Here is a 46,904-nt window from a genome sequence, read left to right on the forward strand (position 1 = left end):
CTGGTGAGCCCGATGCAGGGCACGATCGTCAAGGTCGTCGCCGCCGACGGCGACACCGTCGAGCCCGGCGACACGATCGTCGTCCTGGAAGCGATGAAGATGGAGCAACCGCTCACCGCCCACAAGGCGGGAACCGTGGTCGGCATGTCCGCGGACGTCGGCGCCACCGTGGCCGCGGGCGCGGTCATCTGCGAGATCAAGGACCAGGCATGAGCGAGCGAAGCGAGCGAATACGTAGGCACAGTGCGATTCGGCTGGGTCATCTGCGCGACTCCGGCACGACGCGACCCGAGCCGTCAGGCGAGGAGGAGGCGTGAGCGCCGGTTTCCCTTCCGCCACCCGGGAGCAGTGGCGCGAGCTGGCGCGGGAGGTCCTGCGCCGGTCGGGCCGGGAGACGGACTCGCCCGAACAGGCGCTGGCGAGCACGACCTACGATGGCATCACCGTCGCCCCGCTGCACGACGTATCCGACCTGCCCGAGAGGCCGGGGCTGCCCGGGCTCGCGCCGTACGCACCCGGGGGTCGCGGTCTCGGCGGCCCATGGGAGGTGCGGCAGCGGCACGAGGTCGCCGATCCGGAGGCCGTGCTGACCGATCTGGAGAACGGCGTCGACTCGCTCTGGCTGGCCGTCGCCCCGGAGGAGCTGCCCCGCGTCCTCGACGGCGTACGCACGGACTGGATTTCGATCACGCTGGACGCGGGCGACCGGACCCGGGAGGCGGCGGACGCGCTGCTGTCGCTGGCCGCACGGCACGGCGTCCCCGCCTCGTCGCTGAGGGGCTGCCTCGGGGCCGATCCCCTGAGCCGCCGGGCGCCTGTCGAATCCGGTCTCGCCGGGATGGCCGAGCTCGCGCGGCGCTGTGCCCGCGACCTGCCCGGGATGCGCGCGGTCGTCGCCGACGCGACGGCCTACCACGAGGCCGGCGGCGGCGACGCCGAAGAGCTCGGCTGCTCGATCGCGACGGGCCTGGCCTACCTGCGGGCGCTCACCGGCCACGGGCTCGGTGTGCGTGAGGCCTTCGGCCAGGTGGAGTTCCGGTACGCCGCGACCGCCGACCAGTTCGCGACGATCGCGAAGCTGCGGGCGGCCCGGGTGCTGTGGGCGCGGGTCGCGGAGGTCTGCGGTGGACCACCCGGTCAGTTCCAGCACGCGGTGACCTCGGCGGCGGTGATGACCCGGCGGGACCCGTGGACGAACATGCTGCGTACGACGCTGGCGTGTTTCGCGGCGGGCGTGGGCGGGGCCGACGCGGTGACCGTGCGGCCGTTCGACGACGCGCTCGGCCTGCCGGACGGCTTCTCCCGCCGCATCGCCCGCAACACCTCCACCTTGCTGGTGGAGGAGGGCCAGGTGGCCAGGGTGACCGACCCGGCGGCCGGGTCCTGGTACGTGGAACGGCTCACCGCCGACCTCGCGGAGAAGGCCTGGGAGTGGTTCCAGGAGATCGAGGAGGCGGGCGGGATGGCCGCGGCGCTCGCCTCGGGACTCGTGCGGGCGAGGATCGCGCGTACCGGGGAGAGCAGGGCACGCGACATCGCGCGCCGGAAGGCGCCGATCGTCGGTGTCAGCCAGTTCCCCGACCTGTCCGAGAAGACGCCCACGCTCGCCCACGCACCACGGCCACCCGCGGGAGCACTGCCGAGTGTCCGCCACGCCCAGGAGTTCGAGGACCTGCGCGACCGGGCCGAGGCCCTGCCCGTCCGGCCGAAGGTGTTCCTGGCCGCCGTCGGCCCGGTGGGCGAGCACGCGGCCCGGGTGTCGTTCGCGGCGGGGCTGTTCCAGGCCGGTGGCGTCGAGACGGTCACGTCGAGCCCGGCCACCGACCCGGCCGTGATCGTGAAAGAGTTCGCCGCGAGCGGCGCGGCCGTGGCCTGCGTGTGCTCCAGTGACCCGCTGTACGCCGAGCACGCGTCCGCCGTCGCGCACGCGTTGCGGAAGGCGGGCGCGGTCAGGGTCTGGCTGGCCGGCAAGGGCCGGTACGACGGCGTGGACGGAAACCTGTACGCGGGGTGCGACGTGATCGAGGTGCTGCGCACGACCCTCGCGGATCTGGAGGCAGACGAATGATCCCGGATTTCCGAGGTGTGGCCCTGACCGGATCCGGGCGACCGGACACGCCGTCCGAGCTCGGCGGGACCGCGTGGGACAGCCCGGAGGGCATCCCGATCGCGCCGTTCTACACGCCCGTGGATCTGGAGGCGTCGGCCGCGGCGGGGGAGTACGACCCGTGCACCTATCCCGGCATCGCGCCGTACGTGCGCGGGCCGTACCCGACGATGTACGTGACCCGGCCGTGGACGATCCGGCAGTACGCCGGGTTCTCGACGGCGGAGGAGTCCAACGCGTTCTACCGGCGGAACCTGGCGGCCGGGCAGAAGGGCCTGTCGGTGGCCTTCGACCTCGCCACGCACCGGGGGTACGACTCCGACCACCCGCGCGTCGCCGGTGATGTGGGCATGGCGGGGGTGGCGATCGACTCGATCCTCGATATGCGGATCCTGTTCGACGGCATCCCGCTGGACCGCATGAGCGTGTCGATGACGATGAACGGCGCGGTCCTGCCGATCCTGGCGCTGTACATCGTGGCCGCCGAGGAGCAGGGGGTGAAGCCGGAGCGGCTGAATGGGACCATCCAGAACGACATCCTCAAGGAGTTCATGGTCCGCAACACCTACATCTACCCGCCGGGCCCGTCGATGCGGATCATCTCCGACATCTTCGCCTACACCTCGGCGCACATGCCGCGCTTCAACTCCATCTCCATCTCCGGCTACCACCTGCAGGAGGCCGGGGCCACCTGCGACCTGGAGCTGGCCTACACCCTGGCCGACGGGGTGGAGTATCTGCGCGCCGGGACCGCCGCCGGCCTCGACATCGACGCCTTCGCGCCGCGGCTGTCGTTCTTCTGGTGCATCGGCATGAACTTCTTCATGGAGGTCGCCAAGCTCCGCGCCGCCCGGCTGCTGTGGTCGGACCTGGTGAAGGACTTCGGCGCGAAGGACCCGAAGTCGCTGGCCCTGCGCACCCACTCCCAGACCTCCGGCTGGTCGCTGACCGCGCAGGACGTCTACAACAACGTGGTGCGCACCTGTCTGGAGGCCATGGCGGCCACCCAGGGGCACACCCAGTCGCTGCACACCAACGCCCTGGACGAGGCGCTCGCCCTGCCGACCGACTTCTCCGCGCGGATCGCCCGCAACACCCAGCTCGTGCTGCAGCACGAGTCGGGCACCACCCGGGTGATCGACCCCTGGGGCGGCTCCTACTACGTCGAAACCCTCACCCGGCAGCTCGCGGCCAAGGCGCGGCAGCATATCGCCGAGGTGGAACAGGCCGGCGGCATGGCGCGGGCCATCGACCAGGGGCTGCCGAAGCTCCGCATCGAGGAGGCCGCCGCCCGCACGCAGGCCCGCATCGACTCCGGCGTCCAGCCCGTCGTCGGCGTCAACAAGTACCGCACCGACGCCGAGCCGGAGGTGGAGGTGCTCAAGGTCGACAACACCGCCGTACGCGCCCGGCAGATCGAGCGGCTGCGCAGGCTGCGGGCCGAACGCGACGGCGAGGCCGTACGCGTCGCGCTGGAGGCGCTCACCCGCGGGGCGGCCACCGGCGGCAACCTGCTCGCCCTGGCGGTGGACGCGGCCCGGGCGCACGCCACGGTGGGCGAGATCTCCGAGGCGCTGGAGAAGGTGTTCGGCCGGCACCAGGCCAACGTGCAGACCATCTCCGGGGTGTATCGGCAGGAGATCGGCGCCGGAGCCGACGCCGTCCGCGAGGCCGGCGACCGCTTCGCCGAGGCCGAGGGACGGCGCCCGCGGATCCTGGTGGCCAAGATGGGCCAGGACGGCCACGACCGGGGGCAGAAGGTGATCGCCTCCGCGTTCGCCGACCTGGGCTTCGACGTGGACGTCGGCCCGCTGTTCCAGACCCCGGCCGAGGTCGCCCGCCAGGCCGTCGAGGCCGACGTGCACATCGTCGGAGTCTCGTCGCAGGCCGCCGGGCACCTCACGCTGGTGCCCGCGCTGCGCGAGGAACTGGCCGCGGCCGACGGCGACGACATCATGATCGTGGTGGGCGGCGTCATCCCGCCCGGCGACGTCCCCGCGCTGCTGGACGCCGGGGTCGCCGCCGTCTTCCTGCCCGGCACCGTCATCACCGACGCCGCCCTCGGCCTCGTACGGGAACTGGCGGCCCGGCTGGGCCACGACCTGGGGTGATCGGCGTGGCTGCCGGTGCCGCGGCAGGAGGCGAGCGCCGCCCTCGGACAGCAGGACGATCTGGGCTCTCCGCGTGACTGTGGCGGGCTCGGCTGCGCACCGAGCCCGCCACGCCGGTTCCGCCCGGCCCTGATCGCGTGCCGTGTCGGCGCTCACCGCCTTCGGTGTGCGCCGTCGACGCGATCGGGCCGGACCTGAATCACGCCGTCAGCGCTGCAGCGTCAGCACGCCCGGCCGGTAGGGCAGGAGGCCGTAGTCGCCGCCGGAGCTGGGGCTGCGACCCTGGTAGAGCAGCTGCAGGTTGCAGGGGTCGACGGTCTTGGTCTGGTCGGGGTTGTTGCGGACCAGGTCGCCGTGACTGATGTCGTTGGTCCAGGTGGCGCCGCTGTTGGCCTTGCCGGCGAACGGGTTGCTCTCGCTCGTGGCCTGCGGGGTCCACGTCCCGTCCAGGCTGGTGGCCGTGTAGGAGCGGAAGTAGCGGCCCTGCGAGCCGATCGACTCGACGAGCATGAGGTACTTGTTCTGGCCCTGGAGCTTGTAGACCTCGACGCCTTCGAACAGGTTGTTCGTCGTGTCGCTCATGATCGTCGTGTAGTTGGAGCCGAAGCTGCCCGGGAAGTTCCCGATGGGCATGCTGGACCGGTAGATCTTGCCGTTGTCCCCGGCGAAGAACAGGTACATGTTCTGGCCGTCACCGATGAGCGTCTGGTCGATGGGGCCGGTGCCGGAGCCGGTGATGCTCGCGGTGGACAGGGTCTGCTGCGCCGACCAGCCGTTGGGGTTGGTGGGGTCGCTGGAGGTCCGGTAGGAGAAGGCGGTCCCGCCCCACTGGTAGGCCAGCACCCAGATGTTCTTGGGGGCGAAGTAGAACAGCGTGGGCGCGACAGTGGAGAAGTTCATCTTGGTCTGGGTGGCCGAGGCCATGTCGGACCAGTTCGTGAAGGGGCTGAAGGCCATCGACCCCCAGCTCGACCCGGTGTCGTGCGTCGTCGCGTAGACGAGGTGCTTGCCGTTGTAGACGACGTTGGTGAAGTCCTTGAGCGAGACCCAGCCCGACTTCGGAGTCGCCAGCGCGCCCGTCGAGGTCCAGCGGTACGACGACGGCAGGTTGCACGTGCCGGTCGGCGTCACCGACGGGGACGGAGACGGGGACGGAGAGGCCGACGGCGACTGCGACGGTGACTGCGACGGTGACTGCGACGGTGACTGCGTCGGGGAGGGGCTGGGCGAGCCCGGGCTGCCGGTGCAGGCCACACCGTTCAGGGAGAACGAGGTGGGCACCGTGCTGGAGCCGTTCGAGGAACCGTTGAATCCGAAGGTCGTGTTGCCGCCGCTCGGAATGCTCCCGTTGTAGGAGACGTTGGTGGCGGTCACCGACGAGCCGGACTGGGTGTGGGTGGCGTTCCAGATCTGGGTGATCTGCTCGCCGGAGCCGAAGGACCAGGTCAGCCGCCAGCCGTTGACCGCGTCACCGAGGTTGTTGATGGTGACGTTGGCGTTGAAGCCGCCCGGCCAGCTCGAACTGATGGTGTAGTCGACCCGGCAGGCGACGGCGGCCTGGGCGGGCTGTGTGGTCATCAGGGCGCCGGCTCCGGCCAGCAGGACCGGAATGGAGCCGATCGCGAGGCCGCGGCGCGAGGCCCGCCGGGGCGGTGTCGCGGTGGCGGCGGCGGAGGGGCGCGGTGACCGCGCTCGCCAGGGCAGACGCATTCGAAATCTCCTCATCATCATGTCCGGCCGCCATCGGGGCTGGTGCGGGCAGCGGTCAGGTGTCGCGATGCCGTTCGCGGTGAACCCGGATGCTGCGGAGCCAGCCGGCGACGACGGAGCCGTTGTATGAAAAGCGGACACGCGAGGGTCACCTCGCGCGATCGACGCCGCGTCCCGTGATCAGGGAACGCACACCACCAGGGCGTCGCGAACGGCGGTCCTCACCGCACACCACCACAGGGCAGGAGGAAGCCGCCTTGAGGACACAGTCTGGAAATCATGCCGAAATGTGTCAAGTCCCCTGCGAAAGTTTCAGAGTGACGCTCGCGCCGTCACCCACGGCGTCCCCTGAAACGCCTGATGGAACGTACGCCCGTCCGTCGCCCCGCTGCGGGCGGAAGGTTGCGCCCTTGACGTCGCCTCTTCGTCTCGTATTGGATCCGACCTGCTGCGACCAGCCGGCGGAGAACGACGACAGGGGGGAATGTTAACGCTAACAAAAGGCCGGGGGCCACCACCCGGCGGCCATGGTGCGGGGCGGTCCGGCGGACAGACACCACGTCCCTGGTGCCGCCACCTCGGAGAGTCACCAGTGAGGAGGTTCACGGCGGCGAAGACGAATCCCGGACGGCCGCTTCGTCGTGTCACCCGAAACGGTCACAGGGCGGATGCCAGCTGCACCTCCATGGCGGCCGGCTCGGCATCCGCGTGACTCTGTCGCCTGTCCGTCGAGGACTCGGCCGGGAGCAGGCGCTTGGCGGCGAACTTCAGGCGGTCCTCGACGTATTCCGGCGTCATGTGGCCGTTGAGCCAGCTGATGACGCTGCTGCTCCACAGGGATTCGAGCATGTGCAGCGCGCGGTACTCGGCGGCCGTGGTGCGGTGCGCCGGCCCCCAGGCGGCGAGGGCCATGAGGTCCGGCAGTGTGGTGGCGTCCTCGGTTCTGATCAGCGGCGTGTCGTCCGGCTGCTCGTCCGGCGCTTTGGGGATGTGGTAGGCGCTGAGCGCGGCGTGCGCCCAGCCGCGGTTGTACTGCATGGCCCGGAAGGCGCGGTGGAGGACTTCGGCGGCGCGTCCCTCGGGCGTGCGCCGGCGCGGTGACGCTGGCCGACACCACGTTGGCGCCGGAGGACATGATGCGCGAGGCGATTCAAGCGAGGACGTGGTGCCGACCGTCTTGCCCGGCAGCACCTTGATGTGCTGAACATCCACGGGTTCTTGTCCCCCAGAGTGACGACCTTGCCGTTGATGCCGCGCACCGTCTCGCCGGTGAGCTCCGGCAGGTCGCCGAGGATCTTGGTGATCTCCTCCCCGGCCTGCCGGGGCGAGTCGTGGCTCGCCCCGCGTACGGGGGTCAGTGGACGACGGCGGACATGCCGAGGTAGGCGGCGGCGACGCGCTGCTCGTGGACGTCCGACCGGTCGCTCATCCAGCGGAGGTGACCGGTCTGCAGGGCGCCGACCTGATCGGCGACGATGAGGACGTCCCGCGCCTTCTCCTCGACGAGCACCACGGTCGTGCCCTCCCGCCGGAGGCGCCGGAACGCCTCCATGATCTCCACGGTCACGATCTGGGCGAGCCCGAGCGACGGCTCGTCGCTGATGAGCAGCCGTGCGCCGGCGGACGAGGAGGCGAACGCCCAGAACCTCAACGGGACCACCGAGGACACCCGCGAGGCGATCCGGGCCTTCCTCGAGAAACGGGACCCGTCTTCCGCAACCGCTGACCGGTCGGTGGCCGGGACCGACCGGGACTCCAGGTGGCCGGACGGCTAGGGTGGCGAATCGTCCTCGACGGAAGGAGCACGGTGGCGACGCCCATCACGGGTGCCAGATCCGGTGTCGTCACCGGTGCGCTGGCGTTCAGCGGCATGATCGTCTCGATGATGTTCACCCTGGTGGTACCCGTCATCCCCGACCTGCCCCGCCTGCTGTCGGCCCCGGCGGAGGACGCCTCCTGGGTCGTCACCGTCACGCTGCTGTCCTCGGCCGTGTTCACGCCCGTGAGCGGGCGGCTCGGCGACATGTACGGAAAGCGCCGCATGGTGGTGATCAGCCTCACGCTGATGGTCGCGGGCTCGCTCGTCTGCGTGGTCGGCGACTCGCTGCTCGTGGTGGTGATCGGGCGGGCGCTGCAGGGCTGCGCCGTCGGCGTCATCCCGCTGGGCATCAGCATCATGCGCGACCTGCTGCCGCCCGAGCGGCTCGGCTCGGCCATGGCGCTGATGAGCGCCACCCTGGGCGCCGGCGGCGCGCTCGGACTGCCGCTCGGCGCCCTCGTCGTGCAGCTCGTCGACTGGCACATGCTCTTCCTGGCGGCGGCCCTCATGGGAGCGGTGGGCCTCGTCCTCACCCTCGCGCTGGTGCCCGCCTCCCCGTTGCGGACGGGCGGACGGTTCGACTTCCTCGGCGCCGCGGGGCTGTCGGCGGGCCTGGTGTGCCTGCTGCTGCCGGTGAGCAAGGGCGGCGGCTGGGGCTGGGACAGCCCTCTCACTCTGGGGCTGTTCGCCGCGTCGGCGGTGATCCTCCTCGTGTGGGGGTTCGTGGAGCTGCGGATGGCCGATCCGCTGGTCGACCTGCGGGCGACCGCCCGGCGTGAGGTGCTGATCACGAACGTCGCGTCGATCGCGTTCGGATTCGCCATGTTCGGGCCCAGCCTGGTGTTCCCGCAGGTGCTCCAGGCCCCGGGCGTCACCGGTTACGGCCTGGAACTGTCCCTGTTCGAGGCCGGGCTGTGCATGGCCGTCGGCGGCGCGATGATGATGGTGCTCTCGCCGGTCTCGGCCCGTCTCACCGGCACGTACGGGCCCCGGGTGACGCTCATGATCGGCGCCCTGTGCACGGTCGCCGGCTACGCCGTCGCGCTGTTCCTGATGGACGAGGTCTGGCACATCGTGCTCGCCGCGACCATCGCGTCCTCCGGGGCCGGCCTCGGCTACTCCGCGATGCCCGCCTCGATCATGGGCGCGGTGCCCGCCTCCGAGACCGCCGCCGCCAACGGCTTCAACTCGCTCATGCGCTCCATCGGCACGGCCTCGGCCAGCGCGGTGATCAGCGCCGTCCTGGCGGCCCACATCGTGCCGGCCGGGGCCTTATCGCTGCCGTCCCGAGAGGGGCTGCGGCTCGCGCTGATCACGGCGACCGTCGCGGCGGTCGCCGCGTTGGTCATCGCCGCGCTCTTGCCGAGGGGACGCGGGCGCGCCGGCCCGTCGGCGAGCGGGCGCCCGGAGAGGCGCCGTCGGACATCAAGGCACGCACAACCCGAGGACTCCCCCCGGGCCGGCCCGGTCACAGCATCAAGCAGGCGGAGTGGCCGGGCACCCGGCGTTCCCCCGGGCTAGATGTACTGGCCAGCAGGCTGATGACGGCCAGGAGCACAGCTTCCGCGGAGATCCCAGCCGCGCCCCGCGGCTGGCCGGGGGTGACCGCTTTTCTACACGTCGGGTGGAAACTCCCGGTCCAGCTCATCGGCCGCGTCTATTGCCAGGGAGAGGTTGGTCCGGTGGCGTTCTGTCGCTTCGAGCGCCGAGCGAAGGGGTTTCAGCGCGTGCTCCGCATCCTCGTAACCACGCTGGATGAGCCAGTCTATTCGCTTGGGCGAAAAATCGAGCATGCCGTTCGCCCAGCCGACAGGCCCCGCATCCGCGAGGGGACGGGTCGGACGGATTTCGACTATCTGTAGCCCCGGATAATCACGCGCATTCCACAACGACCCCTGGTGAAGATGCACGACGACAACGAAGTGACAGTCGGGGTCGGCCGCGATAGGTCCAACCGGAAGGTTGTCGAACAGGCCCCCGTCCCAGTAGCGGATGCCGGCGACCTCCCGGGGTGGCAAAACTGGCGGCAGGGACGCACTGGCCAGAATCGCATGGTGAACTTGCGAGGCCGCCAGCTGGGTGATGCAGAGCCATCGTCCCTTAGTGGTGAAGGGCGCCCGGATCACGTCGAGCAGCCAGCCCCAGCTGGGCACGACCATACCGAGGCCGGCGGGATAGGCCGACACATAGAAGCGCGGTCCGGCATGGAGTTTGTCGATGTCGACGTGTCGGACGATGAGATCTTCGATGAAGCCCTGTCGTAGGACCGGGTTAGCTAGATGCGAGATCATGTTGTTCAGTTGTCCCAGCGCTCGCGCACCCGGCGGGTCCCAGGCGTCGGAATACGGTGGACCGGGCGGCCCGCCAGGCGGAAGCGGAGGAAGCGCTTCGGCTCGTCCCGCTGCGGCGCCTACCTCGCGCCATACCCTCAGGAGCCGGTCCGCGCCATCCTTGAGAGACTTATCGCAGGCCAGGATCGCGCCGTTCAGCGCTCCAATGCTGGCTCCGCAGATTATTCGGAGTTTCAGCCCGTGCCGGGCGAGACATGCCGCGACCCCTGCCTGATATGCGCCTTTGGCGCCGCCCCCACTAAGCACCAGTCCAACTCGGCCTTGCGGTTCCGGCGCTGCGGAAAAGGAAAGCCGACCGTGTGTTTCCATCGCATCATCCGTCATCGTCGTTCTTCAAATCCGCACGGAGAACGTGGGCCGCGTCGGCTTGCTCGTTGACGATGCGCCGAACGAAACCAATCGGCTCCGCGCTACCGTCAAGCCATCCGTGCCGCAGCCGGACCAACTCCAAAGCGATCTTCCCCGGATGCTCCGGCCTGCCATCGGGGATCGCTGCGAGTTCGAGTGCCGTCATCAACGCCGCGCACAGCGGCAACGTCGGCGTTGCCAATCGTCCGGTCAGCCCGCTTCCGAGGAGTTCCGCGATCAGCAGTTGCCGCTCGGCCGTGTGAAGCCGGATGGCGGTCTCGTCGAGCAGCCCACTTACAGTGAACGGTGCGGGGATCGCCCTGCGGGTCCAGTCGTGGCCGAGAATGCTGTTGATCAGCTTGTCGCGGTATCCACGATCACCGGTGAGGTACTCGACCTGGCCTGCGGGGCCGGTGGCTACCTCCCAGGCAAGTAAAGCAATCTGGCATAGCCAGGGCAGATCGCCGTACGTCTGGCCGCTCGCCCATGCTCCAACCGATAGCTCGAAGCTTTCCTGGGCCTTGAACCTGAGCTCCAGGATGTCCTGCCGGCGTTCGATCCAGTCCAAACGGCGCTCCAGCTCGGCGAGCCGGTTGTCCACTTGGCTGAGTGCTTCGCCGAGGAGCTCGGCCAGCAGGCGCATGCTTTCGGTGTTCCGCTGGCCTACGGCGTCGACCTGCGCGAGTTGACGGCGGGTGTCGACGACGTGCCGTGTCACTCGGGCCAGAGTGAGGTTGGTCACCGCGCTGCTCTCGGTCACCTCGGTGACCCACTCCATCAGCGCACGCTGACCGCCGGCAAGCGCGCCAAGAGCGACTCGATCGGCCTGTGCGCTCTTTCCCGTGATCCCGTCGATCATTCGACCGAAGACTGACCTCCGGCGCTTACTCAGATCCTCGGTGACTCGGATGCCGTTGGCCAGTTCGAGGAGCATCCGATCCGGAACCAGGGGAACTCCACTCGCCGTCTGTTCCAAAGAACTCATATCGGCTGTCTTTCAGTGATCTTCAGGCTCAGAGCGAGGTTCGTGGCCAGCCGAGCGAACTGAGAATCGGCGGCGGATGTTGGCGTGAGGGCGGCTAGAAGGCGCTGCGCAGTGGCTCGTCCCAGCAGACGTCCCCCATCCCGGTGCAGCGTGGTGAGAATCGCCTGGCGTGCCTGCAGGATGCCGGAGCGAGCGAGCAGGCGCGACGCGATTTCCCGTCCGCGAGCGGCGTCGAGCTCTGTCAGACGCTCCTCCCAATCTCCTGGGTAGTAGACGGAGAGCAAGGCCCGCATTCGATCATTTCGGCCCGCGCACTCCTCCTCCGGGCAATCTGCGGAACAAGGTCCTGCCAGATAAGTCAGCGCAACCTGGGCCTGGTGCGCGGCCGTCTCCAAGATGTGCTCGTCCGTCACCCCTAACTCTCTGCGCACCAGCCGGCGCACGCCCGCTTCATCGCGGTCTCCCGGCCGTCGCTGGTCGACCCGATTGATCACAGCCCAGACGCCCTGGTCACCAACTTTCTCGATGAACGCGCTCAGGAGTTCGCGAGTTGCCTGATCTGCCTCGCTGGACAGCCGGGTGAAGTCGAGCACGATAATCACCGCGTGCGCCTTGTCTAGTTGCGCCTGAATGAGTGACCGTAGCTCCCCGGACAAGCCCCCCTCGTCCAATCCAGGGGTATCGACAAGTTGGATCCGGCTTCCCCTGGGCCCGCGGTCGCCGCCGCCGTACGGCACGAGCACATTTATGGGCTCACGCAGGCTGGAAGGCAGGGGTGCGCCCGGGGTCAGGAGCAAGCCCAGCCGGACGAGGTCGTTTATTTCGGTCAACGTCTCCCGAACGCGATCGGCACCGATGTGTTCGTCCCCCATCTGGAAGCCGCTCGATCGTAGCCGCCGGACCATCTGCGCGAGATGTAGGTGGCGCTCAACTTTGAGGCGCGCGGACTCGGGAGGATCGACCACGGAGCGAATCCGGTTGGCGAGCACGTGCAGTCCGCGGAGGAAATCGCTGTCCAGGTGCAGCGTGGGAGCCGGGCACTCGTCGGGACTGTGGAGCGACAGACAGGTTGGAAGGCAAGTCATCGCGGCGTGCCGCGTCGGCAGTACTTCGGCACCCAGGAGCGCGTTTATCAGGGTGGACTTTCCGGCGCTCATGGGCGCGATGACCACGACTCGCACGTTGGCGGGGCCGTTGACCAGACGCGTGAGTTCGGTCGCGGTGTCTGCCAAGATCCCAGGGTGTTCTGCGGCTACGGCCAGTGGCCAGCGAAGGATCGGAGGAACCTCGCCGTCCACGCCGATAGCGATTTCCTCGGCAGTTCGTCGGAGTTCGGCGAATTCCGACGCGAGGTCGTGCAGGGTTCGCTGTTGCATCAGTACAGCGGCGAGTTCATGCCCGTTCGAGCGCCTCGTGGCGACGAAGATGTCCTTGCAGCGGGACACGTAGGTGTCGCGTGCCGTGAGATGGGCACCGAACGGCCCTCGCCACAAATTCTTCAGGTAGGTGTTGATCTCGGCATGAAGCGCCTCAATCACCTGGTTGCATGCCGTGGCCAGCGAGGCGTGAATGGCATCGCAAGTCACCATGTAGCCGCGGTGGCCGAAGAACCTGAGGTCACGCGGATAGGAGTGAGCCAGGATGACCCGACGCACCAGGGACGTCTCGGGAGTTGTGGGTTGGGCGGCGTTGTAGACCGCCGCCCGGAGCGCCTCCGCTACGGGCTCCATCCGGGGAGCCGCCGGCCGGGCTGATGTGTCCGGCGGTCCGGCGCCCACGAGTTCCGCGATCCCACCGACGGTGCTCCCGCCGATGTCGATGGCTACTGCCGATAGCAGGGTGCGTAGCGCATCACCTGCCGCTGCAGCTTCGGCATGGTACCGGCCCACGGCCCTGTCGATCTCCAGTAGACAGGTCTGGACGGCGAAATCGATGGATCTCAGTATCGGCAGGCAGTGGCATTCCAGAAATTCGTGTGCGTGGTCGCCTGAGGCGAAGACCCTTGCATGTGCCCGGCCCAGCCGAGCAGTCGCCCCGGGGAGTGGCGTGTTACGCAGTGATTGGAGCGCGGCGGCCGAACTACGGACGGCGACAGCGACGGCATCGTGCGTGGCAGACGTGATCTGATCACGGATCTGTGCCGCCGACGGGAGCTTGGCAGCAGCCTCCGTAAGCCGCCGCTCCCCGGCGAGCAGTCGGTCGAGAGAGTGCAGGTAGGCTTCGGCACGGGTAGAGAGGCGTGCGTCCATCGCTTTCGCACCAGCGTTGACCGCAGCCTGCAGGAGCACCGTCAGATCTCGTACCACGCTCACGTCGCCCACGGCGCCCACGGGCGCACCGGTCAAGGCTGCTCTCACCTCACAAGCGATGAGATCGGTGAAGCGGCTCAGATCCGGCACCTCGCCCCGGCCATTCGCCGCGGTATCTCCAAACAAAGCGGCTAGCCCGTTCAGGCAGGCGACGAGCCTGGCTCGCAATCGCGACGCCGCCGGTTCTCCGTGACGTGAGGACGTGTTTGCGCCCAGTGCGGCAGATCACTTCCCAGCCTTGAGCTGGCGCTGGAAGCTCGCGATCGCGGTGAGATGTTCCTCGGCGGCGGCGATGATGGCCGTGAGCCTGGCGTGCATCTCCTGCTGCTGCGCGCCGCTCTTACCGATGTCCTCCAGTGCCTGCATCAGGCTGGCGTAATAGCGTGCGAGAAATGCGTCCAGGCCGTCGTAATAGGTCTTGAGCTGCGCCGACAACTCTCCGACGACGTACTCGCCGAGCTCTTGCGCGATTTGGTCGATCTGACTGGAGAAACTCGTGCTGAGCTCTTGCTGCACTATTTTCTGGCTGACAAGGAAGACTGATTCCTCGACGTCATAATCCTCAGAGACGATCCTCTTCCGAGGTATTACCTTAAGCCAGTACTTCCATTCTCGGACCTTTTTTTCAACGCTCCGAGTCTTCTTGACCGTGTGCCTCCGCTCCTGCGGGCTGGCCACAGAGACCTCGAGATCCTGATAAGCAATGTCGAGTTCGGGCACGGTGAGCGTGACCTCGAACGCGGTCGAGAGGCGGTGACTGGCCCGCTCTATGATGGGGCGCGCTTTTCTGTCCTCGGCTGCTACGACCTTCGTCGCGATCTCGGAGACCGCATCGGCGATCTCATCGCGGCCCTGCTCCAAGGCGCTCCGCAGCGGCTCCATCAGAGCCGCTGTCAGAAGGGTGATGTGACGGTCCGCCTCTTCCCTTGTAGCGAACTCCAGCACCCCGGGGGATCGGTGCTTCTTCCCGGTGATGGCGTTTCCCACGGTCTCCCTTGCGTGCTGGATGCGGCGGCCAAGCCTGTCGAAGACGCCCGTGTCCAATGGAGTGGAGTGGGTATCGCCGACGTCGAGCGCCGACAGCACACGGTCACCGGCCTCGCGCAATTCGGCGATGTGGACGTTCAACCGGCCCTGAATCTCATGGCTGAGCTGCTTCGGCTTCGGCATGTCCGACCGTAGCCTCTCCAGCAGCTTCGTCTCCTTCTGCAGCGCCCGCAGCTCATCCTGGATCCGCTTCGAGTTGGCGGCGGCTCCTTGCATGCGTAACTGAGCCACTTCGATGAGGGATTTGAGTAGTGCAACGAGCCGGTTCAGAGCCGAGCCGATCAGAATCGGCATGGCCTCCGCGCGCAGCCGGCTTATCACGTGCTGGAGGAGTTGCGGAACTCCCGACTCATCCCATTTACGGGCCGCACGCTTCCGCAGCTGCTCGTGACTCCAGGTACGCAGTGCATCGTCGCGATCCTCGTCGTCCTCGTACTGCTCCCAGATGAACTGACGGGCCGCCGGGTCATCGGCGATGACCAACTGCTCGCCCTTCCGATCGAGGGCCGCGAGCGTCTTGGCCGCGACAAGTCCTAGACGGCCTTTCGTCTCGAATATCCGCCGGTCCTCAGAGTCCTCGACAAGACCGAGGTCTATGCGGACGAAACGCTGGACGCCCTCATTGTCGCGGTCACCCGGTCTCCGCTGGTCCACCTTGTTGACGACCGCGTACAGTTTCCCCCGGCCGATCTGCTCGACTACCGGGTCGGTGAGATTCTTGATCTTCTCATCCGCCTCACGGCCCATTGCGGTGTAATCCAGCAGAATCAGAACAACATGGCAGTTCTCCAATTGGGTCCGGACCGCGCCAGTGAGCCGGACCGCGACCCCCGTCTCGTCGGGCCCGGGGGTGTCGACGAGTGAAAGCCGGCCCGTCGTCTGGGCCATGTCCAGTTCAGGTCGCCGCCAGTAAGGAGTGCGCAGCGTGGGGGCGTCGGAGAGTTGACCGATGAGATCCGCCTCCGGGAGCAGCATGCCGCTGAGTCGCACCAGATCGTTCAGCAGGATCAGCACCTTGAGCACGCGCGTATGCCCCCGGTAACTCTCCTCTATTGGACCGAGACGCCTTGCGCGCAGGTCTTCGAGCAGCTCTTCCAAGTGGGAGAGCTTATCGGCGAGCGCGGCGAAGTGCTTTTCGACCGGGTCGGCCAGGTCCTCGATGAGCGAGGAGAAAAGCAGAGCGTCCTTCCTGGGGATGTTCAGCTCCGGTTCGCTCAGGTCGTCCGCCAGCTCGATCCGGGTTGGCAGGGTGGTCATCGCCTCACTGCGTGCTGGCAGCAGGTCGTACCCGACGATCGCATTGATGATCGTCGATTTTCCGGCCTTCATCGGCGCCACGATCGGCATGCGCAACTCGAGGTCGACCACCGACTTGAGCTGACCACGGAGGTGCCGCAAGGACGCCTCTGAGTCACCCTCATCGGGTGACCAATGAAGCGCAGTGGCGGTGGCCTCTTCCAGTAGTTCGATCACGGTGGAGAAACGCGTGACCACATCCTTGTGTAACTGCAGCCAGTAGTCCGGCTCCACAATATTCCTTTCAGCATGGAAGATACCGGCTCGACTCATCCGAAGAGTAACGCCACGCTGCCCAGTTGTCAGTCATTCACCTCGATCCGAAAAAATTGACAGCAACTCCGTGAATTATTTGAGGTCCCTCGTTAATGCGACTTTCGGCCGACACCGTCCGCACGCCTCGGGTAATTGCTGAGAAAATCGGACCTACCAGCGGTCAGCCAGCGCTAGACCGATGTTCGCCGGGATGCGACGGGTGCCTCTCGACAGTGGCAGACGCAGGTCATCGGCATTAGTGAAAGCCTGCAGCACGGCTTGCAGCGCCTGGCGGATGATGTCGTCGGCGTCGGAGGCACTCCAGCGACTCGAGCAGAGCAGGCTCGTCCAGAGGCATCGTGTGGTGTGTCCTCCGCGAGTACCTTTGGTGGGGAACTCGCTGATCGTCACACGATGGCTCGCCGCATGTCCGGGGCTTACACCCGCCTGGAGTTACATCACGCGAGGGGGCGCGGCAGGCGCAGAGGTCTGGTGTCTGTTCAGACGGCGCGGCCCAGATCGGCCTCCACGGCGCTCGCGACACGGGAAAGAATGTCGACCAGTGACGGCAGCCGACGCTTGTCGTAGCGTCCGCTCGGCATCGACACCGACAGACCGGCGAGGGCGGTTCCGTCCGGGTCCCTGACCGGCACGCCGAGTGCCACCACGCCGCGCTCCGAGCGGCCCTGGTTGAGCGCGAAGCCCTTACGCCGCACCTGGGCCAGCTCGGCACGCAGCCGGTCCAGGTCGGGCCGCGTGGTGAGCCGGTCGGTGGGCCGGTCGGCGTGCCGCTCGGCCGGGTAGACCGCCTCGAGTTCCTCGTCGGTCAGCTCCGCCAGCAGCAGCAGCCCCGTCGTGGTGTGGTGGGCCGGGAACACCATGCCCTCGCGGGAGCCCACCCGCAGGCTCTGGAAGCACTCGACGCTGGCGATGAACCGGACCGTGTCCCCGGTGCGGACCGCCAGGTTGGCGGACTCGTCGAGCATGCCGACCAGCCGGTGCAGGTGTGGCAGGGCCGCCGCCCGCAGGCGGGAGGCGGCCGAGGGCGAGTGGGCCGCGAGCTCCAGGACCGGACCGGCCCGGTAGAGGCGCCGCTCGTCCTGGACCGCGAAGTCCCGGTAGACCATCATCGCGAGCAGCCGGTGCGCTGTGGAGCGGGCCACGCCCAGCCGATCGGCGACCTCCGAGACGGTCAGCTCGCCCTCCAGCTGAAGCATCGCGGCGATCCGCAGGGCGTGGTCCACACTATTGATCAGGTAGGTCGGCGGATTCTTCAGCGGCTTGCTCACGGGACCCTCGATTCTGCAAAGCAGAATTCGGCGTTCTTCATCGCGTTACAGCAGCAACATTAGCCGTATGAGCACTGCTGCGACCACGCCAGAGTCCCCGGTGCGGCTCCGTGCGATCGACGCGCCGGACCAGCCCGACGTCACCCCCGCGCTCGAAGACCTCTACCGCGGTTTCGAGCAGGAGCTGCTCGTGCCGCTGTGGACCGAGATCGGCGACCTGATGCCGGCGCGTCCCCGATCGCGCGCGGTGCCGCACCTGTGGCGGTGGGAGAACCTGCGGCGGCTCGCCGCGCAGGCCGGCGACCTGGTCCCGGTCGGCCGCGGGGGAGAGCGGCGGGCGATCGCGCTGGCCAATCCCGCACTGGGCGGACGGCCCTTCGCGACGCCCACGCTGTGGGCCGCGATCCAGTACCTGATGCCCGGGGAGGACGCTCCGGAGCATCGCCACACGCAGCACGCCTTCCGCTTCGTCGTCGAGGGCGAGGGCGTGTGGACGGTCGTCGGCGGCGACGCGGTCCCGATGCGCCGCGGTGACTTCCTCCCGCAGGCCGGCTGGAACTGGCACGCCCACCACAACGCGACGAGCGAGCCGATGGCCTGGATCGACGGCCTGGACATCCCCTTCCAGTACGTCACCGAGACGCAGTTCTTCGAGTTCGGCCGCGACGAGATCAGCGACGCCGAGCGGATCACCCCCGAGCGGTCGCGCTCCGAGCGGCTGTGGGGACACCCCGGCCTGCGTCCGCTGCCGGCCGGAGAGCTCACCCCGGGTACCCCGCTGCTGTCCTACAAGTGGGAGTTCACCGACCGCGCCCTGGCCGACCAGCTCGCCCTGGAGGCCGAGGGCTTCGGCGGCACGGTCGAGCCCGGCCACGCCGCGGTCCGCTACATCAACCCCGCCACGGGCGCCGACGTGCTCCCCACGCTCCGCGCCGAGATGCACCGCATCGCGCGCGGCGCCGAGACCGCCCCGGTCCGCGAGACCGGCTCGTCCGTCTACCAGGTCTTCGACGGCTCGGGAACCGTGACCGTCGGCGACAGGACCTGGACGGTCACCCGCGGCGACCTGTTCGCCGTCCCGTCCTGGCAGCCCTTCTCGGCCCGGTCCGAGGCGGGCTCCACCGACTCCGACTCCGGCGCGCTGGATCTGTTCCGGTTCAGCGACTCCCCGGTTTTCGAGGCCCTGCAGCTCAACCGCACTCATATCGAAGGGACCACCCGATGAAGCTCGCCACCCTCCGCGTCGACGGCTCGACCCGCGCCGTACGGCTCGACGGCGACCGGCTGGTCGACCTCGGCGCCGCCGATCTCGGCGAACTCCTCTCCCGGGATGACTGGGCCGCCGCGGCCGCCGCCGTCGACGCCGGCACCGCCACGACGTACCCGGTCGACGGCGCGGACTTCGCCCCGGTGGTCCCGCGGCCCTCGAAGGTCGTCTGCGTGGGCCTGAACTACCGGAACCACATCCGGGAGATGGGCCGCGACCTGCCGCGGTACCCCACCCTGTTCGCCAAGTTCGCCGACTGCCTGATCGGCGCCGGCGACGACATCGCCCGTCCCGAGGAGACCGCGGAGTTCGACTGGGAGGTGGAACTCGCCGTCGTGATCGGGAAGCCGGTCCGCCGGGTCAAGGACACCGAGGCCGAGGCCGCGATCGCCGGCTTCACCGTCCTCAACGACATCACCTGCCGCGACTGGCAGTTCCGCACGCGCGAGTGGCTGCAGGGCAAGATGTGGGACTCCTCCACCCCCGTCGGCCCCTACCTCGTCACCCCCGACGAACTGCCCGGCGGCGTACGCCCCGAGCTGGAGGTCAGCCTCAGCGTCGACGGCGAGGTCATGCAGCGCGACACCACCGGCGACCTGCTCTTCGACCCGGTCGCGCTGGTCGAGTACGTCTCGACCGTCGTGCGCCTCAACCCCGGCGACGTCATCGCCACCGGCACCCCCGGCGGCGTCGGCCACGCCCGCGACCCCAAGCGCTACCTGACCGGCGGCGAGCGCGTCGTCGCGGAGATCCAGGGCATCGGCCGGCTCGACAACACCGTGGCCAAGGACGGGGCGGCCTGATGCGCCGCACCTTCGGCGACACCCTCGGCTGGAGCGAGACGGGCACCGAGCTGTTCCTCGCCACCGTCGCCGGGTGGGGCGAGGAGGAGTACCTCGCCCCTTCCGGGCTCCCCGGCTGGACCCGCAAGCACCTGGTGGCCCACGTGGCGGCGAACGCCGACGCACTGAGCAACCTGGTGCGCTGGGCCGCCACCGGCGAGAAGACCCCGATGTACTCCTCGCCCCGGCAGCGCGACGCCGACATCGAGGCCGGCTCCCGCAAGCCGGCCGCCGAGCTGGCCGCCTGGCTGGACACGTCCGCCGGGCGGCTCGCCGCGGGCATCGCCGGGCTGGACGACGACCGGTGGAACGCCGAGGTCGTCACCGCCCAGGGCCGTACCGTCCCCGCGACCGAGATCCCCTGGCTGCGCTCCCGCGAGGTCTGCGTCCACGCCGTCGACCTGGCCTCCGGCGTCGCCTTCACCGACCTGCCGGCCGGATTCCTGACCGCCCTGGCCGACGACATCGCCGCCAAGCGCGGCGGCGCCGCGGGTCCCGCGGTCGTCCTGGCCGCCACCGACACCGGCGACCGCTGGGAGCTGCCCGGCGAGGGCGAGCCCGTCGCCGCCGGCGGCCCGCTCGCCGAGGTCGTGGCGTACCTCGCCGGACGCCCGCACACCCTGACCACCCCCGACGGCTCCCTCGCGCCGGCCCTGCCGGCGTGGCTGTGAGCGTCCCGGCCATCGAGGAGAGCAGCGTGACGACATCCACCACCTCCGCCGGCCCCGTCGACGTCCTGGTCGTCGGAGGCGGCATCGGCGGCCTGAGCGCGGCCTTCGCCCTGGCCCGCGAGGGCCTGCGGGTGCGTGTGCTGGAGCAGGCGCGCGAGTTCGGCGAGGTCGGCGCCGGCCTGCAGATCGCGCCCAACTGCACCCGGATCCTGCACGACTACGGCCTGCTGGAGGAGGCCAAGAGCCTCGGCGTGGTGCCGAAGAGCATGGTGATGCGCGACGCCGTCGACGGTCGCGAGCTGACCCGGCTGGACCTGGTCGACCTGCAACGCACCTACGGCTTCCCGTACATGGTCATCCACCGCAGCGACCTGCACGGCATCTTCCTGCGCGCCTGCCGGAGCGCGGGAGTCGGCCTGGTCACCGACGCCCGCGTCAGCGGCTACGAGAACACCGCGTCCGGCGCCCGGGTGCTGCTGGCGGACGGCCGCACGGACGAGGCCCGTATCGTCATCGCCGCCGACGGCCTGCACTCGGTCGCGCGCCGGCTCCTGGTCGAGGACGAGCCGGTCAGCTCCTCCTACGTCGCCTACCGCGCCGCGGTGCCCATCGAGCAGGCCGGCCGGGACGTCGACCTCAGCGAGGTCTCGGTCCACGTCGGCCCGGGCTGCCACTTCGTGCAGTACGGGCTGCGCGGCGGCGAGATGCTCAACCAGGTCGCGGTCTTCGAGTCCCCCAAGGCCCGCGCGGGAGAGGAGGACTGGGGCACGCCCGACGAGCTGGACGCCGCCTTCGCCGCGACCTGCCCGGAGGTGCGGGCCGGCATCCCGCTGATGTGGCGTGACCGCTGGTGGCGGATGTTCGACCGCGATCCCATCATGACCTGGGTCGACGGCAACATCGCGCTGCTCGGCGACGCCGCCCACCCGCCGCTGCAGTACATGGCGCAGGGCGCGATCATGGCCATAGAGGACGGCTGGGTGCTCGCCAGGCACGTCGCCGCCCGCCGCGCCGGGGACGGCAGGATCGACTGGCAGGGTGCCCTGGCGGCCTACGAGGCCGTGCGCCCCGAGCACTGCCGGCGCGTGCTGACCACGGCCCGCGCCTGGGGCGAGCTGTGGCACCTGGACGGCGTGCCCCGCCTCCAGCGCAACACGCTGCTGCGGGCCCGCGACACCTACGACTACTCCTTCACCGACTGGATCTACGGCCCCACGGCGCTGACGCCGGAGGAGGAGCCGCCGATGTTCACGCCGATTCCACTCGACTCCGTTGAGGGTGACCCTGCCGACGCGACTCTGTCGGCGTCTCCGGCCTGATCAGGCTCCCGCCTGATCGGCTTCGGTCTGCTCAGTGGCGCCCGATCGAGCCGACCCAGCTCTCGGTGAGGACGTCCAGCATCTCGTCGTGCCCGACGCCCCAGGTCCCCGGCGTCCAATGGCGCGCGACGTAGTCGAGCTCGGTGATGGCGATGACGCTGCGGAAGTGGCGGGTGCCGGCCGGGAACCGGCCGGCACGGTCGAGCCCCTCCTTGATGTCGCCGATGGCCTCGTTCAGCCACTCGTCGAGGAGCGCGCGGATCGCGGGGTCCACGGCCGCGGCCTCGAAGGCGGTCGTGGTGTAGGGGCGGATCTCATCCCAACGCTGTGAGGTCGAGGCGAGCCACGCGCGGATCCGCTCCCGCGAGCCGTCCTCGACCACCGCGACCAGCTCACGCTCGGTCGACCCGTGCTCGGCGGAGGGGACCCGGTCGAGCGCGGCGTTGAGCCGCTCCGAGATGAGAGCCTTCATCAGCTCGACCTTCGAGGGGAAGTGCGCGTAGAAGGTCACCCGCGTCGTCCCCGCCGCCGACGCGATGTCGTCGACCGTCGCCGTCGCGTAGCCCTTCGACACGAACAGGTCCAGACCGGCATCCAACAGGAGCTTCCGCGTCATCTCCTTCTGTGCCGCACGAAGCCTCGCCATGCCCGTCAGCATAGGGCACCCCGGCCGCGTTCCGCTCTCGCTGACTGTTGTGAATACATACTGCTCAATTGGTTGACGTCGCGTCAAGTGATGTGCCACCTTGCACAGCCAACGGGAAATCGAGCCCACATCGGGTGGCCGATCCCGGGGGCCGGAACCCATCGCCCGGCCCGTGGACAAGGAAGCACTCCGCAATGACGCAGACCGCTGCGCGCAAGCAGGGCTACACCGCAACGGTGGTCGCCGGCTGCTTCGCCGTACTCCTCGCGCAGGTGGCGTACTCGCTGCCCGGTGCGCTCAATGGCACCTTCCAGCAGGAGTTCCAGACCACCGGCGCCGAACTGACCTGGGTCACGGCCGCCTTCGCCATCCCCATGGTCGTCTTCGAGCTGACCACCGGCGTGATCGGTGACCTGTTCGGCCGCAAGCGGCTGCTGCAGGCCGGTGCTCTGCTGACCGTGGCCGGCTCGCTCGTCAGCGCCCTCGCCGGAACCGTCCAGATCCTGTGGATCGGGCAGGTCGTCGCGGGTCTCGGAGCCGCGATCCTCTATCCGATCTCGCTCGCCATGATGGCCGCGGTCAGCCCGTCGCAGGAGGCCCGCTCCAAGGCCATCGCCGTCTGGGCCGGCTTCCTCTCGATCGGTGCGGCGATCTCCCCGCTGCTGGGCGGATGGCTGGCCGCGGAGGGTGACTGGCGGACGTCGTACCTCGTGGTCATCGCGGCGGCGGTCGTCTCGATCGTCATCACGCAGTTCGCCGCCGACTCCTCGGCCCCGGAGGGGCGCAAGCTGGACATCCCGGGTCAGGTCGCACTGGCCCTCGGCCTGATCGCCATCCTCTTCGCCGCCACGCAGGGCTCCGAAGCAGGCTTCGCCCGTCCCGAGATCATCGGTGCCTTCGTCGCGGGCCTCGTGCTCCTCGGCGCCTTCATCGCCATCGAGCTGCGGACCCGCGTCCCGCTGCTGCACCTGGCCGTCTTCGCCAACCGTTCGTACGCGGTCGTCGCGATCGCGACGGTGGTCGGCATGTTCGCGTTCCTCGCGACGTGCTACTCGATGAGCATCTGGCTCGGCGCCGTCCAGCACCAGAGCGCTCTGCGGGTCGGCGTGCTGTTCCTGTTCATCCAGGGTCCTGCCTTCGTGCTGGTGCCGGCCGTCTCCCACCTGATCCGGAACTTCTCGCCTCGCTGGGTGCTCACCGCCGGTTTCGCCCTCATCGCCGTCAGCGGCGTCTGGTGCTCGACGTTCGACGTCCACGACATGGACTGGACGCGGTTCATCGGCCCGATGCTGGCCCTCGGCGTCGGCTTCGCGCTCACCGTCGGCTCGATCACGGCCGTCGCGATCAACACCGTTCCGCTGCGGCTCGCCGGCATGGCCAGCGCCACCACCAACCTGCTCCGCGACTTCGGCTTCGCTCTCGGCCCGGTGCTCATCGCCGCGTTCGCGGTCAGCCGGGCGAACGGCGACCTGACCGCCGGTCTCGGCAGGGCGATCGGCGGGTCCGGGCTCACGCCGCCGTACACCGACATCGCCGGGGGGATCGCGCACGGCGGCGGCGCCATGGCGATCAACTCGATGCCGGTCGTGCCCGGCGCCGGTCCGGGCATGCCGCCGGTGCCGATGCCGGAGAACCTCCGCGCGCTCGCGGCCGGGTCGCTGGGCGGCGCCTACAGCCTCGCGTTCCTGGTCGCCGGCCTCTGTGCCGCCGCCGCCGCGGCTCTGACGCTCTTCGGGCTCTTCGGCACGCAGCGCGCCGGCGTCGAGGAGCCTCTGACCGATGAGGAGCCCGTCCCCGCCGGGTGACCCGGGAGCCGCCGGGCCGAGCCGAGGTCCCCGCTTCGGGCGGGGTCTCGACCTGTACCGTACTCCAGGAAAATCTAATTTACTTGCAGATAACATGCTTGACGTGCTGTAAAGCTAACTGACACCATTCCAGATGCGGCGTGACCGCGGTCACTCGCCGAGACCGAAAGGAGTGCCAGTGACGGGCGCCCAGACTGCCGGGAACTCCACCGGCAACACCGTCAACACCGTCCTCGGCCCCGTTCCCGCGCAGGAGCTGGGAGTCGTCGCGGTTCACGAGGCCCTGCTGTCGGTGTTCCCCGGAGCGCAGTACGCGTTCGACGTCACCCTCGACCGGGCCGAGATCTTCGAGATTCTGGCCGGGAAGCTGAAGGACTTCCGCCGGCACGGCGGCGGCACGATCGTCGACAGCACCGGCATGTTCCACGGACGCGATGTGCGGCTCTACGAGACCCTCTCGCGCACGACCGGCGTGCACATCGTCGCGTCGACGGGCCAGGGCCCCGAGGAGATGCTCGGCGGCTACTTCCTGACGCCGCAGACCAACCCGCCGACCCCCTGGCCGGCCGAGAAGTTCGCCGACCTCTTCGCCAAGGAGGTCACCGAGGGCATGGTGGTCCCGCGCGTCGAGCGCCGGGGCGCCGCGGGCCTCGTGGCCACGGCCGCGACCCTCGCGGGCATGACCGCGACCGACGAGAGCCTGTTCCGCGGCGCGGCCCGGGCCGCCCTGGCCACCGGTGTCCCGGTGTCCATCCGCTTCGGGAACGACGCCGTGCGCGACCTCGAGGTCGTCCTGGACGAGAAGCTGCCGGCCGGCCGCGTCGTCGTCGGCGGGCTCGACCGCAGGGACGCCGTCGCGGCGGGCGCGCCGTTCGAGGTCGCGGCCCGCGGCGCCTACGTCGCCCTCGACCACGTGGGCGCCGAGGGCACCGGCGACACCGAGGACGACACCCACGTCACCGACGCCGAGCGCGCCGTCCTGGTCATCGAGCTGGTCGAGGCCGGTCACGGCGACCGGATCCTGCTCTCGAGCAACGCGACCGGCGTCGCCAAGGGCCACCCGGCGAACGACGTGGCCTACAGCGCCGTCCTGACCACGTTCGTCCCCCTTCTCGCGAAGCAGGGCCTCGGCGACGGGGACGTCCGGCGGATCCTCGTGGACAACCCGCGCGACCTGCTGTCGGTGCGCTGAGCGCGCGCGAGCCCAAGACCACTGAGCTTCAAAAGGTGAGTTGTTGTGTCGAGAGTGAACACCGTCCTGGGGCCGATCCCGGCCGAAGAGCTGGGTCTCGTGGCCGTCCACGAGCACATCGGGTACGGCATGCCGGGCTCCGAGCTGGACACCAAGTGGTGGAAGACCCCCGAGCAGCGGTACGAGGAGACCGTCCCGAAGCTGCGCCGGTTCCATGAGTACGGCGGCGGCACGTTCGTCGACGCGACCGGCATCTGCAACGGCCGGGACGTCGACTACTACAGGTCCCTGTCCGCGAAGACCGGCGTGCACATCGTGGCGAGCACCGGCTTCGTCGGCGGCGACACCGCGCTGCCGTTCTTCGCCCGGGCGAGCGTGGAGTATCTGACCGAGCACTTCGTCCACGAGATCACCGTCGGCATCGGTGGCACGGGCGGCCGCGCCGGCGTGATCAAGGTCGGCGTGAGCCGCGGCGGCCGCATGACGGACCTGGACAAGCGCATCTACCGCGCCGCCGCCCGCGCCGCCCTGGCCACCGGCGTGCCCGTCCTGACCCACCTCGCGATCGACGCCGAGAACGCCATCGCCATCTTCGACGCCGAAGGCCTCCCGCTCGACCGCGTCCTCTTCGGGCACGTCGACGACGGGGTGAACGCCGACAAGACACGCGACACCTGGATCGCCGAGCAGGGCGGCCGCATCGGGTTCGACACCTTCGGCTACGAGACCGAGCTCGAGGACCCGCCTTTCTGGTCCCGTCCGCGCAAGGAGCGGCTGGACCACTTCCTCCGGTTCATCGGCCAGGGGCACCTGGGCAAGGTGCTCGCCTCGGCCGACGCCAACTGCAGCCCGCTGGGCTGGCCGGGCGTGAAGGGCCACACCGTCAACTACATCTTCGAGGACCTCATTCCGGATCTGCGCGCCGCCGGGCTCGACGAGGCCGCGATCACGACCATCTTCGTCGACAACCCCGCCGACTTCCTGACGATCCAGAAGTGACAAGGACCACGACCATGCAGCCCTCAGACCTGAAGAACCTGAACATCGCCGTCGTCGGCGCGGGGTACGGCGGCGCCGCCGCGGCCAAGGCCCTGAGCCTCCTCGGCGCCACCGTCGACGTCTACGAGCAGGCGAGCCAGATCCGCGAGGTCGGCGCCGGCATCGGCCTGCGGCCGTCCACCATGGACCGGTTCCGCCAGTGGGGCATCTTCGACGCGATCGCGAGGGTGAGCTCGCCGAGCGACTACTTCGAGATCCTGACCGCCACCGGCGACCCCATCGCGAAGGAGGCGTGGCCGGAGATCGACACCTTCGGCGAGAAGACCCACCTGATCCACCGCGGGGACTTCATCGAGGCTCTCCTGGGCGTGCTGCCCAAGGGCATGGTGCACCTCGGCCACAAGCTGGAGAGCGTCGAGGACGAGGGCGACAAGGCGACGCTGGTCTTCGCCAACGGCGAGTCGGTCACCGCCGACCTGGTGGTCGGCGCCGACGGCATCAAGTCGGTCGTGCGCGCGCAGCTGTTCGGCGACAACCAGCCGGTGTTCTCCGGCGAGCACGCGTACCGCGCCGTGATCTCCGTCGACGACGCCCACGGGATGGCCGTCGACGACAACCTCCGCATGTACATCGGCCAGGGCACGAAGGTCTACTTCCTGCCGCTGCGCCACCGCGGCCAGGTCTCGTTCGACATCACCGCCCTGTGCCCGGACAACACCTGGACGCCAGGCGTCACCAAGGACGACCTGCTGAAGACCGTCGAGGGTTTCGACGAGCGGATCGTGAACATCACCCGCGGCCTCGACATGGCCACCGTCAACTGCCGCGCGGTCTACGACATCGACCCGGTCGGCACGTGGCACTCGGACTCCGTCGTACTCGTGGGCGACGCGGCCCACTCGATGCTGCACCATCAGGGCCAGGGCGCGAACTCGGCGATCCTGGACGCCGGCGCCCTCGCCGACGCCCTCAAGGAGGCCGGCTCCGTCAGGGAGGCGCTGGCGCGCTACCAGGCCATCCGCAAGCCGGTCACCGACGAGCTGCAGCGGATCTCGCGCCAGGGCTGGACCGAGGACGAGATCAACGACGTCTTCCCCGGCCAGAAGCCCGCATCTCAGCAGCCCGCATCTCAGCAGCCCACGGTCCAGAAGCCCGCATCTCAGCAGCCCGCATCTCAGCAGCCCACGGTCCAGAAGCCCACTGCCCAGCAGCCGGCGTCCCAGCCGCAGGAGGCCTGACCCATGCCGCTGCACCCCGACATCGCCCGGGTCCTCGCCACGCTGCCGGCGCCGCCTCCCGGTCCGCTCGACCCGGTCGCCATGCGCGCCGCCGAGGAGGCGCAGGTTCCGCCCCTGGAGGAGCGCCTGCCGCTCCACTCCGTGGAGGACACCACGGCGCGGACTCCGGCGGGCGAGGTCCCCGTACGGATCTACACGCCGGTCGAGGCCGACGCGTACGGCCTGCTGGTCTACTTCCACGGCGGCGCGTTCTTCCTCGGCAGCCTGGACACCCACGACCACGTCGCGCGGTCGCTGGCGAAGGAGACCGGGCTCAGGGTCGTCTCCGTCGGCTACCGGCGGGCGCCCGAGCACGCGTTCCCGGCCGGGCTCGAGGACTGCCACGCGGTGGTGCGATGGGCCGCCGAGAACGGCGAGAGCCTGGGCTGGGACGGTACGACGCTCGCCGTCGCCGGCGACAGCTCGGGCGGCACCTTCGTCGCGGCCGTCACCGCGATGGCCCACGACGAGGGCTTCGACCGGATCACGCACCAGGTCCTCTTCTATCCCTCGCTCGATCTCGACTTCGACGTCGACCGCTACGCCTCGCTGCGCGAGAACGCCGTCGGCTACGGCCTGGAGACGGCGGGGCTCAAGCCGTTCAACGCGTTCTACCTCGGCAGCGGCGCCGACCCGGCCGATCCGCTGGTCTCGCCGATCAAGCGGGCCGACCTCACCGGGCTGCCGCCCGCGCTGATCGTGACCGCGGAGCACGACCCGATGCGCGACGAGGGCGAACTCTACGGCCGGCGCCTGGAGGAGGCCGGAGTCGACGCCACCGTGAGCCGCTACCCGGGCGCCGGCCACGGGTTCGTGCAGCACTTCTCCTGGATCCCGGACTACCACCGGGTCTTCGAGGAGACGGGGGCCTTCCTGAAGGGCGAGTCATGACGCACGTGGACGTTCATCCCCTGGTCTCGCCGTGGGGCCGGTTCGGTCTGTACACCTTCTTCATCGACGCCCCCGAGCCGGCCATCGTCGACACGGGGATCGCCTCCTCGCCCGCCGAGGGAATGGCCCCCGCGCTCGAGGCCATCGGGCGCCGCATCGAGGACGTGCGCTGGATCCTGCTGACCCACGGTCACATCGACCACGTCGGCGGCGCCCACGCACTGTGGGAGCTCACCGGCCGGCGCGCCCAGGTGGTCGTCCACGAGGCCGACGCCCCGATGCTGCGCTCACGCCGGGCGCACGTGGACGAGTACCTCCACGGCCGGGCGCGCTACCTGAACGACCCCGAAGGCGCGGCGAAGGTGGCGGCCGCGGCCGACGCGGTCATCTCCGGCGAGATGGAGCCGACCATGCTGCTCAAGGGCGGTGAGACCCTCTCGCTCGGTGGCGGCGTCACCGTCTCCGTCCACCCGGTCCCGGGCCATACCCCCGGATCGGTGGCCTATGTGATCGACGGACAGCGCTCGGTGTTCGCCGGCGACGCCGTCCAGGTCCACGGGGCCGCCAACGGCTTCCCCGGCTACGCGGATCCGGCCGCCTACCGCGCCGGCCTTCGCTACCTGCGCGACGAGGTCCGCCCGCGGCACCTCTACCTCGGGCACCCGTACCGCCGCGCGGACGGCGTGCCGTACGGCGTCGAACTCGACGCCGGCCAGGCCCGGGAGGCGCTCCAGGAGAGCCTGGACATCGAGGCCGGTGTCGGCGAGGCGGCCTGCCGCTGCCTCCGCGACGGACTGCGGGAGACGGACTCGCCGTACTCGCCGTTCGCCCCCGTCGCCGAGAGGCTCGGCTACACCGGCGATCCCACGCTCGAGCCGTCGCCGTTCTTCACGTCGATGCACGGCTACCGCACGCACTTCGACCAGAGCTCGTGACAGAGGACAAGGAACTTCGCACTCATGGCTGACTTCCAGACGATCCGGGCGGGCGAGCAGACGATCGCCGTCCGCAAGGACCTGCGGGTGCCGATGCGCGACGGGGTCACCCTCGCCGTGGACGCCTACCACGGCACGGAGGACAAGCCGCGGCCGGCCCTGATCGCGATGAGCGCCTACGGCAAGGAGCTGCAGGCTCTCGCCCTCACCACGCCGCCGCAGCGCCGCCCCAGCCCGATGTGGGACGGCTGCATCGAGGCCGGTGACATCGCGCGCGTGGTCAGGGAGGACTACGTCCACGTCATCGGCGACGTGCGCGGCACCGGCGACTCCGGCGGCGTGATGATCGGCAACTACAACGCCGGCGGCGTTCCCCAGGGCCAGGACCTGTACGACCTCGTCGAATGGGTCGCCGGGCAGCCGTGGTGCGACGGGAACGTCGGCATGATCGGCATCTCCTACTTCGGGTCGATGCAGGTGGTCGCCGCGGCCGAGCGGCCGCCCCACCTGAAGGCGATCTTCGTCAGCGGCGGTCATTTCGACTTCTACGAGACCACCTACCACGGCGGCGTCATGTGGTTCATGCCACGGGCCGCCCGCGAGGGGCGCGGTGGCGACTCCGGCATCGCGCACACCGACGTCAGGTCCCGGATGCAGGAGCTCCACTCCCCGGAGGAGCTCGCGAAGCTCGTCGACGAGCGGCTCCGGGACCCGGACGTGGCCGCGTGGCCGAACCTCGTGCACGTGCTGAAGTATCCGAAGAACCGCGAGTTCTGGTTCGACATCGTGATGAACCCCCTCGACGGGGAGTGGTACGAGGAGCGCAACCCCGTCAGGCTGGCCGAGACCATCGACATCCCGGTCTACCTGCAGATCGACCAGGGACGCGGCTGGACCGTGGACGGCCACATCGAGCTGTTCGACGTGCTGAAGGGTCCCAAGAAGCTGGACATCGGCTCCTACCCGCCGATGCAGTCGCGCCCCTGGATCGAGGAGCACGACACGATGTTCCGCTGGTACGAGTACTGGCTCAAGGGCGTCGACAACGGGATCATGGACGAGCCGGCCGTGCGCGTCTTCGTGGAGGGCTCGCGTGAGGTGGTCACCGCGGAGCGGTGGCCGCCGAAGGAGATCGAGCACAAGCCGTTGTACCTGCGCCCGCGGCACAAGCTCTCCCGGGAGCCCGAGCTGATGGGCGCGGAGCACGCCGCCCCGGACGGCTTCTACCAGGCGCCGCTGACGGTGACCGACAAGGTGGAGATCGTCAGCTGGAGCACCGCGCCGTTCGAGGAGCCCACGGAGCTCATCGGCACCGGTGCGGCGCACCTGTTCGTCGAGATCGACCAGGAGGACACGAACCTCATCATGCGGCTGTGGGACGTCGCCCCGGACGGAAGCCGCCAGCTGATCACCACGGGCTTCCTCAAGGCGTCGCACCGCGAGCTCGACGAGCGGACGACCGAGGGCGACCCATACCACCCGCACACCCGCGCCGTGCCCGTGGAGCCCGGGAAGATCGAGGAGTACGTCCTGCGGCTCTACCCCTTCGCCGCGACGATCAACCCCGGCCACCGTCTGGTGGCGGAGCTGTCCAACGACGAACCGCCGGCCGACGCGCACAACGCGCTGCTGCCGCCGGACGCGTTCCACCTGCCGGTGGGCCGCCCCGTCACCCACAAGATCTATCGCGACGCCGCCCACCCGTCCCGGCTCGTGTTGCCGTTCACGAAGCACACCGCGGGGGAGAACGGGTAGCCGGGCAGAGCCTCGCTGACGGCGGGTCAGCCATTGCCGGTGTCGCGTTCCCGCTCCAGGCCAAGGTGGATCCGGATCCTGATGATCAGTGCGGACAGAGCGGGCGGGATGGTCAGAACGAAGGCGAAGGCGTCGGCGAGGCTTGAGCGGCCCATCTGGTAGGTCACCCACGCGAGGAAAGGCGCGAGGGCGAGCCAGGGCCGGCCACGGGTCGCGAAGGCGGGAGTGAGGATCTTTCGGATCAGGACGCGCGCATGGGGGCGCCAGAGCAGGACCGCCATGCCGGGCACGCCGCAGAGCGTTTCGATGATGTACACGCCCCGGCGACCGTCCACTTCGGCGAACTGGACAGACCATTCCTGTAGATAGCGGTCGCGCGCGGACGAGGGAAAGACCATGGACGCCGCACGTACCGCCATGAATCCCCGGCCCGGGTCCAGCCGATCGTGGGCCAGGCGTTCCAGCTCGACGGCGACGGGCTCCAAGTCGAGTCGCCGCGCCACGGGGACGAACCATTCCAACGTGTTCAGGCTCTTGAGACGCTGCTTGCGCGGTGGCAGATGCTCGATCGTCCGCATGTTGTGCAGGCGGTCGAAGAGCTTGAGCAGCATGACCCGCTGGTCGCTCGGCGTCGGCCCGCCCTGATCCAGAGCCATCACGGAGGCCACGAGTCCCGCGATCTCGGCGCCGAACTCCGCACGAAGAACGTCGAGGTCGTACCCCGTGTCCACGATGTCATGGAGCAGGGCCGCGCAGACGGTCGCCGCGTCGGCCTTCGTCGTCGCGGCCAGCGTCGCGACCTCGATGGGGTGGCTGATGTACGGGTCACCGCTGTGGCGGAGGTGACCCGCATGGTGCTTCGCCGCGCGCCGGTACGCGCGTTCGACCAGCTTCAGGTCGCCGTCGTCGAAGCGATCCGCGAGTCGGCCGAGCAGCGGCCCGATGGTCGTTTCCACGGTCACGCCCCCTGCGTTCCCAGCCGGGCGCGGAGGCCGCCTCTCGCGCGAGCGTGAGCGGCCCCTTCCGCCTTCTCGCGGGCCCGCACGGCACCCTCTCGTGTCAGGCGGTAGTACCTGCGCGGTGGCCGCCCGGCCCGCTCGTCCGCGTCCGGATACTCCCACCTGCTCTCCAGCCACCCATACGCTTCCAGATCCATCAGCCGCTTGTAGAGCGTCCCGTTCGCCAGGCCGGTGGCCGCGCGCAACTCCAGCCCGTAGAACTCCCTGTCCGGTTCCGCGAGGAAGACTTCGATCACTTTCAGCGTGGGGCCGGTCATACGAGGCTTATCCGACATATGTCGATGTTGCGTCTTCGGCTCGTTCTCGCCTATAGCCGTGCGATGAGTCCCGCCTTACCTGCGGCACAGCCCGCCGGCCGGACCTCGGGGCATTCCGGGGATACGTACGCGCGTACATATCGTGTGTACACTCGTACATATGGTGCCTGACTCGGACGGCCGCTCGATGCGTGAGCGGATGCTCGCCGGTGACCTGTACATCGCCGACGACCCGGAGTCGGCCGCGCACCATCTGCGGGCCATGGACCTGATGGAGGCGTTCAACTCCACCTCCGCCCGCGACTCCCGGGAGCGCCGGCGGCTGCTCACCGAGCTGCTGGGGGAGATCGGCGAGGACACCTACATCCGGCCGCCGCTGCGGGTGGACTACGGCAGTCACATCCGCGTCGGCGCCCGTTCGTTCGTCAACTACGGGCTCGTCGCCCTCGACGTCGCGCCGATCACGATCGGCGACGACGTGCAGATCGGTACGAACGTCCAGCTGCTCACCCCGACGCACCCGGTGGATCCGGAGCTTCGCCGCGCGAAATGGGAGGCCGCCAAGCCGATCACCATCGGCGACAACGTGTGGCTGGGCAGCGGGGCGATCGTCCTGGCGGGAGTCACCCTCGGGGAGGGCAGCGTCGTCGGCGCCGGCGCGGTGGTGACCCGGGACCTGCCGGCGAACGTCGTGGCGGTGGGCAACCCCGCCCGGGTGATCCGGACGATCGGCCCGGGCACGGCGTGAGCGGCCCCGCCGCCGCCTCGCGCCCGCCGGTCCCACGGCGGCCCCGCCGGCACGACCCCGGGCGGCGGGACCGGCTGATCGACGCCGCGCTGGCCGTCATCGCCGAGCGGGGCGTGGCCGGGACGACGCATCGGGAGATCGCCCGTGTCGCCGACGTGCCGCTGGGGTCGATGACCTACCACTTCACGTCGCTGGACGAGGTGCTCGCCGAGGCGTTCACCCGGCACGCCGAATCCGTGGCCCGCGTCTTCGACGAGCGCATGCGTGCCGCCCCCGACCGGAAGGCGGCGGTCGAGGCCGTCATCGCGCTGGTGTCGGACGACCTGCTCGGCGCACAGCGCGACCTCGTCCTCGCCGTGGAGCTGTACCTGGCCGCGGCGCGCAACCCGGCACTGAGGGCCGTCACCCAGGCGTGGATGGCGCGCAGCCGTCAGGCGCTGGAACGCCACTTCGACCCCACCACGGCCCGGGAACTGGACGCGCTCATCGAAGGGCTCGTGCTGCACAGCGCGTTGTCGACCGACCCGATGACGCCCGAGCAGATCCGCCACGCCATCGACCGTTACCTGCGCTGACCCGCGCCGTTCCCTCGACCGCACCACTGTGATCGGAAAGTCCATGCCCGCCGCCCCCTCCCTGACCACCCCCACTCGTCAGGCGCGCCAGGCCCGCGCCGCCGTCGCCGCGCTGTTCCTCACCAACGGCGCCGTGTTCTTCAACGTCGTCCCGCGATATCCGCAGATCAAGGCCGATCTCGGGGTGAGCAACGCCGTCCTCGGGACCGCGCTGGCCGGGACCTCGATCGGCGCGTTGCTGGCCGGGCTGCTGGCCGGCGCCGCGATCCGCCGGTTCCGTTCGGCGCGCGTGGCGGCGTTCGGGATCGTCGTGACCACGATCGCGACGCTGGTCATCCCCCTCGCGCCGAACTGGATCGCGCTGGGCGGCGCGCTGTTCGTGGTGGGCGCTCTCGACGCGGTCGTCGACGTCGCGCAGAACGCCCACGGCCTGCGGGTGCAGCGCCTGTACGGGCGGTCCATCCTCAATTCGCTGCACGGCCTGTGGAGCGTCGGCGCGGTCGTCGGCGGATTGATGGGTTCGGCCGCAGCCGGCCTGCACATCCCTCTCGCGGTCCACCTGAGCATCTCCGCGGCGCTGTTCAGCGTCGTCGCCGTCGTCGCCTACCGGTTCCTGCTGCCCGGCCCGGAGGACGCCGAGCGGTCCGCCGAAGCACAGGACCTCGCCGCCGCCGACGGCCACCCGGCCGCCCCGCCCGCCCACGGAGGCCGGCGCTCGTTCGCCGGTTCCGCCGTGTGGATGCTCGCCGTGCTCGGCGTGCTCGCCGCCTGCGGCGCCCTGGTCGAGGACGCGGGCGCGTCCTGGGGCGCCCTCTTCCTCAGCGACCTGCACGCGAACGCCGCCACCGCGGGCCTGGCCGTCGTCGCCTTCCAGGCCGCCATGACCGCCGGCCGTCTCACCGGCGACCGCGTCGTGAACCGTTTCGGCCAGCGCACCGTGGCCCGAGCGGGAGGAGTCCTGGCCGCCGTCGGCATGGGCGCCGCCCTCGCCGTGCCGTCGGTCGCGACCGCGCTGGCCGGCTTCGCTCTGGCCGGGCTGGGCTTCGCCACCCTCGTGCCCGCGGCCATGCACGCCGCCGACGAGCTGCCCGGGCTGCCCGCCGGCACCGGCCTGACCGTCGTCAGCTGGCTGCTGCGCGGAGGATTCCTGCTGTCGCCGCCCCTTGTCGGCTTCGTCGCCGACCTGATCAGCCTGCGCGTCGGGCTGCTGTCCGTCGTCCTTGCCGGTGTCGTGACCGTCGTCCTCGCCCGCGTCCTCGTGAACCGTACGTCTGAGCAGGCGCACGCCGGCGGGCGTGAACCGGCCGGCGCCGCCGATCGACCGTCCGCCGCCTGAGAGGGAGTTTTGGGTGCGTCTTGTGAGCTGAAGTCGCCTATGTCTGCTGGTTGATTTGTACGGCATGCGCAGCTCCGAAGCGATGATCCACATTGCGATGATCGACAACGTCAGCAAGCGTGTAACCGGCGAAACTACACCAACCTGGAGAGGGAGGTGCTAGGACGAAAAGTGCCCGAACAGCGAGGCCGAGGCGGCGACCGCCGTACGGGCGGAAAGCTCGCGCTCGAGCAGCGCGGGCAGCTCGCCGCGGAAGCCCACCTCTTCGAGCAGCACCGTCCCGAACGGCACCTGCACCAGGGCCTCCTCCAGGACGCGGCGGCGCGACGGCGACAGCGCCATCTCGTCGTGGAAGAGCGGGCGGGTGCGAGGAAGCACGACCCCCGCCGCGTAGACGGCCGCCACCCCGGCGGCGAGCCCCCCTCCGATGCGCGCGCCTCGCCGGGTCCCGCGGAAGCCCAGCTCCGGCCAGGTCAGCCCCTCATGGCGGGCGACCAGCAGCAGCGCTCCCGTCGCGACGGCCGACGTCAGCGGGGGCCCAGCGTCTGGCGACCCGGTTGTTCAGCACGTTCGCGGCCGCGAGGAGCCCCAAAGAGCACATGACCGGATCCGTACGCCCCACGTGTCCTCCTCCGACCACCGACTTCATGCTGCCGCTCAGCAGGCGTCGACGCCCTTTTCGAATCCCTTGACCCAGGCATTCATCCGCTTCTCGGGTGTGCCGTGGGCGTCCGGCTCCCACCAGGCGTCGGTGGGGTCGCCCACCGCCTCCAGATTGGCGATCAGCTCGTCGTCGTCGCCCTCCTCCAACTCGAGCTCCTCCGACTCGACCAACCCGGCGAGCGTGGCGCCCGCATAGCAGTCCGCCTGAAGCTCCAGCTTCACGTTGTACTTGAACTCGGTTTCCAGCTGCGCCTGTACGGAATGTCCGAACTCGTGGGGAACGACGAAGTATACGGCGCTGTCTCCGATCTGCCGGTACATCGACTTCATCCAGTCCGCGTCGTACGCGATGAAGTGCCCGTCCGAGCAGTAGAACGCGTTCTCCGGCTCGGCCTTCTCGCCTGCGCAGTTCGCCGCGGACGGCGCCTTGTTCCCTCGGTACGCGATGAACTTCTTGATGGGTTGGTACGTTCCACCTGCGTCCTTGAACTGCTTCGCCCAGAACTTCTCGGTGAGGCATCGGACCAGCTTCACGTCGCTCTCGAAGCCGTCCCCCGCTTCGTCGCATCCAGATGCGGCCTTGACGGCCTCCGCGGTCTTCTTCGGCTTCTTGGACGGTGAAGAAGCGACCGGCTCCTCGTCCGAACCTCCACAGGAGGCGGTCAGCGCCGCCGAAAGGGCGATGGCGAGGAGAACTCGGGGGGATGGCACGGTTTGTCCGCCTTACTCGGTTGTACACCAACGTTCCACAGACGGATCATGCCGTACGGTTCGCCCGCATTCACAATCGGGGCATATTAAACGAGTAACGTACAAACCAGTCAGCCGGATCAGACCAGGCGTCGGGCGGTGACCCAGCGGGAGAGCTCGTGGCGGTTCGACAACTGGAGCTTGCGCAGCACGCTCGACACGTGCGTCTCGACGGTCTTCACCGAGATGGACAGCTCCTTGGCGATCTCCTTGTACGCGTAGCCGCGGGCGATGAGCCGCAGCACCTCGCGCTCTCGCTGGGTGAGCGAGTCGAGCTCGGGATCGATGGGCGGCGCCTCGGTCAAGGCGAACGCGTCGAGCACGAACCCGGCCAGCCTCGGCGAGAAGACCGCGTCGCCCTCCGACACCCGGCTGATCGCGTCGGTCAGCCAGGCCCATCGGTAGGCGTAGTTTCGCCGGTAACACGCTTGCTGACGTTGTCGATCATCGCAATGTGGATCATCGCTTCGGAGCTTGCGGGCAACGTGTCGTAGTCGCGGGCGAGCCTGCGGTGCAGCATCAGCCATCCAAGGGTGCGTTCGATGACCCAGCGGCTTATGAGCACGTGGAAGCCCTTGACGTCGGAATTGCGGGGGACGATCTGTCCCCTGCGTGGTGGTGGGCGGGTTGGTGGAGGTCTTCACGCTCTGGGTGTCGATGACGGCCGCGGTCGCCGTCCACTATGGCTATGACCCTCGGGAGCCCGGAGAGGAGGTGTTCCTGATGGAGGTCCTGAACTACACGACGCGACGCGGCTCTACCGCGCCCGCTATCTGGCCGACAAGCACGGGCTGTCGTGGGAGGAATGGATCAACGAGCCGGGGTGGGTGGCCGACGCCGCGGAGCCCGGCCCGGGCGTGGATGCGACGGCGGTGGAGATCGACGGCCTACTTGACGAGGTCATCGCCGATCAGGAGGAGGGCGACTACGCCCCACCTGCCGAGGACGACTGACTCCGCGTCGTTTCTCCCGTGTCCGCCGGCGCAGCGGGTCGTGGGGCAGGTAGTTCTGTCTGATCCGGGCATCAACTCGCGAACCGCCCTCTGAGTTGGGTCTTGACATAGGGCTGGGGAAGCGCCTAAATCCTGATGTTACCGGTAACGCATCCTCAACATCCCGGAAACAAGCAAGGTGCCGGCCACTCCGGCAGAACCGCGAGCGGCGCGTGGCGGCCGGCCTGATCCGTCCATCCATCGGAACCGGCTCCGGCCGGCCCCGTACGTCGTGCGGGACGCCGCCCGCCCTCGCCCGTCTCCCACCCCCAGGAGAAGAACATGCGCGACACATCCCCCCCGTTATCCGGCCGGGCGCGCCGTGGACGGCCGTCGCCGGCGGCCGTCGCCGTGTGCGTCTTAGCGGCCCTGGCGACCGTGCTGGCGAGCGCGCTGTCGTGGGCGGCCCCCGCCTCGGCGGCGGTGGCCCCGCTGGTCGGCGCCGCGTCGGGACGCTGCCTGGACGTGAAGGGCAACGTCGACACGCTGGGCACCCCGCTGGACATCTGGGACTGCAACGGTCAGGCCAACCAGGGGTTCGAGTTCACCTCCGCGGGTGAGCTGCGGACGATGAACGGCACGCGTTGCGTGGACGCCTACAACAACCAGACCTCGCCGGGCACGCAGGTGATCATCTGGTCGTGCAACGGGCAGGCGAACCAGAAGTGGCGGCAGAACCCCGACGGGTCCATCGCCGGGACGCAGTCGGGCCTGTGCCTGGACGTCGACCACGCGGGCACGGCCAACGGCACCGCGGTCATCCTGTGGACCTGCAACGGTCAGAGCAACCAGAAGTGGAGCAACGGCCCCGGAGCCGGCGGCGGCACGCTCGTCGTCGACGCGGCCACCGTCGTGCGGCCGGTCACGCGGGTCGCCTCGGGCACCCTCTACGGCCTGTCCGACGCGAACACCCCGCCGGTGTCGGTCATGCAGCCGCTGAAGCTCAAGCAGCTGCGCCAGCCCCCGCCGCTGCACGAGCACCGGCCCAACGGCGTTCCGGCGCCGATCGGCGACACGCTGAACATCTGGAGGAACGCCGCGGCCATCGGCGCGGTGATCACCGTCGACATGGCGGACAGCTTCGACGGCTTCCCGTACTGGTGGACGAACTGGAACGACTGGTACAGCCGGATCGACAAGATGATCGCCGCGGCGAAGTCGGCGGGCGTCACCAACATCGACGCGTGGGAGCCCTGGAACGAGCCCGACTGGACCTGGCCCTCGGCTTCGGGCGTCTCCTTCAACGAGGGCTGGGTCCGCACCTACCAGCGCATCCGGCAGAGCGAGCCGAACACGGCCATCATGGGGCCGAGCTACTCCTACTGGGACGTCAACCGGATGCGCTCCTTCCTCACCAACGCCAAGGCCACGAACACGCTGCCCCAGGTGGTGTCGTGGCACGAGCTGAGCGGCTGGCGGCAGGTCACGGGCAACGTCCAGGCCTACCGCAATCTGGAGCGCGAGCTCGGCATCTCCCCGCGGCCCATCTCGATCAACGAGTACGCGTCGACCGGCGAGATCGACGTGCCCAGCAGCGCGAACCACTACGTGGCGCAGTTCGAGCGCGCGGGCGTGCGTGACGCGCAGCGGGCGTTCTGGTACGAGGCGGGCACCCTCAACGGTCTGCTGTACAACGGCCGGCCGACCGCGTCGTACTGGATGTACAAGTGGTACGCGGACCAGACCGGCAACATCGTCAAGGTGACCCCGACCACGGACAACGACGGCGTGGCCGCCTACGACGCGGGCAGCAGGACCTTCAGCGTCGTCTTCGGCGGCCAGTCGGGGAACGGCTCGATCCGGGTGGACGGCATCGGCGGGCTCGGTTCCTCGGTCACCGCCACCCTCGAGTCCGTGCCTGCGTCGGGACGCACGACGAACGTCTCCGGGCCGACCACGGTGTGGTCGAACGCCTACACCGTCACCAACGGCAGCGTCACGATCCCCATCGCCAACCAGAACGCCGGCGGCGCCTACCGCCTCGTCCTCACCCCTCGCTGAGCTGCGAGCCGGTCGCCGGGGTGCGGGCCCCGGCGACCGGGATGTGAAAGGCCGCCGGCACCCGCCGGCGGCCTGCCTCCGCCGTCCTCCTCATTCACGGATCAGGTGGACCAGGGCGCTGGCGTAGTCGCCGGGCGCCAGGTCGGGGAACACGCCGTGGGCGAGCAGGACGGCGCCGTGGTGGATCCGGCCGGTGGACCGGTCGCGGTAGCGGGCGCCGGGATCGAGGGCGCGCAGCCGGACGCCCGGCTCGGGATGCCCGAAGCGGCGGGCGCGCCGGTGGACGAGCACCGCCGTCTCACTCCCGTCGGGGGCGAGGTACTGCACGGCCGACAGTTCGCGGTCCGGAGGCAGCAGGCGGTACTGCCGGCCGTGCTGGACGAGCGGGCGGATCCGCTTGTAGTCGGCGACCAGTTCCGCGGCCCGTTCGAGCTCCGCGTCGCTCCAGTCGGTGAGGGCGCCGCCGATGCCCAGCACGCCGGCCATCGCGACGTGGAAGCGGAAGTCCAGCGGCGTCTCCCGGCCGGTGTAGGGGTTGGGGCTGTCGGTGACCCAGGCGCCCATCACCCGGGCGGGGTAGAGCTGGGTGAAGCCGTGCTGGATCTCCAGCCGGTCGAGGGCGTCGGTGTCGTCGGAGGCCCACACCTGGTCGGTACGCCGGAGGATACCGAGGTCGACCCGGCCGCCGCCGCTGCTGCAGGACTCGATCCGCACGTGCGGGTGGGCGGCGCGCAGCCGGTCGAGCACGGCGTACAGGGCGCGGACGTGCCCGGTCCACAGCCGCTCGTCCGGTCCCGCCTCGGTGAAGGGGCGGTTCATGTCCCACTTCAGGAAGTCGACGGCGTTCTTGGCGAGCAGCTCGTCCAGGGTCCGGTACAGCCAGTCGGCCACCTCCGGCCTGCTCAGGTCGAGCACGAGCTGGTTGCGGTGCTCGGTGCGCCGCCGGTGCGGCCGGTGGATGACCCAGTCGGGATGGGCGCGGTACAGATCGCTGTCCGGGTTGACCATCTCCGGCTCCACCCACAGGCCGAACCGCATGCCCAGCTCGTGCACCCGGTCGATCAGCGGCCCGAGTCCGTCGGGGAAACGGCGCGGGTTGGGGTGCCAGTCGCCGAGCCCCGCCGCGTCGTGCGTGCGGGCGCCGAACCAGCCGTCGTCCACCACGAACAGCTCGACGCCGATCCGGGCGGCCTTCTCCGCCAGCTCGATCTGGCCTTCGAGTGAGACGTCGAAGCCGGTGGCCTCCCAGGAGTTGTACAGCACGGGCCGCGCCTCGCCGGGGTGCGGCAGCACGTGCCGCAGCTGGTGGTCGTGCCAGGCGCGGCTCGCGGCGCCGAAGCCGCCGTCGGTGTACAGGCCCGCGCACACGGGGGTGACCAGTTCCTCGCCGGCGCCCAGCTCCTGCGTCACCGGGTCGTGCCCGGCGCCGGCCGAGAGCGTCACCCGCTCGGTCGGGAGCCGCTGCGCGGTGAGCCGCCAGCTTCCGCTCCAGGCCAGCGCGCAGGAGTAGACCTCGCCGTGCTCCTCGCCCGCCGTCCCGTCGTCGACCATCGCCCAGGGGTTGGCCTGGTGGCTCGTCACACCTCGCCGGCTCGTCGTCACGGTCTCGCCGTACGGCAGCTCGGTGCGGTGCAGCCGGGTCTCGGCGCCCCACTGACCGCGCACACAGCTGAGGCGGTAGCCGTCCAGGCGGGGGAGCACCCAGGTGGCGGAGTCGGCCCGTACGACGGTGACGGGCTCGCCCTCGTTGCGCAGCACCAGGTGCCGCTCGATGACGTCGCTGTCCTCGTGAACGCCGTAGTGGCACTCGACGGTGAGCGGATAGTGGCGGTCGGCGAACGTCAGCACCAGCTCCCGATCGGTGCGGCGCTGGCCGGTGGGGACGAGCTCCAGATCCCGGGTGCCGTCGGCGAAGCGCACCTGCACGGCCGCGTGCCCGTAGAACAGGCCGCCGGTCGCGGTCAGGTCCAGCGTGCCCTCGGCGGCGTCCTCCACGGGGCGGAACGGCTGCCGCGGCAGCAGCGGCAGCGAGGCCGCCTGCGCGACGGTGAGCCGGGATCCCCAGTGCAGCACGCGCAGCCGGTCATGGTCGTCGAGATGCAGGACGTAGGAGGAGGACGGCCCGGACAGCACCCAGAGGCGGCGTTCGGAGTCGTGGACGATCATGTTGGCCTTCCGATGCGAAGAGGGCTTGGGCGGTGGGGGACGAGGACATGCCGAACACCCGCCGCCTGACGGGGGCGGCGGGCTCGGGACGGAGGGCGGCGTCCGGTGGCGGGGCGCACCCCGGAGTGGTCGATCCGGGACGACGCGGAGGTCAGGCCGGGGCGGGGCCGCTGCTTTCCCGCACGATGAGCTCCGGCTCGCTCCAGGCGGGCACGGGAGGGGCGGTCTGCGGCTCCAGCCTGCGGTGCAGCAGGCCGAAGCAGGCGCGGCCGAGCCCCTCGAAGTCGAGCCGTACGGTGGTGAGCGAGGGGTTGAGGTAGGCCGAGGGCGGGGCGTCGTCGAAGCCCACCACGCTGAGGTCGCCGGGGATGTCCCGCCCGGCCTCACGGGCGGCCCGCATGACGCCGAGCGCGAGGTCGTCGTTGCCGCACAGGATGGCGGTGACCGAGCGGTCCGCCAGCAGGGAGCGAACGGCGAGGTAGCCCGAGCGCGGAGTCCATCCCCCGTGCGACGGCTCGGGCACCGGGCGGTCCGCGGCGCGCAACGCGTCCCGCCAGCCCTGGGTCCGCTGGGGGGACGGGCTGGTCGAGGAGGGGATGGCCACGTAGTTGACCGTCCGGTGTCCCAGGCCGAGCAGGTAACGGGTCGCGTGCGCGGCGGCGGCCCGGTCGTCCAGCCAGACCTGCCACGGGCCGCCGTCCGCGGCGTCGCCCTCGTCGGCGCGGCGTTCGACGGCGGCGGCCACCGGGACGTCCGGCGGCAGCGCCCGGAGCGCACGAACGCCCGCGTCGTCGTAGGCGATCACCATGACGGGCTCCCCGGGCCGGTTGAGCCGCAGGGCGATGTCCGTCTGCTGGGAGTCCGGCTGCAGGACGCTTATGCCGACGGAGAAGCCGGCCGTCCTGGCCGCCTCCTCCATGCCGCGCAGCGTGGCGGCCGCGCCGTACAGGGCGGTGTCCGAGGTCAGCACGGTGACCGACCGCACCGGGCCTCCCGCCAGCGTCTGGGCCAGCTTGTTGGGCCGGTAGCCGAGCTCGGCGATGACCTGCAGGACCTTGGCCCGGGTCGCCTCGCTGACCCGGGCCTTGCCGTTGATGACACGAGAGACGGTCTGCTGCGAGACACCGGCCACACGCGCGACGTCCCAGATGCTCGCCGAGCGGCCGCGAGAAGCGTCCTGCGGTGGCATGTGACCGGTAACTCCCATAGCTCCAGAGCCTACTTGATGGCGGCGTTCGCCTCGTCGTTGATTTTCTTCGCCGCGTCCTGCGCTGTCATCTGCCCGAGCCAGACCTGGTTGAAGATGTCGAGCGCCTTGACGTTGTAGGTGTCGGCCGCCTCCGTGAGGGGGTAGCCCATCGTGGTGCCCTCGGCCGCCTTCTTGAACCCGGTGACGTCCACGCCCTTGGCCTTCCAGGCGCCGGCGAAGACGTCGTTGAGCGCGCTGATCCCCGGCCAGACGGCGCCCGCCTGGGCCACGGCCTTCTGGTGCTTCTCGGAGGCCAGCCACTTGAGGAGTTCCCAGGCCTCCTTCGGGTGCTCGGTCCCGGCGTAGATCGCCTCGGTCAGGCCGTTGTAGACGCTTCCCTTGCCGACCGGCCCCGCGGGCAGGTCGGCGACGCCGAAGCCGCCGTCGGGAAGCGCGGTGTCGAAGGCGCGCAGCATCCAGCTTCCGTCCATCGCGGTGGCCGCCTCGCCGCGGCCGACGACCTGGTCGAGCGACGGGCCGTTGGGCGGGTTGGTGACCGTGGCGGGCACGGCGACGTGGTACTTGAGGCGCAGGTCCTGGACGAACTGGATGGCCTGCACGCAGGCCGGCTGGTCGATGGTCCACCGGCCCCACGGCTTGTCCTGGAGCTTGCACCCGTTCTGCAGCGCGAAGTTCCACCAGTCCTGCTGGCCGGTGGGCGCCTGCATGGCCAGGCCGTACTGCTTGACCTTCTCGGGGTCGAAGCCCGGCTCGCCGGCGCGCTTGCCGTTCTCGTCGACCGTCAGCTTCTGCAGCGTCTTGACGAAGGTGCCGCCGTCGGCGGGGTTCCAGGTGAGGCCGTCGAGGTCGGCGGGGGTGAGCCCGGCGTCCTTCAGGGCCTTGGCGCTGTAGAAGAGCCCGATGGTGTCCCAGTCCTTCGGCAGGCCGTACACCTTGCCGTCCACCTTCCAGCCCTCGGCGAGCTTGGGGTCGTAGACGGAGGTGTCCACCTGGTCCTGGGCGATGAGCGGCGCGAGGTCGGTGAGCACGCCCTCCTTGCTGAACTTGGGGAAGTAGGAGACGTGGTCCCAGAACACGTCGGGCGCCGAGCGCCCGGCGAGCTGGGTCTGCAGCTTGCTCCAGTAGTCGTTCCAGTTGTTCAGCTCGATCTGGACCTTGATGTTCGGGTGGGCCTTCTCGAACTCGCGGATCGACTGTTCGATCGGCGGCTTCTGCACCTCGTCCCACATGGCGTAGCGCAGGGTGACGACGCCGCCGGAGGAGCCGGAGTCGTCCGAACCTCCGCCGCAGGCGGCCAAGGCCAGGAGGGCCGCCGTCGCAACCATAGATAAACCGATTTTTCTGGACATAGCTGCATGCCCTTCTTCTCTGAGGAGGTGATTACTTCAGCCCGGTCAGGGCGATCGAGCGGACGATGTGCCGCTGGAACAGCAGGAAGATCACGACGAGTGGGAGCAGCGCCAGGGCGGCGGCCGCCAGGATCAGGTGGTACTGCGAGGAGTACTGGCCCTTCAACGCCGAGATGCCCAGCGTGACGACCCTGACCGCGTCGCCGTTGGTGACGATCAGCGGCCACAGCAGCGTGTTCCAGGTCGTGATGAACGTGATGGTGGCGAGCGTCGCGAGGATCGGGCGGCTCAGCGGGAGCACGACGCGGGTGAGCACCGTCCAGGTGCCCGCGCCGTCGATGCGCGCGGCCGACTCCAGGTCCCGGGGAATCGTGCGGAAGTACTGCCGCACCAGGAAGATCCCGTACGGCGTGCCGAACGCGGTGGGCAGGATCAAGCCGAGATAGGTGTCGATCAGCCCGAACTCCCGCATGATCAGGAAAAGCGGCACCAGGGTGACGATCTGCGGCACCATCATCGTCGCGAGGTAGCCCCAGAACAGCGCGTCGCGGCCGGGGAACGACATCCGCCCGAAGGCGTAGGCGGCCATCGTGCTGAAGACGACCTGGCCGATCGTGACGGCCCCGGCGTAGACCAGCGAGTGCAGCAGGAAGCCGGCCATGTCGTACTCCGACCAGACCTTCGCGAAGTTGCCCAACGTGGCGGGGACGGCGGGCTCCCAGGCGGGGGTGGTGAGCACCCGCGCGGGTTCCTTGAAGGCCGAGTTCAGCGTCATCAGGTACGGCGCGACCGCGACCGCGGCGCCCATGAAGAGCGCGAGATACAGCGCGGTCCTCTTCAGCGGTGTCCTCTTCATCGGGTCCTCACGAGAAGTCGTACACGGTGCGCTTGCGGAAGTAGAGGAACTGCGCCGCGGTCACCAGCAGGATCAGTCCGAACAGCACCATCGCCAGCGCCGAGGCGAACCCGGCCCGGAAGAGCTGGAAACCCTGCTGGTAGATGTGGAAATTCAGCACGTCGGTGGCGCCGCCGGGACCGCCCTGGGTCATCACGAAGACCGTGTCGAAGACCTGGAACGACCCGATCGTGTTCGTCACCAGCACGAAGAACAGCGACGGCCGCAGCAGCGGCAGGGTGATCATGAAGAACCGCTGCGCCGGCGTGGTGCCGTCGATCGCCGCGGCCTCGTACAACTGGTGCGGTATCGCCTGCAGTCCGGCCAGCAGGATCAGCATGGTGTAGCCGGTGTACTGCCAGACGTTCACCGAGGCGATCACCGGCATGGCCCACGCGGGATCGGTGAGCCAGTTCGGCCCGTCGATCCCCGCCATGCCCAGCACCTGGTTGACCACGCCGTATCGGGGATCGAAGATCCAGGACCAGACGATGCCGAGGGCCACGGGCATGGCCATCCAGGGCAGCACGAAGGCCACGCGGAAGACCTTGCCGCCCCGCATCCGCCGGTTCAGGGCAAGAGCCAGCAGCAGGGCCAGCACGGTCTGCGCCGGGATGTTGAGCAGCACGTAGTAGACCGTGTTGAACAGGGACCGCCACACCTCGGGATCGGCGGCCAGCTCGCGGTAGTTGTCCAGGCCGACGAACGAGGGCGCGCCCATCAGATTCCAGTCGAACAGGCTCAGTCCCGCCACCCCGAAGATGGGCGCGACCAGGAACAGCAGGAATCCGATCAGGCTCGGCGCGAGCAGGGTGTACGCCTCGGCCGTGTCGCGCACGTGCCGCACGAACCGGCGGTCCGTCCGTCGTCGGCGTCCCTGCGCCGAGGCGAGGGGAACTCTCTCATCAATCACGCTTCACTCCGTACGCCGCTCCACGTGGTCGAGCGGCAGCGGGCTGCCCGGAATCTGGCGCAGACGCTTGTGTAATGGAGAGAAGAGTTACCGATAACATGCCTCTCGTCAAGGGACGACGGCCGCCGTGGACCGGGCCCGTGGTCGTGTGCCCTCAACGGCGCCGAGCGGACATGAGAAAGGGGCGGCCAGGTTGTGGCCGCCCCGGTTGGACGGTGATGTCAGACGCGGGTCCACTTCTGGTTGGCGCCGCCGGTGCAGGACCAGATCTGGACCCTGGTGCCGTTGGCGGTGCCGTTCCCGGACACGTCCAGGCACTTGTTCGCCCCGACCGCGGTGATGCTGCCGTCGGAGTTGAAGCGCCACTTCTGGTTGTTCTGGCCGTTGCAGTCCCAGATGATCACCGCGGTGCCGTCGGCGGTGCCGCCGCCGTTGACGTCGAGGCACTTGTTGCCGTACACGCGCAGCTCACTGGCGCTGGTGGAGGTCCACTGCTGGTTGGCCTGCCCGTTGCAGTCCCAGATCAGCACCGTCGCGCCGTTGGCCTGCGACGCGCCGTTCACATCCAGGCATCGGCCGGAGCCGACCCCCCTGATCGCGCTCGTGGAGCCGGGGTTCGGGCTGGTGCCCGAGGAGGGGCTGGTGTTCGGAGACGGGCTGGTGTTCGGGGTCGCGGAGTTGAGTGCGTCGAGGACGGCGGTGTAGGCCTGCTTCTTGTTGTAGTTGCCGTCGAACAGCAGTGGGGTGTCGCCGCTGCGCCAGGAGTACTTGTCGGTGATGCCCCACACGGTGATGCCGGTGCAG

At 69.6% G+C, this 46,904-nt stretch carries 39 protein-coding genes and 3 pseudogenes; 21 read left to right on the top strand and 21 right to left on the bottom strand.

What is annotated here, in order from left to right; translation table 11 throughout:
* From HHX30_RS38835 to scpA, 3 genes are all read left to right on the top strand, one after another.
* Positions 1-213 (top strand): biotin/lipoyl-containing protein (locus HHX30_RS38835; protein ID WP_283246994.1); only part of this gene is annotated, 213 nt, incomplete at its 5' end.
* A gap of 100 nt (positions 214-313) precedes the next feature.
* Positions 314-2,068: a methylmalonyl-CoA mutase family protein gene (locus HHX30_RS38840; protein ID WP_169988943.1), complete on the top strand. Its 1,755-nt coding sequence runs from the start codon at positions 314-316 to the stop codon at positions 2,066-2,068.
* Positions 2,065-4,218: a methylmalonyl-CoA mutase gene (gene scpA, locus HHX30_RS38845; RefSeq protein WP_169988944.1), complete on the top strand. Its 2,154-nt coding sequence runs from the start codon at positions 2,065-2,067 to the stop codon at positions 4,216-4,218. Before HHX30_RS38840 ends, scpA begins: the two co-directional genes overlap by 4 nt.
* A gap of 207 nt (positions 4,219-4,425) precedes the next feature.
* On the opposite strand, the gene HHX30_RS38850 is transcribed toward scpA, so the two are convergent.
* The 3 genes from HHX30_RS38850 to HHX30_RS38860 form a co-directional block, all read right to left on the bottom strand.
* Entirely contained in the window at positions 4,426-5,928 is a 1,503-nt protein-coding gene (locus HHX30_RS38850; RefSeq protein ID WP_169988945.1) for a non-reducing end alpha-L-arabinofuranosidase family hydrolase, read from the bottom strand.
* Positions 5,929-6,585: 657 nt separating this feature from the next.
* Complete coding sequence (locus HHX30_RS38855; protein WP_249350945.1) at positions 6,586-6,966, bottom strand: hypothetical protein; 381 nt, start codon at positions 6,964-6,966, stop codon at positions 6,586-6,588.
* Positions 6,967-7,282: 316 nt separating this feature from the next.
* Entirely contained in the window at positions 7,283-7,588 is a 306-nt protein-coding gene (locus HHX30_RS38860; RefSeq protein WP_169988947.1) for an ABC transporter ATP-binding protein, read from the bottom strand.
* Positions 7,589-7,798: 210 nt separating this feature from the next.
* On the opposite strand from HHX30_RS38860, the gene HHX30_RS38865 reads away from it, so the two are divergent.
* Positions 7,799-9,268: an MFS transporter gene (locus tag HHX30_RS38865; RefSeq protein ID WP_169988975.1), complete on the top strand. Its 1,470-nt coding sequence runs from the start codon at positions 7,799-7,801 to the stop codon at positions 9,266-9,268.
* A 92-nt stretch (positions 9,269-9,360) separates the two neighbouring features.
* Here HHX30_RS38865 and HHX30_RS38870 read toward each other — a convergent pair whose 3' ends face one another.
* From HHX30_RS38870 to HHX30_RS38890, 5 genes are all read right to left on the bottom strand, one after another.
* On the bottom strand, positions 9,361-10,422 hold the full coding sequence (locus HHX30_RS38870) for a patatin-like phospholipase family protein (protein ID WP_169988948.1): 1,062 nt from the start codon (positions 10,420-10,422) through the stop codon (positions 9,361-9,363).
* A complete protein-coding gene (locus HHX30_RS38875; protein WP_169988949.1) occupies positions 10,412-11,305 on the bottom strand; it encodes a hypothetical protein in 894 nt (297 codons plus the stop codon). Before HHX30_RS38875 ends, HHX30_RS38870 begins: the two co-directional genes overlap by 11 nt.
* 122 nt (positions 11,306-11,427) lie before the next feature.
* Positions 11,428-13,830, bottom strand: a complete 2,403-nt coding sequence (locus tag HHX30_RS38880; RefSeq protein WP_169988950.1) for a dynamin family protein — start codon at positions 13,828-13,830, stop codon at positions 11,428-11,430.
* A gap of 135 nt (positions 13,831-13,965) precedes the next feature.
* Positions 13,966-16,317, bottom strand: a complete 2,352-nt coding sequence (locus HHX30_RS38885; protein ID WP_169988951.1) for a dynamin family protein — start codon at positions 16,315-16,317, stop codon at positions 13,966-13,968.
* Positions 16,318-16,838: 521 nt separating this feature from the next.
* Positions 16,839-17,627: an IclR family transcriptional regulator gene (locus tag HHX30_RS38890; protein WP_169988952.1), complete on the bottom strand. Its 789-nt coding sequence runs from the start codon at positions 17,625-17,627 to the stop codon at positions 16,839-16,841.
* A gap of 67 nt (positions 17,628-17,694) precedes the next feature.
* Here HHX30_RS38890 and HHX30_RS38895 point away from each other — a divergent pair, with 67 nt between their 5' ends.
* Genes HHX30_RS38895 through HHX30_RS38910 form a run of 4 tightly spaced genes read left to right on the top strand, consistent with a single transcriptional unit; the run spans position 17,695 to position 21,726 of the window.
* Positions 17,695-18,852 carry a cupin domain-containing protein gene (locus HHX30_RS38895; protein WP_169988953.1) on the top strand — a complete coding sequence of 386 codons (1,158 nt, stop codon included), beginning with the start codon at positions 17,695-17,697 and terminating at the stop codon, positions 18,850-18,852.
* The gene (locus HHX30_RS38900; RefSeq protein ID WP_169988954.1) at positions 18,849-19,697 is read left to right on the top strand and encodes a fumarylacetoacetate hydrolase family protein; all 849 of its coding nucleotides are present in this window, start codon (positions 18,849-18,851) and stop codon (positions 19,695-19,697) included. Before HHX30_RS38895 ends, HHX30_RS38900 begins: the two co-directional genes overlap by 4 nt.
* A complete protein-coding gene (locus tag HHX30_RS38905) occupies positions 19,697-20,407 on the top strand; it encodes a maleylpyruvate isomerase family mycothiol-dependent enzyme (protein ID WP_169988955.1) in 711 nt (236 codons plus the stop codon). Before HHX30_RS38900 ends, HHX30_RS38905 begins: the two co-directional genes overlap by 1 nt.
* A gap of 26 nt (positions 20,408-20,433) precedes the next feature.
* Positions 20,434-21,726 carry an FAD-dependent oxidoreductase gene (locus tag HHX30_RS38910; protein ID WP_169988956.1) on the top strand — a complete coding sequence of 431 codons (1,293 nt, stop codon included), beginning with the start codon at positions 20,434-20,436 and terminating at the stop codon, positions 21,724-21,726.
* A gap of 31 nt (positions 21,727-21,757) precedes the next feature.
* Here the strand turns inward: HHX30_RS38910 and HHX30_RS38915 are convergent, their stop codons facing one another.
* Positions 21,758-22,372, bottom strand: a complete 615-nt coding sequence (locus HHX30_RS38915; protein ID WP_169988957.1) for a TetR/AcrR family transcriptional regulator — start codon at positions 22,370-22,372, stop codon at positions 21,758-21,760.
* A 194-nt stretch (positions 22,373-22,566) separates the two neighbouring features.
* On the opposite strand from HHX30_RS38915, the gene HHX30_RS38920 reads away from it, so the two are divergent.
* The 7 genes from HHX30_RS38920 (at position 22,567) to HHX30_RS38950 (ending at position 31,226) form a co-directional block, all read left to right on the top strand.
* Positions 22,567-24,177 (top strand): MFS transporter, encoded by a 1,611-nt coding sequence (locus HHX30_RS38920; RefSeq protein ID WP_169988958.1) that lies wholly within the window; start codon positions 22,567-22,569, stop codon positions 24,175-24,177.
* A gap of 178 nt (positions 24,178-24,355) precedes the next feature.
* Positions 24,356-25,369, top strand: a complete 1,014-nt coding sequence (locus HHX30_RS38925; RefSeq protein WP_311923034.1) for a phosphotriesterase — start codon at positions 24,356-24,358, stop codon at positions 25,367-25,369.
* A gap of 45 nt (positions 25,370-25,414) precedes the next feature.
* Complete coding sequence (locus HHX30_RS38930; protein ID WP_169988960.1) at positions 25,415-26,368, top strand: phosphotriesterase; 954 nt, start codon at positions 25,415-25,417, stop codon at positions 26,366-26,368.
* Between the two features lie 14 nt (positions 26,369-26,382).
* The gene (locus tag HHX30_RS38935) at positions 26,383-27,606 is read left to right on the top strand and encodes an FAD-dependent monooxygenase (RefSeq protein ID WP_169988961.1); all 1,224 of its coding nucleotides are present in this window, start codon (positions 26,383-26,385) and stop codon (positions 27,604-27,606) included.
* 3 nt (positions 27,607-27,609) lie between these two features.
* On the top strand, positions 27,610-28,536 hold the full coding sequence (locus HHX30_RS38940; RefSeq protein ID WP_169988962.1) for an alpha/beta hydrolase: 927 nt from the start codon (positions 27,610-27,612) through the stop codon (positions 28,534-28,536).
* A complete protein-coding gene (locus HHX30_RS38945; RefSeq protein ID WP_169988963.1) occupies positions 28,533-29,471 on the top strand; it encodes an MBL fold metallo-hydrolase in 939 nt (312 codons plus the stop codon). The genes HHX30_RS38940 and HHX30_RS38945 overlap by 4 nt, the downstream gene beginning before the upstream one ends.
* 24 nt (positions 29,472-29,495) lie before the next feature.
* The gene (locus HHX30_RS38950; RefSeq protein ID WP_169988964.1) at positions 29,496-31,226 is read left to right on the top strand and encodes a CocE/NonD family hydrolase; all 1,731 of its coding nucleotides are present in this window, start codon (positions 29,496-29,498) and stop codon (positions 31,224-31,226) included.
* 26 nt (positions 31,227-31,252) lie between these two features.
* Here the strand turns inward: HHX30_RS38950 and HHX30_RS38955 are convergent, their stop codons facing one another.
* Together HHX30_RS38955 and HHX30_RS38960 are read right to left on the bottom strand one after the other, a co-directional pair.
* The gene (locus tag HHX30_RS38955) at positions 31,253-32,182 is read right to left on the bottom strand and encodes an HD domain-containing protein (protein ID WP_169988965.1); all 930 of its coding nucleotides are present in this window, start codon (positions 32,180-32,182) and stop codon (positions 31,253-31,255) included.
* Positions 32,183-32,184: 2 nt separating this feature from the next.
* Entirely contained in the window at positions 32,185-32,502 is a 318-nt protein-coding gene (locus HHX30_RS38960) for a PadR family transcriptional regulator (RefSeq protein ID WP_211593391.1), read from the bottom strand.
* Between the two features lie 160 nt (positions 32,503-32,662).
* Between HHX30_RS38960 and HHX30_RS38965 the strand changes: the two genes are divergently transcribed.
* From HHX30_RS38965 to HHX30_RS38980, 4 genes and pseudogenes are all read left to right on the top strand, one after another.
* Positions 32,663-33,250: a sugar O-acetyltransferase gene (locus HHX30_RS38965; protein WP_249350947.1), complete on the top strand. Its 588-nt coding sequence runs from the start codon at positions 32,663-32,665 to the stop codon at positions 33,248-33,250.
* Positions 33,247-33,825 (top strand): TetR family transcriptional regulator, encoded by a 579-nt coding sequence (locus HHX30_RS38970; RefSeq protein ID WP_169988967.1) that lies wholly within the window; start codon positions 33,247-33,249, stop codon positions 33,823-33,825. The genes HHX30_RS38965 and HHX30_RS38970 overlap by 4 nt, the downstream gene beginning before the upstream one ends.
* Positions 33,826-33,853: 28 nt before the next feature.
* A complete protein-coding gene (locus HHX30_RS38975) occupies positions 33,854-35,161 on the top strand; it encodes an MFS transporter (RefSeq protein WP_311923035.1) in 1,308 nt (435 codons plus the stop codon).
* A gap of 70 nt (positions 35,162-35,231) precedes the next feature.
* A pseudogene (locus HHX30_RS38980) lies at positions 35,232-35,324 on the top strand (IS5/IS1182 family transposase); the annotation flags it as partial.
* Here the strand turns inward: HHX30_RS38980 and HHX30_RS38985 are convergent.
* The 4 genes and pseudogenes from HHX30_RS38985 to HHX30_RS39000 form a co-directional block, all read right to left on the bottom strand.
* Positions 35,321-35,566 (bottom strand): CPBP family intramembrane metalloprotease, encoded by a 246-nt coding sequence (locus tag HHX30_RS38985; RefSeq protein WP_169988968.1) that lies wholly within the window; start codon positions 35,564-35,566, stop codon positions 35,321-35,323. The pseudogene HHX30_RS38980 and the gene HHX30_RS38985 sit on opposite strands and share 4 nt — an antisense overlap.
* 252 nt (positions 35,567-35,818) lie before the next feature.
* Entirely contained in the window at positions 35,819-36,535 is a 717-nt protein-coding gene (locus HHX30_RS38990; RefSeq protein WP_169988969.1) for a neutral zinc metallopeptidase, read from the bottom strand.
* A gap of 119 nt (positions 36,536-36,654) precedes the next feature.
* Positions 36,655-36,963, bottom strand: a pseudogene (locus HHX30_RS38995) (response regulator transcription factor); the annotation flags it as partial.
* A pseudogene (locus HHX30_RS39000) lies at positions 36,960-37,178 on the bottom strand (transposase); the annotation flags it as partial. The pseudogenes HHX30_RS38995 and HHX30_RS39000, both read right to left, overlap by 4 nt.
* Positions 37,179-37,401: 223 nt before the next feature.
* Between HHX30_RS39000 and HHX30_RS43045 the strand changes: the two are divergent.
* Positions 37,402-37,527: a hypothetical protein gene (locus HHX30_RS43045; RefSeq protein WP_283246995.1), complete on the top strand. Its 126-nt coding sequence runs from the start codon at positions 37,402-37,404 to the stop codon at positions 37,525-37,527.
* 321 nt (positions 37,528-37,848) lie between these two features.
* Complete coding sequence (locus HHX30_RS39005) at positions 37,849-39,567, top strand: RICIN domain-containing protein (RefSeq protein WP_211593393.1); 1,719 nt, start codon at positions 37,849-37,851, stop codon at positions 39,565-39,567.
* Between the two features lie 90 nt (positions 39,568-39,657).
* Here the strand turns inward: HHX30_RS39005 and HHX30_RS39010 are convergent, their stop codons facing one another.
* The 6 genes from HHX30_RS39010 to HHX30_RS39035 all read right to left on the bottom strand — a co-directional run.
* Complete coding sequence (locus tag HHX30_RS39010) at positions 39,658-41,733, bottom strand: alpha-galactosidase (RefSeq protein WP_169988970.1); 2,076 nt, start codon at positions 41,731-41,733, stop codon at positions 39,658-39,660.
* 151 nt (positions 41,734-41,884) lie between these two features.
* On the bottom strand, positions 41,885-42,922 hold the full coding sequence (locus HHX30_RS39015) for a LacI family DNA-binding transcriptional regulator (protein WP_211593395.1): 1,038 nt from the start codon (positions 42,920-42,922) through the stop codon (positions 41,885-41,887).
* Between the two features lie 29 nt (positions 42,923-42,951).
* Positions 42,952-44,268 carry a sugar ABC transporter substrate-binding protein gene (locus HHX30_RS39020; RefSeq protein WP_169988972.1) on the bottom strand — a complete coding sequence of 439 codons (1,317 nt, stop codon included), beginning with the start codon at positions 44,266-44,268 and terminating at the stop codon, positions 42,952-42,954.
* A gap of 55 nt (positions 44,269-44,323) precedes the next feature.
* Positions 44,324-45,148 carry a carbohydrate ABC transporter permease gene (locus HHX30_RS39025; protein WP_169988973.1) on the bottom strand — a complete coding sequence of 275 codons (825 nt, stop codon included), beginning with the start codon at positions 45,146-45,148 and terminating at the stop codon, positions 44,324-44,326.
* A gap of 7 nt (positions 45,149-45,155) precedes the next feature.
* Entirely contained in the window at positions 45,156-46,100 is a 945-nt protein-coding gene (locus tag HHX30_RS42345; protein WP_211593397.1) for a carbohydrate ABC transporter permease, read from the bottom strand.
* Positions 46,101-46,321: 221 nt separating this feature from the next.
* Positions 46,322-46,904 (bottom strand): RICIN domain-containing protein (locus HHX30_RS39035; protein WP_169988974.1); only part of this gene is annotated, 583 nt, incomplete at its 5' end.

It is taken from the genome of Microbispora sp. H10836 (genome assembly GCF_012999525.1).
Classification (GTDB): Bacteria; Actinomycetota; Actinomycetes; order Streptosporangiales; family Streptosporangiaceae; genus Microbispora.

Coding starts and splice junctions, on each gene's coding strand:
- scpA (WP_169988944.1), top strand. CDS start 2,065: ATGATCCCGGATTTCCGAGGTGTGGCCCTGACCGGATCCGGGCGACCG.
- HHX30_RS38850 (WP_169988945.1), bottom strand. CDS start 5,928: ATGCGTCTGCCCTGGCGAGCGCGGTCACCGCGCCCCTCCGCCGCCGCC.
- HHX30_RS38855 (WP_249350945.1), bottom strand. CDS start 6,966: ATGCAGTACAACCGCGGCTGGGCGCACGCCGCGCTCAGCGCCTACCAC.
- HHX30_RS38865 (WP_169988975.1), top strand. CDS start 7,799: ATGATCGTCTCGATGATGTTCACCCTGGTGGTACCCGTCATCCCCGAC.
- HHX30_RS38870 (WP_169988948.1), bottom strand. CDS start 10,422: ATGACGGATGATGCGATGGAAACACACGGTCGGCTTTCCTTTTCCGCA.
- HHX30_RS38875 (WP_169988949.1), bottom strand. CDS start 11,305: ATGATCGACGGGATCACGGGAAAGAGCGCACAGGCCGATCGAGTCGCT.
- HHX30_RS38895 (WP_169988953.1), top strand. CDS start 17,695: ATGAGCACTGCTGCGACCACGCCAGAGTCCCCGGTGCGGCTCCGTGCG.
- HHX30_RS38900 (WP_169988954.1), top strand. CDS start 18,849: ATGAAGCTCGCCACCCTCCGCGTCGACGGCTCGACCCGCGCCGTACGG.
- HHX30_RS38905 (WP_169988955.1), top strand. CDS start 19,697: ATGCGCCGCACCTTCGGCGACACCCTCGGCTGGAGCGAGACGGGCACC.
- HHX30_RS38915 (WP_169988957.1), bottom strand. CDS start 22,372: ATGGCGAGGCTTCGTGCGGCACAGAAGGAGATGACGCGGAAGCTCCTG.
- HHX30_RS38920 (WP_169988958.1), top strand. CDS start 22,567: ATGACGCAGACCGCTGCGCGCAAGCAGGGCTACACCGCAACGGTGGTC.
- HHX30_RS38935 (WP_169988961.1), top strand. CDS start 26,383: ATGCAGCCCTCAGACCTGAAGAACCTGAACATCGCCGTCGTCGGCGCG.
- HHX30_RS38940 (WP_169988962.1), top strand. CDS start 27,610: ATGCCGCTGCACCCCGACATCGCCCGGGTCCTCGCCACGCTGCCGGCG.
- HHX30_RS38945 (WP_169988963.1), top strand. CDS start 28,533: ATGACGCACGTGGACGTTCATCCCCTGGTCTCGCCGTGGGGCCGGTTC.
- HHX30_RS38950 (WP_169988964.1), top strand. CDS start 29,496: ATGGCTGACTTCCAGACGATCCGGGCGGGCGAGCAGACGATCGCCGTC.
- HHX30_RS38960 (WP_211593391.1), bottom strand. CDS start 32,502: ATGACCGGCCCCACGCTGAAAGTGATCGAAGTCTTCCTCGCGGAACCG.
- HHX30_RS38965 (WP_249350947.1), top strand. CDS start 32,663: ATGGTGCCTGACTCGGACGGCCGCTCGATGCGTGAGCGGATGCTCGCC.
- HHX30_RS39005 (WP_211593393.1), top strand. CDS start 37,849: ATGCGCGACACATCCCCCCCGTTATCCGGCCGGGCGCGCCGTGGACGG.
- HHX30_RS39010 (WP_169988970.1), bottom strand. CDS start 41,733: ATGATCGTCCACGACTCCGAACGCCGCCTCTGGGTGCTGTCCGGGCCG.
- HHX30_RS39015 (WP_211593395.1), bottom strand. CDS start 42,922: ATGCCACCGCAGGACGCTTCTCGCGGCCGCTCGGCGAGCATCTGGGAC.
- HHX30_RS39020 (WP_169988972.1), bottom strand. CDS start 44,268: ATGGTTGCGACGGCGGCCCTCCTGGCCTTGGCCGCCTGCGGCGGAGGT.
- HHX30_RS39025 (WP_169988973.1), bottom strand. CDS start 45,148: ATGAAGAGGACACCGCTGAAGAGGACCGCGCTGTATCTCGCGCTCTTC.